At 61.0% G+C, this 57,671-nt stretch carries 41 protein-coding genes, 2 tRNA genes, 1 pseudogene and 1 riboswitch (1 of these 45 running past the window's edge); of the genes and pseudogenes, 26 read left to right on the top strand and 18 right to left on the bottom strand.

Annotated features, from left to right (window positions below; genetic code table 11):
• The 10 genes from M2103_RS11255 to M2103_RS11210 form a co-directional block, all read left to right on the top strand.
• Positions 1 to 595, top strand: partial view of a cytochrome C biogenesis protein gene (locus M2103_RS11255; protein ID WP_277510630.1) — the 3' portion only. The gene continues 257 nt to the left of window position 1, outside the view; 595 of the gene's 852 nt are visible here — the last part of the coding sequence; the start codon falls outside the window, past its left edge; its stop codon occupies positions 593 to 595.
• Positions 592 to 1,713: a glutamyl-tRNA reductase gene (hemA, locus tag M2103_RS11250; RefSeq protein WP_277510628.1), complete on the top strand. Its 1,122-nt coding sequence runs from the start codon at positions 592 to 594 to the stop codon at positions 1,711 to 1,713. Before M2103_RS11255 ends, hemA begins: the two co-directional genes overlap by 4 nt.
• Positions 1,714 to 1,753: 40 nt before the next feature.
• Positions 1,754 to 1,853: riboswitch (TPP riboswitch) on the top strand.
• Positions 1,854 to 1,926: 73 nt separating this feature from the next.
• Complete coding sequence (thiM, locus tag M2103_RS11245) at positions 1,927 to 2,748, top strand: hydroxyethylthiazole kinase (RefSeq protein WP_277510626.1); 822 nt, start codon at positions 1,927 to 1,929, stop codon at positions 2,746 to 2,748.
• Positions 2,749 to 2,856: 108 nt separating this feature from the next.
• On the top strand, positions 2,857 to 3,480 hold the full coding sequence (gene thiE, locus M2103_RS11240) for a thiamine phosphate synthase (RefSeq protein WP_277510624.1): 624 nt from the start codon (positions 2,857 to 2,859) through the stop codon (positions 3,478 to 3,480).
• Between the two features lie 96 nt (positions 3,481 to 3,576).
• On the top strand, positions 3,577 to 4,377 hold the full coding sequence (gene thiD, locus M2103_RS11235; RefSeq protein WP_277510622.1) for a bifunctional hydroxymethylpyrimidine kinase/phosphomethylpyrimidine kinase: 801 nt from the start codon (positions 3,577 to 3,579) through the stop codon (positions 4,375 to 4,377).
• A gap of 108 nt (positions 4,378 to 4,485) precedes the next feature.
• Positions 4,486 to 5,640 carry an ATP-dependent 6-phosphofructokinase gene (locus M2103_RS11230; protein ID WP_277510621.1) on the top strand — a complete coding sequence of 385 codons (1,155 nt, stop codon included), beginning with the start codon at positions 4,486 to 4,488 and terminating at the stop codon, positions 5,638 to 5,640.
• A gap of 72 nt (positions 5,641 to 5,712) precedes the next feature.
• Complete coding sequence (locus M2103_RS11225; protein WP_277510619.1) at positions 5,713 to 6,159, top strand: hypothetical protein; 447 nt, start codon at positions 5,713 to 5,715, stop codon at positions 6,157 to 6,159.
• A 99-nt stretch (positions 6,160 to 6,258) separates the two neighbouring features.
• Positions 6,259 to 6,333: transfer RNA gene (locus tag M2103_RS11220), tRNA-Gly, on the top strand.
• A gap of 50 nt (positions 6,334 to 6,383) precedes the next feature.
• Positions 6,384 to 8,036, top strand: a complete 1,653-nt coding sequence (locus tag M2103_RS11215) for a sulfatase (RefSeq protein WP_277510616.1) — start codon at positions 6,384 to 6,386, stop codon at positions 8,034 to 8,036.
• 121 nt (positions 8,037 to 8,157) lie between these two features.
• Positions 8,158 to 8,979, top strand: coding sequence for an ElyC/SanA/YdcF family protein (locus M2103_RS11210; protein ID WP_277510615.1), 822 nt, complete (start codon positions 8,158 to 8,160; stop codon positions 8,977 to 8,979).
• Between the two features lie 15 nt (positions 8,980 to 8,994).
• Here the strand turns inward: M2103_RS11210 and M2103_RS11205 are convergent, their stop codons facing one another.
• From M2103_RS11205 to M2103_RS11190, 4 genes are all read right to left on the bottom strand, one after another.
• Entirely contained in the window at positions 8,995 to 9,189 is a 195-nt protein-coding gene (locus M2103_RS11205; RefSeq protein WP_277510613.1) for a hypothetical protein, read from the bottom strand.
• Positions 9,190 to 9,225: 36 nt separating this feature from the next.
• Complete coding sequence (gene proC / locus M2103_RS11200) at positions 9,226 to 10,032, bottom strand: pyrroline-5-carboxylate reductase (protein ID WP_277510611.1); 807 nt, start codon at positions 10,030 to 10,032, stop codon at positions 9,226 to 9,228.
• Positions 10,033 to 10,185: 153 nt separating this feature from the next.
• Positions 10,186 to 11,430, bottom strand: coding sequence for a nucleoside monophosphate kinase (locus M2103_RS11195; protein WP_277510610.1), 1,245 nt, complete (start codon positions 11,428 to 11,430; stop codon positions 10,186 to 10,188).
• 24 nt (positions 11,431 to 11,454) lie between these two features.
• Complete coding sequence (locus M2103_RS11190; RefSeq protein ID WP_277510609.1) at positions 11,455 to 12,981, bottom strand: glycine--tRNA ligase; 1,527 nt, start codon at positions 12,979 to 12,981, stop codon at positions 11,455 to 11,457.
• Positions 12,982 to 13,205: 224 nt separating this feature from the next.
• On the opposite strand from M2103_RS11190, the gene M2103_RS11185 reads away from it, so the two are divergent.
• Positions 13,206 to 15,356 carry a polysaccharide biosynthesis tyrosine autokinase gene (locus tag M2103_RS11185; RefSeq protein WP_277510607.1) on the top strand — a complete coding sequence of 717 codons (2,151 nt, stop codon included), beginning with the start codon at positions 13,206 to 13,208 and terminating at the stop codon, positions 15,354 to 15,356.
• A 95-nt stretch (positions 15,357 to 15,451) separates the two neighbouring features.
• Here the strand turns inward: M2103_RS11185 and M2103_RS11180 are convergent, their stop codons facing one another.
• Entirely contained in the window at positions 15,452 to 16,717 is a 1,266-nt protein-coding gene (locus M2103_RS11180) for a nicotinamide-nucleotide amidohydrolase family protein (RefSeq protein ID WP_277510605.1), read from the bottom strand.
• Positions 16,718 to 16,843: 126 nt separating this feature from the next.
• Here M2103_RS11180 and M2103_RS11175 point away from each other — a divergent pair, with 126 nt between their 5' ends.
• Positions 16,844 to 18,337 carry an excinuclease ABC subunit UvrC gene (locus M2103_RS11175; RefSeq protein WP_277510603.1) on the top strand — a complete coding sequence of 498 codons (1,494 nt, stop codon included), beginning with the start codon at positions 16,844 to 16,846 and terminating at the stop codon, positions 18,335 to 18,337.
• 30 nt (positions 18,338 to 18,367) lie between these two features.
• Here M2103_RS11175 and M2103_RS11170 read toward each other — a convergent pair whose 3' ends face one another.
• Complete coding sequence (locus M2103_RS11170) at positions 18,368 to 18,610, bottom strand: hypothetical protein (protein WP_343215364.1); 243 nt, start codon at positions 18,608 to 18,610, stop codon at positions 18,368 to 18,370.
• 252 nt (positions 18,611 to 18,862) lie between these two features.
• Entirely contained in the window at positions 18,863 to 20,638 is a 1,776-nt protein-coding gene (locus M2103_RS11165) for a mucoidy inhibitor MuiA family protein (protein WP_277510600.1), read from the bottom strand.
• A 210-nt stretch (positions 20,639 to 20,848) separates the two neighbouring features.
• Between M2103_RS11165 and M2103_RS11160 the strand changes: the two genes are divergently transcribed.
• Positions 20,849 to 21,745, top strand: a complete 897-nt coding sequence (locus tag M2103_RS11160) for a DUF6268 family outer membrane beta-barrel protein (RefSeq protein ID WP_277510599.1) — start codon at positions 20,849 to 20,851, stop codon at positions 21,743 to 21,745.
• A 23-nt stretch (positions 21,746 to 21,768) separates the two neighbouring features.
• Here M2103_RS11160 and M2103_RS11155 read toward each other — a convergent pair whose 3' ends face one another.
• A complete protein-coding gene (locus tag M2103_RS11155) occupies positions 21,769 to 22,806 on the bottom strand; it encodes a cytochrome d ubiquinol oxidase subunit II (protein WP_277510598.1) in 1,038 nt (345 codons plus the stop codon).
• 3 nt (positions 22,807 to 22,809) lie between these two features.
• Positions 22,810 to 24,129 (bottom strand): cytochrome ubiquinol oxidase subunit I, encoded by a 1,320-nt coding sequence (locus tag M2103_RS11150; RefSeq protein ID WP_277510597.1) that lies wholly within the window; start codon positions 24,127 to 24,129, stop codon positions 22,810 to 22,812.
• A gap of 503 nt (positions 24,130 to 24,632) precedes the next feature.
• Here M2103_RS11150 and M2103_RS11145 point away from each other — a divergent pair.
• Positions 24,633 to 25,244: a hypothetical protein gene (locus tag M2103_RS11145; RefSeq protein ID WP_277510596.1), complete on the top strand. Its 612-nt coding sequence runs from the start codon at positions 24,633 to 24,635 to the stop codon at positions 25,242 to 25,244.
• Positions 25,245 to 25,374: 130 nt separating this feature from the next.
• On the opposite strand, the gene M2103_RS13235 is transcribed toward M2103_RS11145, so the two are convergent.
• From M2103_RS13235 to M2103_RS11125, 4 genes are all read right to left on the bottom strand, one after another.
• Positions 25,375 to 25,452: a hypothetical protein gene (locus M2103_RS13235; protein ID WP_345783554.1), complete on the bottom strand. Its 78-nt coding sequence runs from the start codon at positions 25,450 to 25,452 to the stop codon at positions 25,375 to 25,377.
• Positions 25,453 to 25,637: 185 nt separating this feature from the next.
• On the bottom strand, positions 25,638 to 25,919 hold the full coding sequence (locus tag M2103_RS11135; RefSeq protein WP_277510594.1) for a type II toxin-antitoxin system RelB/DinJ family antitoxin: 282 nt from the start codon (positions 25,917 to 25,919) through the stop codon (positions 25,638 to 25,640).
• Positions 25,920 to 26,008: 89 nt separating this feature from the next.
• Complete coding sequence (gene odhB / locus M2103_RS11130) at positions 26,009 to 27,226, bottom strand: 2-oxoglutarate dehydrogenase complex dihydrolipoyllysine-residue succinyltransferase (protein ID WP_277510593.1); 1,218 nt, start codon at positions 27,224 to 27,226, stop codon at positions 26,009 to 26,011.
• Between the two features lie 84 nt (positions 27,227 to 27,310).
• Positions 27,311 to 30,145, bottom strand: coding sequence for a 2-oxoglutarate dehydrogenase E1 component (locus M2103_RS11125; protein WP_277510592.1), 2,835 nt, complete (start codon positions 30,143 to 30,145; stop codon positions 27,311 to 27,313).
• Positions 30,146 to 30,337: 192 nt separating this feature from the next.
• Here M2103_RS11125 and M2103_RS11120 point away from each other — a divergent pair, with 192 nt between their 5' ends.
• The 3 genes from M2103_RS11120 to aspS all read left to right on the top strand — a co-directional run bounded on the left by M2103_RS11120 (position 30,338) and on the right by aspS (position 36,541).
• Positions 30,338 to 30,757 carry a translation initiation factor gene (locus M2103_RS11120; protein WP_277510591.1) on the top strand — a complete coding sequence of 140 codons (420 nt, stop codon included), beginning with the start codon at positions 30,338 to 30,340 and terminating at the stop codon, positions 30,755 to 30,757.
• Positions 30,758 to 30,848: 91 nt separating this feature from the next.
• Entirely contained in the window at positions 30,849 to 34,634 is a 3,786-nt protein-coding gene (locus M2103_RS11115) for a DUF3857 domain-containing protein (protein WP_277510590.1), read from the top strand.
• Between the two features lie 113 nt (positions 34,635 to 34,747).
• Positions 34,748 to 36,541, top strand: coding sequence for an aspartate--tRNA ligase (gene aspS, locus M2103_RS11110; RefSeq protein WP_277510589.1), 1,794 nt, complete (start codon positions 34,748 to 34,750; stop codon positions 36,539 to 36,541).
• A 172-nt stretch (positions 36,542 to 36,713) separates the two neighbouring features.
• Here the strand turns inward: aspS and M2103_RS11105 are convergent, their stop codons facing one another.
• On the bottom strand, positions 36,714 to 38,429 hold the full coding sequence (locus M2103_RS11105) for a ribulokinase (protein ID WP_277510588.1): 1,716 nt from the start codon (positions 38,427 to 38,429) through the stop codon (positions 36,714 to 36,716).
• Between the two features lie 170 nt (positions 38,430 to 38,599).
• Between M2103_RS11105 and M2103_RS11100 the strand changes: the two genes are divergently transcribed.
• Positions 38,600 to 39,694 carry a hypothetical protein gene (locus M2103_RS11100; protein WP_277510587.1) on the top strand — a complete coding sequence of 365 codons (1,095 nt, stop codon included), beginning with the start codon at positions 38,600 to 38,602 and terminating at the stop codon, positions 39,692 to 39,694.
• A gap of 88 nt (positions 39,695 to 39,782) precedes the next feature.
• On the opposite strand, the gene M2103_RS11095 is transcribed toward M2103_RS11100, so the two are convergent.
• Entirely contained in the window at positions 39,783 to 40,607 is an 825-nt protein-coding gene (locus M2103_RS11095) for a M48 family metallopeptidase (protein ID WP_108825409.1), read from the bottom strand.
• A gap of 238 nt (positions 40,608 to 40,845) precedes the next feature.
• Here M2103_RS11095 and M2103_RS11090 point away from each other — a divergent pair, with 238 nt between their 5' ends.
• From M2103_RS11090 to M2103_RS11080, 3 genes are all read left to right on the top strand, one after another.
• Positions 40,846 to 41,784 carry a 2-dehydropantoate 2-reductase gene (locus M2103_RS11090; RefSeq protein ID WP_277510586.1) on the top strand — a complete coding sequence of 313 codons (939 nt, stop codon included), beginning with the start codon at positions 40,846 to 40,848 and terminating at the stop codon, positions 41,782 to 41,784.
• A 91-nt stretch (positions 41,785 to 41,875) separates the two neighbouring features.
• Positions 41,876 to 41,951 (top strand) — tRNA-Ala (locus M2103_RS11085).
• A gap of 114 nt (positions 41,952 to 42,065) precedes the next feature.
• The gene (locus tag M2103_RS11080; RefSeq protein ID WP_277510584.1) at positions 42,066 to 43,553 is read left to right on the top strand and encodes an arylsulfatase; all 1,488 of its coding nucleotides are present in this window, start codon (positions 42,066 to 42,068) and stop codon (positions 43,551 to 43,553) included.
• Between the two features lie 46 nt (positions 43,554 to 43,599).
• On the opposite strand, the gene ispH is transcribed toward M2103_RS11080, so the two are convergent.
• The 3 genes from ispH to M2103_RS11065 all read right to left on the bottom strand — a co-directional run bounded on the left by ispH (position 43,600) and on the right by M2103_RS11065 (position 52,297).
• Complete coding sequence (gene ispH, locus M2103_RS11075; protein ID WP_277510583.1) at positions 43,600 to 45,327, bottom strand: 4-hydroxy-3-methylbut-2-enyl diphosphate reductase; 1,728 nt, start codon at positions 45,325 to 45,327, stop codon at positions 43,600 to 43,602.
• 51 nt (positions 45,328 to 45,378) lie between these two features.
• Positions 45,379 to 51,276: a translocation/assembly module TamB domain-containing protein gene (locus tag M2103_RS11070; RefSeq protein ID WP_277510582.1), complete on the bottom strand. Its 5,898-nt coding sequence runs from the start codon at positions 51,274 to 51,276 to the stop codon at positions 45,379 to 45,381.
• A 121-nt stretch (positions 51,277 to 51,397) separates the two neighbouring features.
• A complete protein-coding gene (locus M2103_RS11065; protein WP_277510581.1) occupies positions 51,398 to 52,297 on the bottom strand; it encodes a LysR family transcriptional regulator in 900 nt (299 codons plus the stop codon).
• A gap of 138 nt (positions 52,298 to 52,435) precedes the next feature.
• Between M2103_RS11065 and M2103_RS11060 the strand changes: the two genes are divergently transcribed.
• The 5 genes and pseudogenes from M2103_RS11060 to M2103_RS11040 all read left to right on the top strand — a co-directional run.
• Positions 52,436 to 52,624 (top strand): hypothetical protein, encoded by a 189-nt coding sequence (locus tag M2103_RS11060; protein ID WP_108825402.1) that lies wholly within the window; start codon positions 52,436 to 52,438, stop codon positions 52,622 to 52,624.
• 409 nt (positions 52,625 to 53,033) lie between these two features.
• Positions 53,034 to 54,035, top strand: a complete 1,002-nt coding sequence (locus M2103_RS11055) for a DUF6528 family protein (RefSeq protein WP_277510579.1) — start codon at positions 53,034 to 53,036, stop codon at positions 54,033 to 54,035.
• Positions 54,036 to 54,455: 420 nt separating this feature from the next.
• Positions 54,456 to 55,817: a hypothetical protein gene (locus tag M2103_RS11050; protein ID WP_277510578.1), complete on the top strand. Its 1,362-nt coding sequence runs from the start codon at positions 54,456 to 54,458 to the stop codon at positions 55,815 to 55,817.
• A gap of 14 nt (positions 55,818 to 55,831) precedes the next feature.
• A complete protein-coding gene (locus M2103_RS11045) occupies positions 55,832 to 56,434 on the top strand; it encodes a hypothetical protein (RefSeq protein WP_277510576.1) in 603 nt (200 codons plus the stop codon).
• A 557-nt stretch (positions 56,435 to 56,991) separates the two neighbouring features.
• Positions 56,992 to 57,671: pseudogene (locus M2103_RS11040) on the top strand (hypothetical protein); the annotation flags it as partial.

Below are 57,671 nucleotides of genomic sequence, written 5' to 3'. Positions count from 1 at the left end.
TTTTATCGTCGGCGCGGTTTTCCGGTTAAGTCTGCTCGGATTTTTCACGTCCGCGTTTGCCGCCGCGCTCAGCCTCGTTTCGCTCGCGGTTCCGGCGTGCGACGCGGTTTGCCGCGCGTCCGCGTCCGGCGGCAACGCGTGGATCGAGTTTCACGCCGCGCTCGCGCTTTTTAGCTACGGCGTTTTCGGGCTGCTCGCGCTCACATCCGGCATGTATCTGCTTCAGTGGTTCAGCATCAAGCGCCGGCGGATGGACGGCATTTTTTCGTTTCTGCCGTCGATGCGCGCGCTCGACCAGATCAACCTGCGCCTGCACGCGACCGGCGCGATCCTGCTCGGCGCGTCGCTCGCCGTCGCGCTCATCCACTGGCAGCGCGGCGCGGGGCACACCGTCGGGTTCGCCATGCTTTTTCTCGGCGCGATCTGGTTTCTCTACGCGGTGTTCCTCGCGCTCCGGCTCGCAAATATCGTGCCCGCCCGCCGTCTCGCGTGGGCGTGCATCGTGTTGTTTGTCGTGGCAATTTTCTCCATCGGCTTGGTCAACAATCACCGCGCTTCTCGCGCAACCGGCGCGGACGCGCACCAGAAACCATGAGCCGCGACAACACAGCCGTCCCTGAAGCCGCCGCCAAATCCGCGCGCGCACCAAACGCATCGCCGGGTTTCTTTTTTGTCGGGGCAAATCACCACGCCACGCCGATCGAACTCCGCGAAAAACTCGCGCTCACCGAAAACAAGCTGCCCGGCCTCCAATGCCGCCTCGCCGCAATCGACGGCTTGCGCGAGGTCGTCGTGCTGAACACCTGCAACCGCGTCGAAATCTACGGCGTCGCCGAAACGCCCGCGGCGATTGCGCGCATTGAGGAAAATTTCTGCGCGCTGCAGGAATTCCCCGAGAAAACATTTCGCGAGATCCGCCAGCATGCGACGGGACGCGACGCCATCCAGCATCTCCTCGAAGTGGCGGCGGGGATCGACTCGCAGATGCTCGGCGAAACCGAAATTCTCGGCCAGGTGAAGGACGCCTACGCCGACGCGCTGACGCGCCGCGCGACCGGCCCCGCGCTCAACCGCATTTTCCAAAAAACATTCCAATACGCAAAACACGTCCGCACCAGCACCGCGATCACCGCCGGCCAGGTCAGCATCGCCAATGTCGCCGTCGATCTTGCGCAAAAGATTTTCGGAGAGCTTGGGCGCACGCGCATCCTCCTGCTCGGCGCGGGCGATATCAGCGAAAAAACCGCGCGCGCGTTTCAAAGCCGCGGTGCGAGCGCCCTCACCGTGGCCAGCCGGACGTTTGAGCGCACGATGGCGCTTGCAAGCGATCTCGGCGCCACCGCCCTGCCCTTCGAGCACGTCCCCGCACACCTCGCCGATTATGACATTGTCGTCTGCTCGACCGCCGCGCCCGAGGCCGTGATCCGCCGCGACGCCGCCGAGGCCGCCATGCGCCGGCGCCGCGCGCAGCCGCTTTTTTTCATCGACCTGGCCATGCCGCGCGATGTCGAGCCATCCGTCGCCGACATCGAAAATGTTTTTGTTTACAACCTCGACGACCTCGCGCGCATCGCCGAAAAAAACCGCGCAGCCCGTGAAAACGAGGTCGTTCGCGCGCGAGAGATTTTGCGCGAAAAATCCGCCATGCTTTGGAGTCAGATCGCCCCGGAAGCGCCAAGCCCCGGCCCGTCTCGTTCCGGCGACGCATCCTGAAGGATTGACAGCGCCCCGCCGCGGGCAAAACTCCGCCGCGTCTAGTGACACGGGGTGCTTCCGCCCGAGGGAAGCTGAGAACAAACCCGTCGAACCTGATCCGGTTAATACCGGCGAAGGGAATCGTCACAGCCGCGCCGGGCGCGCCAGCACCGGGACGGCGGGCCGGTTCAGTCGCCGCGAAAAAACCGCGTTGAACCAAATCTCGCAAACATGGCCCAAAACAAACCAGCAGTCACCGTCGACGACATCGTCCGCGTGCTCGAAACGCTCCGCGAGCGACGCCCGCTCGTGCATTGCATGACCAACGAGGTCGTCAAGGACATCACCGCAAACATACTCCTCGCCATCGGCGCGTCGCCCGCGATGGTCGAGCACGCGGAGGAGGCAGCCGAATTTGCCGCGATCGCCGACGCGCTTCTCATCAACGTCGGCACGCTCGACACCTCGCAAATGGAGGCGATGCGCGCCGCGATCGCCTCTGCCACGCTTGCCGGAAAACCGTGGGTGCTCGACCCCGTCGCCATCGGCGCGATCAGCCTGCGCACGCGTTTCTCGCGCGAAATTCTTGCGCAACGCCCCGCGCTCATTCGCGGCAACGCCTCCGAAATCATCGCGCTCGCGGGCCGCGCCGGAAAAGGCCGCGGCGCGGACAGCGGCGACAGCGCCGAGCACGCGCTTGATGCCGCCGCGCAACTCGTCGCGCAGACTGGAAACGCCGTTCTTGTCACCGGCCCCGTTGATTACGCGCTTGATGCCGCGCGCACGCTCGCCTGCGCCAACGGCCATCCGCTTCTCACGCGCGTGACCGGCGTCGGGTGCGCGCAAGGCGCGCTTGCCGCGGCGTGCGTCGCCGTCGCGCCGGACAAGATTCATGGCGCCGCGGCCGCCGCCGTGTTCATGGCGATCGCGGGCGAACTCGCCGCCGCGCGCGCGCCGCGCCCCGGAAGTTTTCGCACCGCGCTCATTGACGAACTCGACCGGCTCGACGCCGACACCATTCGCAAATACGCAAAAATCGAAAACAGAGGATAGAAGCCTGAGTGCCAGAATCCATCTTCCACCATTCACTCCTCACTACTCGCCACCCATCCCTCTTCATCTCCTGACTCCTGTATTCTGACTCCTGACTCCTTTTCCCTCATGAAACAACCCGATTACACACTCTACATGGTCACCGACATGCCGTCGGTTTATAAAAAGGGATTCCTCGAATCCATCGAAGCCGCCGTCGCGGGCGGCGTCTCCATCGTGCAATACCGCACCGATGGCGGCACTAAACGCGAGCTTTACGAAAACGGCATGGCCGTGCGCGACCTGCTCAAGCGCCTCGGCGTGCCGCTCATCATCAACGACCATGTCGATCTCGCGCTCGCGCTCAATGCCGACGGAGTGCACATCGGCCAGGGCGATCTGCCCGCGCCCGTTGTCCGCCGGCTCATCGGGAAAGACAAGCTGCTCGGCCTCTCCACATCCAATCGCGAACAGGTCCTCGCGGTTGACAAGACCGTCGTCGACTACATCGGCATCGGCCCCGTTTTTCCGACGCAATCCAAGCGCAACGCCCCGCCCGCAATCGGTGCCGCCGGACTCGCCGAGCTCGTCCCTCTCTCGCCCGTGCCCATGGTTGGAATCGGCGGCATCACTGCGGAAAGCGCGCCCGCCATTTATGCGACCGGCGTGACCGGCATCGCCATTGTCTCGGCGATTTCGTATGCGGATGATCCCCGCGCCGCGACCGCGGCGCTTCTGGCTGCGAAAAAATGACACATGGTAGGGCGAACCCTCCGGGTGAGCCGTCCACAATCCCGGCTCACCCGGAGGGTTCGCCCTACCCAAAAATTTCACAACAAAACGATCACCATGATTCCTAACGTCCTCACGATCGCAACCACCGACCCGTCGGGCGGCGCCGGCGTGCTCGCCGACTTGAAGGCATTTTCCGCAAACGGCGCCTACGGCATGGGCGTGCTCGCCGCGCTCACGGCGCAAAACACGCAAACCGTCACCGGCATTTATCCAATCCCGCTTGATTTTATCACGCGGCAAATCGACACGCTGTATGCCGACGTGCGCGTTGACTCGGTGAAAATCGGCATGCTCGGCACCGCCGAAATCACGCGCCGCGTCGCCGCCGACCTTCGCCGCCACAACGCGAAACGCATCGTCATCGATCCCGTCATGGTGTCCAAAAGCAAACACCAGTTGCTCGCCCATGACGCCATCGAGTCGCTCCGCAGCGAACTCTTCCCCCTCGCCGAAATCATCACGCCCAACATCCCCGAAACCGAGGTGCTCCTCGGCTGCGCACCGATAAAAAACCTCGACGACATGCGCAAAGCCGCGCGCGCCCTGCGCGAGCTCGGCCCGCGCATTGTCATGGTAAAAGGCGGCCATCTCGACGGCACCGAAAGCATCGACATCGTTGATGACGGCGTCACGCAAACCGAGCTCCGCGCCCCGCGCATCGCCACAAAAAACACGCACGGCACCGGCTGCACGCTCTCCGCCGCGATCGCCGCCCAGCTTCCGCAGTGCGCCACGCCGCTCGACGCGATCCGCGCCGCCAAAGCCTACCTCACACGCGCCATCGAAACCTCCGACGCGCTCGACGTCGGCTCCGGCCACGGCCCGACGCACCATTTTTGGAACCTGTGGAAGTAGGGGCGCGGCATCGCTTGCGACGCCCGGCATATAATGCGCGCGATTTAACGCGGGGCGTTTATTGCGCCTTGCCCGCGCGCGGTCTTCGCATTTTCCTCGGAGACAAAGATGAAGCCGTCGAAAAAGAATCCCAAATCATCCAAAAAGAAAACGTGCATTGGAGTTCTCACCGCCGGGGGCGACAGTCCCGGCCTCAACGCGGCCATCCGCGCCATCGGCAAAACCGCCATCGGTAAAGGCTGGAACGTCATCGGATTTCGCGACGGATTCCTCGGCATGCTTGAGGATCGCTGGGTCGAGTTAAAAAAGGAGGACCTTGCCAACATCCTCACCGTCGGCGGCACGGTGCTCGGCACGAGCCGGCTCAAGCCCCACCGCATGGGAACGCCAAAAGGCCCCGTCGATGTGCGCGACAAACTCGTGGCCACCTACAAGCGCCACAAGCTCACCGCGCTCGTTTGCATCGGCGGCGGCGGCACGCATAAAAACGCGCTCAAGCTCGCCGAAAAAGGCCTCAACATTGTCACGCTGCCAAAGACAATCGACAACGACGTCGCGCACACCGACTCCACCATCGGCTTCGCCACCGCGCTTGAAATCGCAACCGACGCCATCGACCGCCTGCACAGCACCGCGCACAGCCACCACCGCATCATCCTCGCCGAAATCATGGGACACCGCGCCGGCTGGCTCGCCATGGGCGCCGGGCTCGCGGGCGGCGCGGACGTGATCCTCGTTCCCGAAATCCCCTACGATGTGAACAAAATCGCCGCAGCCATCAAACGCCGCGTCGCGCGGGGCACGAAGTTCAGCATCGTGGCCGTCGCCGAGGGCGCGCGCTCCATCGAGGACACGCGGGCCTACGAAGCCGCGCGCCAGGCAGGCAAAAGCGCGACCAACGCCGCGCAAAAACGCATCGCCAAAACCGTGATCGCCAAGCTCGACGCCGATCACGAGGACAACATCTTTCGCCTCGCCCGCCAGCTCAACACGCTCACCGGCCTCGACTCGCGCGTATCCATTCTTGGTTACATCCAGCGCGGGGGCACGCCCTCCCACCGCGACCGGCTCCTCGGCACCCGCCTCGGCACGACCTGCGTGGAAATGATCGCCGACGGCAAGTTTGGCATCATGGTCGGGGTTGACGGCGACCGCATCACGACAACCCCGATTTCTAAAGTCGCCGGAAACCTGAAAACACTCCCGCTCGACCATCCGCTGATCCGCTCCGCGCGGCACCTTGGGACAAACCTGGGCGATTAAATTTGCGATGCAAACATCCCGCCGCCCCCAACCTTGCGGAACGCCGCTCGATTAACCATGTCAGCAACGCGCATGAAAAACGCCATTTCCGTTCTCACCATTCTCGTTGCCGCGCTCGTGATGGCGGGATGCAGCACCGTGGACAGTCGCATAAAGGAAAAACAGCCTGTCTTCGATTCGCTGACGCCAATCGAACAGGCGAACGTCAGGCAGGGCATCATCGAGGTCGGATACACGCCCGACATGGTTTACATGGCGATGGGCAAGGCCGACAAAGTGACAAGCCGCGCCACGGCCAAAGGCACCGTGACCACGTGGATATACAACCAATATTACAAGGAATACATGGGCCGCCGTTTCGTCGGTCATCGTCGCGACATGTATTATGATTCGCGGGCAAAAGTCTGGCGCGTGTATTACACACCGGTGTCCGAGGCGGTTTATCGCGACCGCATGGAGGAAATCGGTCGCATCGTTTTCCGCGACGGCAAGGTCGAGTCAATCGAACAAGTGCAATAAACGGGCGCCCCGGGCGAACACCAAGGCGGACGCGGCAAATTCGTGATTGCCCTCCCCGTCCGCCGCCCTTGAATGCGAGACCGTTCCCCTTTGGTTTTCGCGGGCATAGTATATCGGCTATTATGCGTGCTTCCCAAGCATGAGAGGAGGGTTCGATTCCCTCTGCCCGCACCAATGGCTCTGATTGCCGGCTGGCTCCGGCGAGCCCCCTTGCAGTCCAAATCATGAAAAATATTTTTTGCCGTCTTTTCCTCATACAACAACTTTTTGCATGGTTCGGCGCCGTGCTGGCGCTGGGAGCCGCGCAAGAGCGGGACAAGCGCCCCAACATCTTTTTCTTTTTTGCCGACGACTGGGGGCGCTACGCGGGCGTCTACAAGGAAAACCCCGTCAACCAGCTCGTGAACACGCCCGCAATCGACCGGGTGGGACTCGAAGGCGTGCGATTCACCAACGCGCATGTCAACGCGCCCAGTTGCACGCCGAGCCGCAGCGCGTTGTTCTCCGGACAATACTTTTACCGCACCGGACGCGGCGCGATCCTGCGCCCCGCCATCTGGGATGAATCGATTCCGACCTTCCCGTTGCTGCTCGAAAAATCCGGCTATTTTATCGGCCACACTTACAAGGCGTGGGGACCGGGAGTGCCGGCAAACGCTCCATTCGGTGCCAAGCGCACGCAGTTCACCGGCGCGGGCAATCGCTTCAACAGATTTTCCCAGAACGTCACCAAGCTCGTCGCAAAAGGCGGGAACCCCGATGCCGCCAAGGAGCAGATTTACAAGGAGTGCATCGACAACTTCGAGGCGTTTCTCGCCAAGCGGCGCGCCACGCCGGAGGACGCGACAAAACCGTTTTGTTATTATTTCGGCCCCACAAACACACACCGCGCATGGGAAAAAGGCTCGGGCAAGGCGCTCTGGAATCTCGACCCCGAAAAATTGAAGGGACGCATGCCCAAATTCCTGCCCGACGTGCCCGAGGTGAGGCAGGATTTTTGCGATTATCTCGGCGAAGTGCTCGCGCTCGATGCCGTGCTCGAACGCTTCATCGCCAAGCTCGAGGCCATGGGCGAGCTCGACAACACGGTCATCGTCCTGAGCGGCGACCATGGCATCCCCGGTTTTCCGCGGGCGAAGTGCAACCTCTACAACATCGGCACCGAAGTCGCGCTGCTCGTGCGCTGGGGCGACAAGGTCAAGGGTGGCCGCGCGGTGGACGACTTCATCAACCTGATGGATCTCGCGCCCACGTTTCTGGAAATCGGCGGGGAAAAACCGCCCGCCTGCATGACGGGCCGCAGCATCCTGCCGCTGCTGCTCTCCGACAAAAACGGACAGGTTGATCCGGCACGCGATTACGTCATCACCGGCCGCGAAAGGCACGTCGAACGCGCGCGCGCCGACCTCACCCCGTATCCGCAACGCGCCATCCGCACGAAGGACTTTTTGTATATCCGCAACTTCAAGCCCGAACGCTGGCCCGCAGGCGATCCTTACGCTTGGAACGCCAAAAAACTGCCCGAAAATTTTGCCGAAAAAAGCCGGGACTCCCGTTACGCGTTTGCCGACATGGACGCGAGCCCGACAAAAACCTGGCTCATGCTTCACGGCGCCAAGCCGGAGTGGATTGTGCACTGGAAATACGCCTTCGGCAAACGCCCCGCCGAGGAGCTCTATGATTTGCGCACCGACCCCGACTGCCTCGTCAACGTCGCGACCGACGCGGATTACGACAAGCGGCGCCAAACGCTCGCCGCCCGCATGATGGAGGTGCTTGCGCAAACCAACGACCCGCGCGCGACAAATGGCGGCGGCATGTTCGAAAACCCGCCCTTTGCCGGACCGGGAACGGAAGAAATCAGAAAGCCCCGGTGACAAAAATCGAAAAGACCGGCGCGCAAAAACTGCGGAGCGCGGAACGCTCGCGGCACAAAACGCGGCGTGTGAATAACAATGGCTTTCCTCATGCCGCGACTTGCGCACGTTTGATGGCGCAATGACCTTCCTGTTCTGGCTCAAAAAAATCATCGGGCTCTTTTTCATGCCGCTGCAGTTCGCGCTTATTATCGGCGTGATCGGCGTGGTGTTCATCTGGCTTCGCAAACGCGAGAAGCTCGCGCGCATCGGGCGCGTCATGATCACACTCGCCGTGCTCGTGCTCCTGCTCGCTTCAAACCGCGGCGTTGCCATCCGGCTTGCGCGCCCGCTTGAGTCCGCCTACGCGCCGATACCGGAGTTAAAATCGGCGTTCGATCCGGCGAATCCCGCCGTGCCCGCCCGGCTCGCCGCGTGCAAATACGTGCTCGTGCTCGGCAGCGGCCATGCCGACGACCCCGCGCGCTCCCGCATCAACCAGCTCAGCAATTCCGGGCGCGCGCGGCTTGCCGAGGCGTTGCGAATCCTCCGCGTGCTGCCACCCGACACGAAGTTGATCGTCTCCGGTTATCATCTGCGCGGCCCTTCGCACGCGCAAGTCAGCGCCGAGGCCGCCGAATCGCTCGGCATCGATCCCGGGCGCATCATTCGCATGGACGAAGCACGCGACACCGATGACGAAATCCGCACAGCCGTCGAAATCGCAAACGGCGCGCCGGTCGCGCTGGTCACGTCCGCCTGGCACATGCCCCGCGCGATGCACATGTGCGGACATCACAAACTCGACGCCCTCGCCTGCCCCGCCGACTATCTGCTTCCCTCAAGCGACAGCGAAGGCGCGCTGGCATGGTTTCGTTTCGAGCTCGGCGCGTTTGAATGCAGCAGCAAGGCGATCCGCGAACGCATCGGGCGTCTGTTTTTGTTGAAAAACTCGATCCTCTAAAAAAAACGCGCCGCGCTACTTTTTCTTCCGTCCCGCGAAAAACGACAGGTAGATGCCCACGGCGGCGATGAGGATCAGCCACCAGAAATAACGCAGCTCGCGCGCGGCAAGGCTGGCGAAGGCGAGCACGCGCGGAAAAATGAGGCACAGGGCGATCGCAACGAGGATCGTGACTGCGATGAGAATTCTTTTGCGTGTTTCGGGTGTCATTGTCCGGCGAATGCGAGGGGAAAACAATCTTGTGCGTCAGTCGCGAGAAAGCTCCTCCGAGCGCGCGGTGGCGGCGAGGACAGTCTCCTTGATGATGCCGCGGAAATCGCGCGCGGCCATGCGCTGCAATCCGGCATATGTGGTGCCGTTGGGCGAGGTGACTTGATCGCGCAGCGTCTCGGCGTCCTCGCTGCTCTGCGCGAGGAGTTTCGCGGAGCCGAGAAGCGTTTCGATGGCGAGCTGTTTGGCGGAGTCGCGTTCGAGTCCCGCGGCAACCCCCGCATCGCGAAGCGCGGCGGCGAATTCAAAGACATACGCCGGGCCGCTTCCGCTCAGGCCGGTGACCGCGTCGAGTTGCGCCTCCCCAACCGCGACGACGCGGCCAAGCGAGCCAAGCACCTGGTCGATGTTCGCGCGGTCGGTTTCGGCGAGTGGCGAGAGCGACGCCCACGCGGTGACCCCGGCGCCGATTTGGCCGGGCGTGTTGGGCATGGCGCGAACAATGTTGCGCGCATTGGGAAATGTTTGCGCAAGACGCGCGAGGCGCTTGCCCGCGAGGATCGAGATGATGAGTTTGCCGCGGGTGAGCCCGGCGAGGCTGGCGTCGAGCTGGGCGAGCTGCTGCGGTTTGCAGGCAAGAACAACAGTGTCGGCTCCGGCGAGCAGTGTTTCGAGATTGTTGGTCGCGGCGATTCCGGTGCGCGCGGCGAGATCGGCCGCGGTCGTGTCGGTCGCGCTGCCGAGGCACGCGATTTGCGCGGGAGTGCGCGCCCCTTTGTTGATGAGCCCGGTGACAATCGCCGAAGCCATGCGGCCCGCGCCGAGAAATGAAATGTGGTTCATGAGCGTTGGTTTATTTTGGCAGCAGAAAGACGGGGCGCGAATTTTCGATTTTGGATTCTCGATTTTGGATTGCGCGCTACCGCGCGGTTGCGAATGCGAAAATGGAGCGGTAGCTCCCAATCCAAAATCGAGAATCCAAAATCGAAAATTTCTTCATCGTCTCAGTTCCGCGCCCTGGAAGTGGACGTGTATGTGGTGCACTTTTTTCACGCGGTTTTTAATTATGCCGGTGGCAAAGTCCACGCTCTCGGGCACCTCGATGCGGCGAAGATCCACGACGGCGTGGTAGCCGCGTTCCGAAAAAGTGTCGATGAGCATCGCAAGGGCGAGGGGATCATCGAACAGCGGGTCTTCGCTGTTGATGTCGGCGCGCCCGGAAATGGCGTGGCGAATGACGATGGGCATCAGTTTCTTTTCGATAAAACTGACGACGCGCTCGAAAAGCCCGGCGTGCTCGGTTTCGTAGGAGTCGAGGCGTTTGACGAGATCCTGGCGCGCGTGGACGATGATGTCGCTGGCGAGCGGCAGGGTGCGCACGCGGTCGTAGGTGCGCGGGTCGAGCTCGAGCGAGCTTTGGTAGCGGAGCTCGGCGAGGATTTTTTCATCAACCTCGGCAATGCTGCCCTCGGAGATAACGAAGTGGTAGTTGAAGTTTTCCTTGAGCGACTGGAGCGCCGCCCAGGTTTGCTCCTTGAACACACGGTAGCGATGTCGCGCGAGAGGCACGTCGAAATCGGTCGAACGTTCCTCGAGCAACTCGCCGATGCCTGTGCGACGAACCTCCTCGTTGTGCTGGAGAATTTCGCGTCCGCGCTGAAGCTGGCGCTCGACGCTGGTTTTCTCGTCAACGAAAAGCACCATGATGTGGATGGTGGGCTTGCGAAAATGCGCATGGAGCGGGGTGTCGAAAAATTCCGCGCGGAGCTGGTCCATTTTGGCGACAAGCATTTTCATGCACTCGACCTGGACCTGCGTGCGCGGAAATCCGTCGAGGATGACGCCGTCGGCGTATTCGGGCTTGAGGAGTTCGCGCATGAGCAAACCGACAACCTCGCGGTCGCCGACCATGTTGCCGGATTCCTTGATGCGCCTGGCCTCGGGAGAGGCGAGGAGCGAACTCATGACGATGGGTTCGCAGGTGAAGCCGCGTGTTTTTTGGATGAAGTTGGCGTGAGTGCCCTTGCCGGAGCCGGGCGCGCCGCCGAGCAGGAGCAGTTCCTTGGGAAAGCGGAGGCTTTCGCGCCCGCGTTCCTGCTCGAGGTCATGCCACACGGCGTCGAAGATGATTTGCGCGTCCTTGATTTCGAGATCGTTTGTGGTGTTGGCGCGCGGAGCGGTCGCGGCGGCGCTTTTTTTGCCGCCTGCGTCCGGGTTGTTTTGATCGGGAACGGGTTTCATGGGAAGAAAACGAGCGGGGGTGGATCAATACACCTTCTCTTCGAGCAGCGCGAAGAGCTCGGCCTCGGTGATGCGGGTTTGCTGCATCGTGTCGCGGTCGCGAAGGGTGAAGGTGCCGTCCTTTTCGATTGTGTCGAAGTCGATCGTCACGCACCAGGGCGTGCCGATTTCGTCCTGGCGACGGTAGCGGCGGCCGATGGCGCCGGACTCGTCGTAGAAGGCGGTGTATTTGCGTTTGATCTTCTTGTAGAGTTCCTGCGCGCGACCGACGAGCGCCTCCTTGTTTTTGAGGAGCGGGAGCACCGCCACCTTCACCGGCGCGATGCGCGGCGAGAGGCGAAGCACGATGCGCGTCTCGGTGTTGCCCTTTTCATCGGTGACCTGTTCCTCGGCGTAGGCGGCGCAGAGCGCGGCGAGGAAAATGCGGTCGGTGCCCACGGCGGGCTCGATCACGTGCGGCACGAATTTCTTTTTCGTGGCCTCGTCGAAAATTTCCTGCGGCTTGCCGCTGGCCTCGGCGTGTTGCGTGAGGTCGTAGTTGCCGCGCGCGGCGATGCCCCAGAGTTCCTGCACGCCGAAGGGATACTTGAACATGATGTCCGTCGTGCCTTTTGAGTAGAACGAAAGCTTGGCCTTCGGGTGGTCGTAGAGCGAGAGGTGCGAATCGGGCAGGCCGATGGAAATGAGCCACTGGCGGCACCATTCAATCCAGTCCTTGTGGCACTGCGCCCAGTCGGCGTCCTCGTGGATGAAGTATTCCATCTCCATCTGCTCAAACTCGCGCGAGCGGAAGATGAAGTTGCGCGGCGTGATTTCGTTGCGAAACGACTTGCCGACTTGCGCGATGCCGAAGGGCAGTTTTACGCGGCCGGTGTCCACGACGTTCTTAAAATCGACGAACATGCCCTGCGCGGTTTCGGGGCGCAGGTAGGCGACGGCGGACGCGTCGCGGAGCGCGCCGACGTAGGTCTCAAACATCATGTTGAACGCGCGCGGCGGAGTGAGGCTGCCGGGCTCGCCGGTGGCGGGCGACGGGATGAGCGGGATTTCGTCGGGCTGCGCCTCGGTGAGGTCCTTGGGTTGCACGGGCGCGAGCGCGCCCTGGATCGCCTTCTTGCGCTTGAGCGTTTCGGCGGCGGCCTGAAGCTCGGCGGCGGTGTTTTCGCCCTCGAGCGCGGAAACATAGCCGACCGTCTTGCCATCGACGACGACGGGCGAGAAGAAGAGCTGGTCGGCGCGGTAGCGTTGTTTGCTGGCCTTGCAATCGACGAGCGGGTCGGTGAAGCCGGCGATGTGGCCCGAGGCCTCCCAAACTTTCGGGTGCATGATGATCGACGACTCGATGCCGACGATGTCGTCGCGGCGGCGCACCATGTCGTTCCACCAGCAGTCACGGATGTTTTTCTTCATCTCGGAGCCGAGCGGGCCGTAGTCAAAAAAGCCGTTGAGACCGCCGTAGATTTCGGACGACTGGAAAATGAAACCGCGGCGCTTGCAGAGCGCGACAATGGTTTCCATGGAGACTTCGGCGGGTGTGGACTGCGTTGACATAAGTGTGTTGTGAATGGCGGTGGATGAAAAATAAAAACGACAAACAAAACGCACGCGGGGCGCGCGGTCAATGACGGGTTGCCTCGATTGCGCCGGCATCGCATCCGCCATTTCGCGCAATTTGCCCCCCTTGCGCGAACGCCAACGCCTCTCATTTGCAATGCGAGATAAAGTTCTTGCTGCCGCGGCGGGGCGCACGTTGTCTTTCGTGACGCCCAAAAACAATGGCTTACTCAGATCCAGTCAAGGAGAGTGCACCGCTGCCCGCGTTTCTGCAAACGCTCAACCTGCGCAAGGCTCTCATACTCCTCATCCTCGCACTCGTCGTCATCACGACCATCGCGGTCACGGCATTCCTGCCCAAATGGTATCGCTCCAAGGCGTCCATTCGCGTGCTCAAGATCGGCACGACCAGCGCCGTCTTCCAGGCGCAAAGCAACGACTACTACGATCCCTACTTCGTGCAGGACCAGCTGCGCACGATCAAGTCCCCAAAAATCATCAACCCCGTCATCGAGCGCCTAAAGCTCAACGAAAAACTCGCCGCCGTGCTCGAAATCCCCGGACCGCTCCCCGTTGATTTCACCTACGATTACCTCATCAAAAAACGCATCGTCTCCGTCGAGTCGCCAAAAACATCCTCCATTGTTGAAATCACAATCGACACCCGCGACCCGGCGCTCTCCGCCGCCATCGCCAATGAGATCGTCGGCGTTTACACCGAGGATCGAATCAACCTCGCCACCGCCGCGCAAAAAGCCGACCTAGCCGAACTCAACAACCAGCTCGCCGCGCAGGAAAAAATCGTCATCGCCCAGCGCGACACCGTCGAACGCCTCCGCGCGGAACTCAGCATCTCCGGCATCGACCTCACGAATCCGCGCAACAACAGCATGGAAATCGAGCGCCTCCGCCAGATGCAAAGCACGCTCGTCGCGCTCACCGTGGACGCCAACAGCCTCAAAACCCGCTACGAAAGCTTCCGCGACATTCCGCCCGACAAACGCCTCTCGCTCGTCAACGCGCAACTCATCGAGGACCCCGGCACCCAGCGCCTCCAGCAAATCTACCTCGAGGCCGAGCAAAACGTCACCAAGCTTTCCGCCCGCCTCGGCGAGGCGCACCCCGAGATGATCGTCGCCCGCGAAAATCTTTCGAAAATCAAAACCCAGCTCGAGGCGCAACTCACCGGCTACGAGTTCACGCTCAAAAGCAAGGCAGAGGAAGCCGAGGCGCGCGTCACCGAGCTCAAGAAACAGCTCGAGGAAGCCAAGGCGTCCCAAATTGAAAACGCCTCCAAGCGCATGCGCCCGTTCGAGGAAGCCATGCAAAAACTCGACGAGGCCACGCGACTCTACACCACCTTCAAGCTCACCCTCCGCCAGCGCGAAATCGACTACAACCAGCCCAAGCGCCCCGTCGAAATCCTCAGCAAGGCCGAGCCCAAGCCCGAGCCCGAGCGGCCCAGCTGGCCGATCAACATCACCTTCGCGATCCTTTTCGGCGTCGTGCTCGGCATCGGCACCGCGCTGCTGATCGACATGTTCGACGCCAGCTTCCGCAGCGTGGCCGACGTGGAACGCCGCCTCCAGCGCCCCGTGCTCGGCGTCATCCCCTCGTCGCTCACCGCGCGCAAGCCCGCCGAGGAGCCGCTCGACCCCGCGGAGGACGAACCCTTCCGCGTCCTGCAAACAAACATCACCCTCGCCCTGCGCAACAAACCCTCGCACGGCGCGCAAACGCTCGTGATGCTCTCCGCCGGCCCCGGCGAAGGCAAGTCGACCACGCTCCTCCGCCTCGCCCGCGCAATGGGCGCCGCCGGCGAACGCGTCCTCCTCATCGACGCCGACCTGCGCCGCCCCACGCAACACCGCCTCTTCAACGTCGCCAAAACCCCCGGCCTCGCCGACCTGCTGCAAAGCAAGGTCACGCTCGACCAATGCCGCAGCCGCAACATCGCGCCCGGACTCGACTTCATCCCCAGCGGCACGATCAGCGGCTTCACGCTCAGCCTTTTCTACGCCGACCGCCTCAAGGAAATCCTGGCCGACCTGCGCACGCAATACGACCGCATCGTGTTCGACGCGCCGCCCATAATCGGCGTGAGCGATTCCGCCGTGATCACGAGCCTGATCGACCACGTGCTCCTGCTCATCCAGTATCGCCGCAATCCGCTCAGCATGGTGCTCCGCGCGCAGCAAACCATCCTCGGACTCGACAAGGAAATCCTCGGCGTGGTGCTTAACCGCGTCCCCAAAAACGCCGGCGCGGACTATGCCTATTACAGCAAAAACTACGCGTATTACGGCTCAAAAAGCGCCCGCACCCGCGACAAGACAGCGGGCGACACAATCAATTTTTCGGAAAAGAAATAACAGGGAGTTTCCTCTGTGAGATATTGGCAGGGCGAGCCGTTCACTATCCCGGCTCACCGGGACGGTTCGCCCTACCTTCAAATAACACCGCGTTTTTACGACTGGGTGTTTTTTTCTTTTAGCAACTCCCGACGCAGCCAGTCGAGCGCGGCAGTGATGGCGCGCTGGCGGAGGGCGAGCGGCGGACCGGGATAGGTCACGGTTTTGGCCCATGCGCCATTCGGTGAATACATGCCGATGTGAACCGGGCCGCCGTGTTCGTTGCCGGCGCGCGGATTGTATTCAAACCCTGTTATCGCGAGCGCGTAGTCGGCGCCCATGCGCTCGGCGGCGCCGGTCGCCATCGCGATGGCCCCCTCGTCGCTCGCACCGTCGTGCTGGAGCAGCACTTCCTCCGGCACGTCGATGAGCTGCATTTTCGATTCGTGCGTATGGCAGACGGCGGCGCCCGCAAAAAAATGATTCAGCTCGGGAATGTCGTTGAAGCAGTTTGCGAGCATTCCGCCGGTGGCGTCCTCCGCGATGGCCAGCAGCCTCTTGTTTGCGACAAGCAGGCGCGCCACGACCTGGGGCAGCTCATCGTGGCCGACGCACAACAAATTTTCGCCAAGCTGCGCGGCGCATTCGCACGCGATGTTTTCAAGCTGCGTGCGCGAAATCAAGCAGCCGGGCGAGCTGATGCGGCAATCCACCGCGCCGGGATGCGCGCAATACGCCACGCCCAGCCTCGCGGGATCGGACGCGCCGTGCCTGTCAAAGATGGGCTGCAATTTTGTTTCGAGAAGCGATTCGCCGACGCCGATTGTGCGCATTTGCACATACGCCTCCTCGCCCGCGATGAAACCGAGGCGCGCGAGGCGCGGCAGCACCTGCTCGGTGAACATGGGGCGCAGCTCGTTTGGCGGGCCGGGCAGCATGCAAAGCACCTTGCCATCCTGCTCGACCCAGAGGCCGGGCGCGGTGCCGTTCGGATTGTGCAAAATCTCGGCGCGCTCGGGACGCTGCGCCTGCTTGAGATTGTTCGCCGTCATGCACATCCCGAAACGCTCGAATCGCTCGCGAAGGGCGCGCTCCACATTTTCGTCGTGCACGAGTTTTTGGCCGAGTTCCCGCGCGACAGCCTCGCGCGTGCGGTCGTCGCAAGTGGGTCCGAGCCCGCCGGTCGTGATGACCACGTCGGCCACGCGCCAGCTTTCGCCAAACTGACGCGCGATCGCGCCGGCGTCGTCGCCCAAGGTGATGTTGCGTTGCAGCATCACGCCGCGCCGGGCGAGTTGCGAACCGATGAATGTGACGTGGCTGTTGCCAACCAAGCCGAGCAGCAATTCGTCGCCAAGGGTAAGAAGTTCAAAATGTCGCATGGAAAAGACTCAAACGAACATGCTAATCGCAAACGTGGAAATCTCAAATTGCAAAAGACGATTTTCCATTGGCAAACCCGGCCTCATTGAGGTTTGGATACTTGAGATTCGGAATTTCCCAAACAGATGCCATCAAACGCCACAGATAGCAACGAGCCCTTGGGCTTGAAGGGGAAGGTGCGCCGCCTTCCCAACAAGCCGGGCGTGTATCTGATGAAGGACCGGCTCGGGCGAATCCTTTACGTCGGCAAGGCAAAGAACCTGAAAAAGCGCGTCTCGTCGTATTTCACGCCCTCGCGCGCCGCAATGATCACACAGCCGAAAATCCGCGCGCTCATCGGCCTGATTGCCGACTTCGACACAATCGAGGTGAAATCCGAGCCCGAGGCGCTTCTGCTCGAGGGGCGCCTCATCAAACAGTGGAAGCCAAAATACAACACGGACTTCATTGACGACAAACGCTTCCTGCTCGTGCGAATCGACCCGCGCGAGGAGCTGCCGCGCATCCGCCTCACGCGCATCCGCAAGGACTCCGTTTCGCGTTACTTCGGCCCGTTCGCGCACTCGGGTCCGCTGCGGAAAACACTCGCGCAAATGCGCCGCCAGTTCGGCGTGCTGCTCTCCGACTCGTCACCGCAAAAACTCCCCGACGGGCGCTGGCGGCTCTACGACGACATCCGCCAGGAAATCTACGGCGAGCACGCCAACATCGTCACCGCCGATGAATACCGCGCCCGGGTTGACGCCGCGTGCGCGTTTCTCGAGGGCAAGTCGCGCGAATGGCTTGAAATCCTGCGCGGCGAAATGCTCGCCGCCGCCGAAAAACACAATTTCGAAAAGGCCGCCGAGTTGCGCGACATTGTGTTTGCGCTCGAAAAAACGCTCCAGCCCGCGCGTCGTTTCGAGCGCGAGCAAAGCGTGATCCACACCGACGCCGACGCGCTCGCCTCGCTGCAAAGCGCGCTCGAACTGCCCGCGCCGCCAGCGCACATGGAGTGTTTCGACATCTCGCACATTTCGGGCACGTTTGTCGTCGCCTCGTGCGTGCACTTCACCGACGGACGGCCCGACAAAAACAACTACCGCCGTTTCCGCATAAAGAGTTTCATGGGCAACGACGACTTTCGCGCGATGGAGGAAGTCGTGGGCCGGCGTTACTCGCGACTGCACGGCGAGGACAAAGCGTTCCCGAATCTCATCGTGATCGACGGCGGCCGCGGCCAGGTTGCCGCCGCGCTGAAGGCGTTTGTCGCGATCGACGTCGAGCCGCCCGCAATCATCGGCCTCGCAAAAAAACACGAGACAATCATTTTTCCCGACACGCGGCCGCCGCTGAACCTGCCGCTCACGCATCCGGGGTTGCAGTTGCTGCAGCGCATGCGCGACGAGGCGCACCGTTTCGCCAACACCTACAACGCCGACTTGCGCTCAAAAAAAATCCGCGAAAGCGTGCTCGACGATTTCCCCGGAATGGGCGGGGTGCGCCGCGCCGCGCTCATGTCGCATTTCGGCGACATCGACAAACTGCGCGCCGCAAGCGTGGAGCGCATCACCGAAGTCGATGGATTCGGCGAAAAGACGGCGGCGGACTTGTGGGCGTTTTTGCATCCGGAGGGATGACCGGAGCGGCGTGCAAGAAAGCGCGGTGCGTTATTGCCTGTTCGCGGAACAGGGCGGGGTTTGCGCGCGGCGCGCCGTGCGCCAGCCTTCGCGGTGCTTGCGAATCCAGTCGAGCAATGCGCGCTCAAAACCGATGTCATAGCCGAGGCGCTCGGACTCGAGCCATTTGTGGCGCAGTATCTCCTCACGCTCCGCCAGAAATTCCTGATACAAAGAGGATCGTTTCACAAAATCTTGTGATCGCTCTGATCTGTTTGACTGGAGAGTTGTCATGACGAACCGGGCTGAAAATTAAAAATTGGACGAACGTGCCGCCGGCATCCCCGATCGGTTTTGCCGGGCGTTTGGTTAATTTCCAATGAATAATGCGACGGGCAATTTCACTTGCCAGAAAAATCGCGGCGAGGCGTCTTTTTTTACGAGACAGGCTCCGTGGGCGTCCGGCTTCGAACGTCCACGGAAACTCACAAAAAAACGCAGGGCGGCCTTGTGAAACCGCCCTGCCCCACCAACTTCTTTTTGGAATTATTCCAGTCCGGTCACTTGCACATCGCTTGGATATTCGACGCTGAACTTGAGCGGAACCTCGCGTTTTTCGCCGGGTTGAAGGTCGAGGCGCCACACGAGTTTGTTGTCCTCCTCGCGCGTCACTTCCTTGCCGGGTTTTTCGAGCGTGCCCACATCCTTCTCGGCGGGCGTGATGAGTTTCACGACGATCTTTTCGTTGCGCGAAAGCGGAAGCGCCTCCTTGAACACGACGCGCTCGGCGGTCTTTTTGTTGTTCGTGATCGTGACCATGAACTCGTAGGTCACGCGGCGGCCCTTGCCGGTCAGCCCGGTGTTTTCGGCGAAACGGTTCACAACGCGGCGCTTGATTGCCACGCCCTCGTCGGCGCCGAGCGAGACCTCGAACTTTTCAGTGGGCATCACCGACTTGAGCGACGAAGTGGAGACAAACGCGTTGTCGAGGAAGATGTTCGCCGGCCCTGCGAGGAACGGATACTCGGTCGAATTTGTGACGTAGGCGCTGAGGAACGCCGTCTCCTGCATCGCGGGTGTTGCCTGATACTGGAGTTTGGCGTCGAGTTTGTTGACCGTGATGCTGACTTTCTGCGGCGTGTTGTCGCTCGGGATGCTCGTGGCCGCGAGGATTTTGAATGTCGCGCTGGTGGTGGACGCGTCCACGCTCGCGGTGGCGATGGCGATGTCCTTTTCGGCCATTTCCTCTACGACCATTTCAGTTGTGGCGGCTGCATTGAAGACTTGGGACTCGGCCATTTTCATCTGTTGCGGTGAGGCGTATCGCCTTTCCATCATTGCATCAAGTTTAACAGCAGGCCGCGGCACGAACACGTCGAGTATCCACGGGTTGAGGACGGGCGCGGCGCTGCCAAGCGAGGGGCGCGCGGTCGAGAGCGTGAGCGCGATGTCGTCCCAATCCTCGCCGGTCGCCTGGCGCACGATGCCGAAGTAAGTGAGCTCGACCGCGCGATCGTCGGAGCGCATGCGCACATCGTAGGACGGCGACCAGCTGGCATTAGGCACGGTGTAGGCAACGCTGAGATCGAGCGAGCCGGCTTTCGCGGCGGCAACGCGCACCGTGACAGTCTTGTAGCTTTTATTGTCGGGGCGCGCGCCGCGCATGATCATGTTTAATTGCGCGCGGAGCGTGCCGAGCTTCTTGTTTGTCTCGGCGATTTCGAGGTCGAGCGCCTGCGTGTCGGCCGCGAGTTTTTCGCGTTTCTCGCCGGAAAATTCCATGAGCTTTTGCAGGTTTTCCAACGACGGGGGCGGCGCGTCGGAACCGCTCGGCGGCGAGGCGACAATCACGCCCTCAATGCGGTCGAGCAGCTTGGCCTGCTGCTTGAGGACGGTGCCGCGGTCGTTGAGCTTGCGCATGGCCTGCTCGATGCCGGCGATCTCCTCCTGGAGTGCGTTGACTCGCGGCAGGTCAACCTCGGCGGCGTTGCTCGTGTAGGTAACGCGCGTGGAAACATCGAGGATGGTGGCCTCGGCCGTGCCGCGGCCGTTGACTTGCACGGAGGCGTCGACAAGCGACGCGGGCAGTTTTTCGAGGATGATGTGCGATTCGCCCGCCGGCAGCTCGATGCGCGCGGCGCGCGTGACGATGGCGCGGTCGGTGTAAACGGTGGCGGCGGTGATTTTTGATTGGGTGGGTGTTGGATTTGTCATGGGTTTTGAAAAGGCGCTTGTGGCGGCGAGCGTCAGGCCGAGCGCGAGTGTGATTGCGCCGGCGGAAACGCGTTTGCGGGATGGTGGTGTGGTGCGGGTTGTTTTCATGTTGGTGATGTTGATAAGCGGTTCGGGTTTTGCCTAAAAGTGTGCGCGCAGAATATCGGAAACCGGCGGAGGGATTGTCAGCGGGGCGTCAGCCATTTGTAAGGAAAATGTCATGCGTTTGGAAAATATCCCCGCGGTTCCAAAATGTATTTATGAACACGGATGAGCCCTTGAGGTCTCACGCTGCAATCTTCACACTTGTTGTTTCACATGAAAACCCGCCCACTCGCACCACTTGCAGCGTTTCTTATCGCCGCGTTCGCGTCACTTCACGCGCACGCCCAGACCGCCTCGGCCACATTTCATCCGTCGCTGCTTGAAAGTCTTTCCGCGTCCCACTCGTATTCGGGGAAATCCGGCTACAAACACAACGAGACTTCCGGAGAGACGTCGGTCAATAATTTCAGCCTGAGCGCGTCGGGGCGCCTGGCGCTCGGCAAGGCGACGTTCCTCGGGTTCGGCGCCGCGTTCTCAATAAACGAAATCGACTCCGACGACTCCGTGCCCGCGCCGGAGCGCCTCGGCACGATCACCGTGAACGCCGGCATCACGCAGGTGTTCTCTGAAAAATGGCGCGGGGCAATTTTTGCGCGCCCGGGATACTACGGCGATTTTGAGCACTACACATGGCGCACAATCAATGTGCCCGTGATGGCAATCGCCAACTACACCCAGTCCAACGGCACGAGGTGGTCTTTTGGCGTGAGCGTGAATCCGTTCGGCGAATATAAAGTGATGCCGGTGGTGAGCATGCGGTGCGCGCTTGCCGAAGACTGGTCGCTCAATCTCGGGTTTCCGCGCGTCGGCGTGATGTGGCAGGCGACGAAGGCGCTCGAACTCGGTCTCGGCGCCACCATGCAAGGCGGCGGTTATCGCACCACAAAAGCCCCGGGAAAAACCAACCGCGCCGACCTGGCCAACACTTACGTGAACTATCGCGAAATACGCGCCGGCGTGAACGCCTCGTATAAAGTCGCCCGCCGCGTGAGCCTGTCACTCGAAGCCGGTTGGATGGTCGACCGGCGTTTTGATTATCACGACATTGATTACGAGCTAAAGGGAAAATCGTCCGCCTACATAACCGCCGGCGTGAATATAAAAATGTGATAATCGGGACCGCGGCTCCAATATCAATTCGCGGCCCCGGTTTCGCTCCTGGTCTTGAACACGCGCAGCAGGAAAAACAGGCTTGGGAATATAATGCAGCTGCCGACCAGCAGGGCGAGCATGAGCTGCAGCTGCGTGGCGCGCGGCGCGGCGACCTCGTAGAAACTCACCGGCCCCTCGGTCGTGATTATTGCGTTGGGCGCGTAAAGCAGCCACCAGCCAAGAAGGATCATCGTGACCTGCCCGGCGGCGACCACGCGGGCGAAAACAACATTGCGCAATTTTATAAATTTCCAAAGCGCCACGAACAAAAGCACGGCAATCACGATCGCCGAAATCGCGGCGGGGCGCTCAAGAAACAGGGCGAAAAGACTTTTGGCCTCCAGCAGCGACGCGAGAAACACCACGCCGCCGGCGACAAAAACACACACGTTGGAAATCGCCGCCCGGCGCGTGAATACGTTTCTGAGCTCAGGCTCCTTGGTCTCGCCCACCATATACACACTCGCCAAAAACGCGAAGATGCACGTCACGAACAGACCCACGCAAAACGGATACAAGTCGAGCCACGGGAGAATGTAGGCGTCCACCGCGCCGACCTCGCCGACCGCGCGCGCAAGGGGGATTGTGCCGCGGTTCAGCGTTCCCGCAATAATGCCGAGCCACATCGCGGTCCACAGGCTCGAGCCTCCGAAAAGTATCGTGTAAACGCGCTGCGTTTTTTCATCCTGCACGGGATCGTAATAGCGAAAACTGAATGTCGCCCCGCGCACGACAATGCCGACGAGCAACGCGAGCAACGGCGCGTGCAGCGCGGTCATGAGCGTGGTGAACGCGAGGGGAAATCCCATGAACAAAATAACCACGATCAGGATGAGCCACACGTGGTTCGCCTCCCACACAGGCCCCATCGCATGATTGATAGCGCGCGTTTGCTCACGGCGCAGTTTTTTGGAGCGCATGGACAACAACTCAAGAATGCCCGCGCCATAATCCGAGCCGCCGAGCAGCACGTAAAGCAGGAGCGACGCGCCGATGAAAAAGATAAGGATGTGTGTCATGGCTCAGGCTTTCGTTGAGGGTTCCGTGTCATCGAGCCGCTTGTGCATGCCGCGCACCTGCCGCTTGAAAAGCCAGACCACCGCGACGGTGATGATCGCGTAGAGCACAAACAACAAATACAAATGATACTGCATTCCGGGCACCGGCGTGACGGCGTCCTTGGTTCTCATGACGCCTTGTATAATCCAAGGCTGCCGTCCCACCTCGGTCACGACCCACCCGGCCTCGATGGCGATAAACCCGAGCGGCGCGCAAATGATGAGCGCCTTCATAAACCAGCCCGGCCATCGTTTCTTTTTCAGGAAAACGAAATAGAGCACGGCCATCAACGCGAGGATGCCGCCGATGCCAACCATCACCTGAAACGCGAAGTGCGTGACGACCACGGGCGGCCAGTCCTCGCGCGGAATTTGGTCGAGCCCGGTGACCGCGGTGTTGAAATCGTTGTGCGCAAGAAAACTCAACGCGCCGGGGATCTCGATGGCGTAGCGCACGGTTTGCGTTTCCACGTCAGGAATGCCGCCGATGATGAGCGGGGCGTTTGTGGTCGTCACAAACAACCCCTCGGCGGCGGCGAGTTTGGCGGGCTGGTATTCCGCGACGCGCTGCCCGGCGAAGTGTCCCGAGAAAGGCATGAGCAACGACGCCACCGCGCCAAAGGTGAGCGCAATTTTGAGCGCGCCCAAGTGCATCTCCCTCGCCTTGCCGCGCAAATAAAACGCCGCGTGGATGCCCGCCACCCCGAATCCCACGGCCTGAAGCGCGGCGAGCTGCATGTGAATTGTCTGGTGAAGCCACGCCTTGTTGAACATCGCGGCGACGGGGTCGATGTTGATTGCCGCGCCCTCCACCCAGTCAAATCCGGCGGGCGTGTTCATCCAGCCGTTGGCCGCGACGACAAAAATCCCCGAGGTAAAACCCGCGATGCCGACAACGAGCCCCGTGGCCCAGTGCAGCCACGGCTTCATGCGCCCCCAGCCGTAAAGGAACAACCCGATGGCAACCGCCTCGACAAAAAATGCCGAGCCCTCCCACGAAAACGGCATGCCGAAAATCGGTCCCGCGTGTTTCATGAAGCCGGGCCAGAGCAGCCCGAGCTGGAACGCGACCACGGTGCCCGAAACCGCGCCCACGGCAAAAAGAATGGCGACGCCGCGCATCCACATTTTTGTGAGCTCAAGATGGGCGGGGTCCTTGGTTTTGAGCCATCGCCAGTGGGCCGCCGACATGAAGAACGGCATGGTCATGCCAATCGACGCAAAAATGATGTGAAACCCCAGTGAGAAAGCAATCGTGGCGCGTGCGGCAAGTAGGTCGTCCATTATGCGCCGGATATTGCCGCCCAAACAGCCTCAGGTAAACCCCTTTTGCATGCACACGGCCGGCCAAAACGTTTTTTACAAAGGTTTTTTAAAAATTGGGATGGATAGCGGGTGAAAAAACACACAAAGCGATGCCTGCACCTTTGACCGCGACAACAAATTCCTAAAAGGCATACACTAAAGGAACATTCGAAAAATCGCCCATATAGTAAGGAGAGTATCTTGCGCTCCACGAAAAAAGCAGAATGGTCCCGTTGTTTTTCAATTTTCAAGCTGCCCTAATCTTGGAGTATGAATGTAATAAAATGCCCAATTGGCATGAGGCAGCATATCAATAGAAAATATCCAAGCATCCGTATGCGTGAAAATAGTATTTTGTTTCCCAAAAACTTATCCTCATTAATTTGCCGGATCAAAAGCATAAAAGCGATAAGCCCGGGAATCGGGCTCGTTGCCATACTAACAACATAAAAGCTGATGATTATTGAGGTCAATGCGTGCCTATGCTCCAAAAAACCAATTGGCCCCAAAATCAACATGGGAATCCAGAATCCAAGTATTGGAATCGCAGCCGCAATCGAAAGCCTGGTGAGCCAACTGCCTTGTTTATTCTTAACGAGGACGATCTCTTGATCTTGGTTTGTTTGATATGGCGGCATTTTTTAACGTCTTTGGGCGCCTACCAGAAACGAACCATGCTTATTAGAATTCCTGCGCTGCACGTGAGAATTGGCGAAATTGAAATTATCAATAAACTAAATCCCAAAGCGCCAATACCGGAAAAACGAACACTCCCGTCTATTTTGAAACGCCGCCTCAACGCAAACCATGCCATGGGCGCAACGACTGCGGAAAAGATATACATTGGAAACGCAAAAAGGAATACAATGCCACCACGTCCGTCTTCTGGATCGTCATACAGTCTAAGAAAAACCAGAGGAGCCCAAAACCCGGCCAATGAAATAATCGATGCATATGCCAGCCTCATTACGCACGCAATCTGCTTGTTCTTTATAAGAAGCCACGGAAGCCGCCCTTCCCTTTCAGGGGCCATGTCCCGTTGGACGTATTCTGGTAAAGCAGGGGGCGGCATCGTCAATACGTCTAGACTTTGACCGTATCATCCGGCCAGTCGACCAGCATGCCGGCGTCGCTGGTGTCGAGTTTGCAACCTTCCTGTTTCGCGATTTGCACCTGCCAAACATCCATAAAGGCATGTCGAACATCGTCCCGCAAAGTAGACGATCAGCCGAACAATTCGCTGTGGGTGTTGATGCGCGTGAAGACAATCGTGTCACCTTCGATTTTGTAGACGAGCACCATGTCGCTGCGCAGGTGGCAATCCCGGTGGCCTTTCCAATTTCCAACAAGCGCGTGGTCGCGCTAAACGGGCGGCAACGGCTGCCCGGTCACAAGAAGGTCAAACAGTTTCTCGAAGTCGGATTCCAAGCGCGTGCCCTCGATGCGTCTGGCGTAATCCTCTCGGAACTGCTTGGTGAAATTGTAATTCATTTCGACTTAAGCGCGGCAAAAAAGTCTTTCTTGCTGGCGTAGGCGGGGCGTTTCGCAAGTTCATCCGCCTCGCGCATGGCGGCGCGGGTGGCGGCGTTGGGCATTTCGCGCGCGACAACCTCGAAGGGCAGGCGGCCATTGCGCTCGACCTGCGCGAGAAACATGTTGATGGCGCCGGTGGCGTCGGTGCCCATTTCATCGAACAGCTTCTGCACTTTCTTCATGCGCCTGGCGGGCACGCGAATGCGAATCTGGGTTGTCTGTGTTGCGGTTACCATGATGGCTCAAAGTGGCTCAATTTGACTCATTGTGTCAAGCGGAGGTATTGCGCTTGGAGACGCGTGCATTGCGTTGTGTTTTCTAATAGTCACACTCCCAGCATCAGCAGCGCGGGGTCTTCTATGGCTTGTTTTACTTTGACGAGAAAGGTGACCGCTTCCTTGCCGTCCACGAGGCGGTGGTCGTAGCTCAGGGCGAGATACATCATCGGGCGGATGACCACCTGGCCGTTCATGGCGACGGGGCGGTCGTTGATGGCGTGGAGGCCGAGGATGGCGCTTTGCGGGGTGTTGATGATCGGTGTCGAGAGCATCGAGCCGAAGATGCCTCCGTTGGTAATCGTGAAGACGCCGCCTTCGAGTTCGGGGAGCGTGATTTTGGCGTCGCGGGCTTTTTTGGCGAGCGCGGCGAGTTGTTTTTCGATGTCGGCCAGGCCGGCTTTGTCGCAGTCGCGGAGGACGGGAACCATCAGGCCTTTTTCGGAGGAGACGGCGACGCCGATGTCGTAGTAGTTGTTTTGGATAATCGTGTCGCCGTCGATCTGCGCGTTGATTGCCGGGACGGCTTGCAGGGCGTGGACAACCGCCTTTGTGAAAAATGACATGAAGCCGAGTTTGATGCCGTGGCGTTTCACAAAGTCGTCCTGATATTTGGTGCGCAGGGAGATGACGGCGGACATGTCGCATTCGTTGAAGGTGGTGAGCATCGCGGCTTGGTGCTGCGCCTGCACGAGGCGTTCGGCGATGCGTTTGCGCAAGGGCGACATTTTCTTCCGAGTCTGCCGCTCGGAAGGAAGAACTGAAGAACTGAAGGTTGAAGGCTGAGGTGGTGCGGGCGGCGTGGATTGGGCTTTCAGGCTTTCAGCCTTCAGCGCTTCAGCCTTTCCCAACATGTCGGCTTTTGTCACGCGGCCGTCCTTGCCTGTGCCTTGGATGGTTGCGGGGTCGATGCCGGTTTCGGCGGCGAGGCGCTGGACCGCGGGGGATGCGGGCGGGGTGTTCGTGTTACCCGGAGCCACGGGCGAGTCGCCCGTGCCACTCAATCCGGGCGTCGCAAGCGACGCCCCTACGGAGGTGTCGATTGTGGCGACGACTTGGCCGATTTTTACCTCGGCACCGTCGGCAACTTTGAGCGTGATTTTGCCGGCGGCCTCGGCGGTTGCCTCGCTTGTTATTTTGTCGGTTTCGAGTTCGAAGATCGGCTGGTCTTGTTTGACGATTTCGCCGTCGGCCACGTGCCACTTGGCGAGGATGCCGCTGGTTATCGATTCGCCCACGGGCGGGATTTTGACTTCGAGGAGGCTCATAGGGGGATTGGGTGGGTTGTTGTTTGTATCGACGGGAATCGACGTGTGACGACTTGTGGCGGGCTGAGTCGGGAATAGGATTTTTCAGAGGTTAAACGCGTCGCGGAGCAGCATGGTGAGTTCGCGTTTGTGCAGGGCGAGGGCGCCGACGGCGGGGCTGGCACCGGGTTTGCGGCCGGCGTAGGTGGCTTTGCGTCCGAAGATTTCCTCGAGTTGCGGCGCGATCCATGTCCACGCGCCCATGTTTTGCGGTTCCTCCTGGCACCAGACGAGGTGGCCGCCGTGACCGTAGGTGTCGGCGAGTTCGGCGATGCGGTTGCGGTGGAGCGGGTAGAGTTGCTCGATGCGCAGGATGACGGTGTCGGTGATTTTGTTGCGCGCGCGGTAGTCGCAGAGGTCGTAATAAACCTTGCCGGAGCAGAGAATGATGCGACCCGGCGGGCGGTGCGACGTGGCCTCGATTTTTTCCACGGGAGACGCGCCGGGGAGCGGGCAGGATTGCCAGTCGGCCCACGCGGGGTCGTCGAGGATTTCCTGAAAACCGCCTGTATTGAAATCTTGGATACGCGAGACCGCGGCGGGATGGCGCAGGAGGGATTTGGGCGACATCACGATGAGCGGTTTGCGAAAATCGCGTTTCATCTGGCGGCGCAGGAGGTGGAAGATTTGCGCGGGCGTGGTGGGATTGGCGACTTGGATGTTGTTTTCGGCACAGGCTTGGAGGAAGCGTTCGAGGCGGGCGCTGGAGTGCTCGGGGCCCTGGCCCTCGTAGCCGTGGGGGAGCAGGAGCACGAGGCCGGTGCTGCGCTGCCATTTTGACTCGGAGCTGACGATGAACTGGTCGATGGCGACTTGCGCGCCGTTGGCGAAGTCGCCGAATTGCGCCTCCCAGATGCAGAGCATTTTGGGGTAGTCCATCGAGTAGCCGTATTCGAACATGAGCACGGCGGCCTCGGAGAGGAGCGAGTTGTAGACGCAGAAGCGCTCCTGGTCGGGCGAGAGGTTTTGGAGCGGGATGTGGCGCGCGCGCGTTTCCTGGTCGTAGAGGACGGCGTGGCGGTGCGAGAATGTGCCGCGTTCGCAATCCTGTCCGCTCAGGCGCACGGGCGTGCCTTCCACGAGCAGCGTGCCAAGCGCGAGCGCCTCGCCATAGCCCCAATCGACGGGGCCGTCGGCGGCGAGCGCTTTCGCGCGGTTGTCGAGCAGGCGCTTGATTTTTGAGTTGATGCTGAATCCGTCGGGAATGGTTGTGAGGGCGCGCGTGACTTTTTCGATGAGTTCGCGCGGGACGCCGGTGGCGACGGGCGTGTGTTTGTAGGGCGGCTGGAAAACGGCGTTGGAGCCGCGGAAGCGCTGGGTGGACGGATCGTATTCCTCGGGCGGGCGCGCGGCGGCGGCGGCCTCGGCGGCTTTTGCCTTTGCGAAGGCGGCGTCCATCGCGGCGGTGTATTCGGCCTGGATGGCGGCGCTGTCGGCGGCGGTGAGCGTGCCCTCGGCGATGAGTTGTTTCGTGTAGATTTCGGAGACGTGCGGGTGCGAGGCGATGCGCCGGTAGAGCGTGGGTTGCGTGAACGCGGGCTCGTCGGATTCGTTGTGCCCGTGGCGGCGGTAGCAATACATGTCAACAAACACGTCGCGATGAAACGTCTGGCGGAATTCGAGCGCGAGGAGCGCGGCGAGGCAGACGGCCTCGGGGTCGTCGCCGTTGACGTGGAAGACCGGCGCGTCGACCATTTTTGCGAGGTCGGTGCAGTAGCGCGTGGAGCGCGCGTCGTCGGGCATCGTGGTGAAACCGATCTGGTTGTTGATCACGATGTGAACGGTGCCGCCCGTGCGGTAGCCGGGGAGTTGGGAAAACTGGAGCGTCTCGGCGCCGATGCCCTGGCCCGCGAGCGCGGCGTCGCCGTGGACGAGAAGCGGGATGACTTTGCCGCGCGCCTCGGTGTCGCCGCGGATGCGCTGGCGCGCGCGCGTCTTGCCCTCGACGCCGGGGTTCACGATTTCGAGGTGCGAGGGATTTGCCGCGAGGCGCACCTCGACTTGCGCGCCGGAGGATGTTTTCAGAATCGCCCCGAAACCGAGGTGGTATTTCACGTCGCCATCGCCCGCGACGGTGTTGGGCAGGTAGTTTTCCGAGAACTGCTCGAACAAAACGTCGAAGGGTTTTCGCAGAATGTTCGCGAGCACGGAGAGGCGTCCACGATGCGCCATGCCCATCACGATTTCCTCGACGCCGAGCGAGGGGCAGCGCTCTATTATCGCGTCGAGCGCGGCGATGAACGTCTCGCCGCCTTCGAGCGAGAAACGTTTTTGGCCGACGTATTTTGTGTGGAGAAATTTTTCGAAAAGCTCGGCCTTGTGGAGCCGCCGGAGGATGCGCGTTTTCTCGGCCTTGTTGAACGCGGGCTGGAAATGATTCGGCTCGATCGCCGACTGAATCCAGCGGCGCACCTCCGTGTCCTGAATGTGGATATACTCGACGCCGATCGTGCCGCAGTAGGTTTTTTGCAGCGCGGCGATCAGGTCGCGCAAACGCATCCGCCCTCCGTCGAGATAGTGGCCGACGTCGAACGACTCGTCGAGGTCCGCCCCGGCCAGCCCGAACTCGGCGAGCGAAAGGCGCGACGCCGGCCCGGGCGCCGGCGAGAGCGGGTCGAGATGCGCCTGCAAATGCCCGATGCTGCGGTAGTGGTAAATGAGCGAGTGGACTTGCGATTGCTTGAGCGAGTCGATGGCCGGCGCGCCCGCGAGCGCGGCGCCGATTGACGCGGGCGTGGCCGCCGCGCCGTTGCCGAGCATGAAGCCTTGGAAAAACGCGCGCCACGTGGGATCGACCGAATCGGGATCGTCGAGCCAGCCACGGTATGCGGCCTCGATCAAATCGGCATTCGCGCGCGTCGGAAATGAAAGCGAGTTCATTGCTGAATTGTTTGGGCGAACGATACACGCGCGGGCTCCGCGGCTCAAGATGAAAGGGGCGCGCGCAAGATCGCCGCGTTCCGCATTGTGTTTGTCCGTTAGTAATGGATTGCGCGCCGCTCCATCAAGCAGCGTAATCCGACGCAAAACACCGCCATCCGCTTCACACAAGACACACGAAACCACCGCATCATGAGCGCCGACAAACACACGCGAAAAATTCCGACCGACGGCGGACGGGACCTCACGCAAAACGTCTTCGCATCGCTTTCGGGTTTGGAAAATCTGAAACCCGCCCCCGCATCCGCGCCAGCGCCACAATCATCTCCGCCTGTAACGCAGCCCAAGTCCACCGCGCCCGCAAAAAACCGCGGCCGCGTTGACGTGGTTCGCGAAAAAGCCGGGCGCGGTGGCAAGACCGTCACGGTCGCGCGCGGTTTCACCGGCATCGGCCTCCCCGAAAAAGAGGCGCTCGCCAAAAAAATGCGCGCCGTCTGCGGCACCGGCGGCACGGTCAAGGACGGCCGCATCGAAATCCAGGGCGACAAGCGCGACGAAGTCGCCCGCATCCTTGCCGAGGCCGGCTTCCGTCCGGTGTTCGCCGGCGGCTGAAAATCGCAGGTCACATTTTCTTTCAACAACGGTCCTATCCATCCCGGCAGTCTTATCCGACTGATCAGTCTTATCCAAAAAACATTTTCCCATGTCACAACGCCATCTCCCCGCGCTCGCGCTCTCTTTTCTGTTCGTCCTTTCAGCCCTTCAGCCTTTCAGCCCTTCAGCTTTTTCCTCACCCCTTCCCCCGCTCGACACCGTCACCACCGGGCACTACCCCGACGCCGATTCCGTTCTTGTGGACGAAATCATCCGCACCCGTTACGCCGCCGACGGTTCGGCTTTCACACGCGCCGAAACGTTCGTGAAAATCCTCACCGAAAAAGGCCTCCGCGAAAACCGCACCCACAGCATGGCCTATAATATCTTTTACGAAAGCACCGTCGTCACACTCGCCCGCATCATTCACCCCGACGGCACGGCCACGCCCATCGACATCGCCGCCAACACAAAGGAAATGACCAACCGCCGGTCGATGGCCGCAAACATCTACGACCCGAACAACAAAATCCTCACCCTCGCGCTCCCCGGCCTCAAGGTCGGCGACACCCTGCACATCGTCAAGGAAACCACCACCAAGCGTCCGCGCATGAAAGACACCTTCTGCGACTGGCAATCCTTCGAGAGCACCAGCCCGATCATCCGCAGCACCTATGAAGTTCGCGGCCCGAAGGACAAACCCCTCGCAGCCACCGCCATCCTCGACAAAAACGGCGACACGCTCACCGCCGCCACCCGCGTCGAGGGAGATGAAATCATCCACACATGGACCGCGCGCGACGTCCCCCAGGCGTTTCCCGAACCCTCGATGCCCGCCTTCTACATTTGCACGCAACGCCTCCTCGTCAGCACCGTCGCCACTTGGGAGGAAGTTTCCAAATGGTATTCCTCCATCTGCGAACCCCACCTCGCCAGCACGCCCGAAATCGACGCCAAGGTCGCCGAGCTCATCGCGCCGCCCGCCGGCTCCACCGCGCCGCTCACCGACGACGAAAAAATCCGCCGCGTCTTCCGCTTCGTCTCGCAGGAAATCCGCTACATGGGCATCACCCTCGAAAAAGATTCGCCCGGCTTCGAACCCCACGACGTCAGCCTCACATTCAACAACCGCTACGGCGTTTGCCGCGACAAGGCCGCGCTCCTCGTCACCATGCTCCGCGCCGCCGGCTTCGACGCCGCGCCCGTCCTCATCAACGCCGGCCCGCTCGTTGATCCCGAGGTCCCGAAAATTTATTTCAACCACGCCGTCACCGCCGTCCGCCTCGCCGACGGCACCGACATCCTCATGGACTCGACCGACGAAAACACCGCCGACCTCTTCCCCAGCTACCTCGCCAACAAAAGCTACCTCGTAGCCCGCGCCGAAGGCGACACACTCCGCGTCTCGCCCGTCGCCCCGCCCGAGGAAAACATGCTCCGCGCCGCCACGCGCATCACCATTGCCGACGACGGCTCGGCCACCGGCGACATCACGCTCGACTTCAGCGGCATCAACGACAACGCCTACCGCGGCTCATTCGCCCGCGCCAAGCCCGAGGACATCCGCCGCTGGCTCGAAACCCTCCTCAAAAATCAAATCCCCGGCGCCACCCTCACCGCGCACGAAATCACCCCGCGCAACGCGATGGACACCACCCGGCCCCTCCACGCCGCGATCTCCTTCTCGGCGCCCGACTACTTCACCGTTGCCCGGGGGAAAACCATTCTCAACACACCCTGGTTCGGCGCCGACTTCTCCATCGCCTCGCGCTTTCTCGGCAACGGCACCGCGCTCGCCAAACGCCGCTTCCCCCTCGAAATCCCCTACACCTGCGGCCTCGACGAAACGCTCACGCTAAACCTCCCGCCGCGCATCGGGGACACCCTCGCCCTTCCCGACGAAACCCGCGTCGAACTCCCCGCCGTCACCTACGAAAAAACTTTCACGCGAAACAAAAACGTCATCACCGGCAAACTCGCCATGCGCCTCCGCGCCCCCCGCGTGGCCGAGGGCGAACCCTACGCGCAACTCAAGGACGCCCTCAAGGACATAGAGTATTCCGACCGCCAGGCCCCCGTGCTCGCCGCCAAATCCAAAACGCAACTCACCCCCGACATCCGCACCCTCAACAACGAACTCACCATCACGCTCGACGACGCGCACAACTGGACGCGCCGCCGCGCCGTCCGCAAGCAAGTGCTCACCTACGCGGGCAAAAAAAATCACTCCGAAATCAAGCTCAACTACAACCCCGTCTGGGAAACCGTCACGCTTGACCACGCCACCGTCACACTCAAGGACGGCGGCACGCGCACCGTCTCCCCCGAGGAAATCAACATCATGGACGCCCCCTGGGTTGCCCGCGCCCCGCGCTACCCCGCCGCAAAAACCATGGTCATCTCGCTCCCCGGCGTCGAGGAAGGCGCGACCATCGACACCCAAATCACCACCACCCACAAAAACAAACCCTGGTTCGCCCTCTCGCAGTCCTATTTTGGTTTCGATCCCATCGACGCCTACACATTCACCCTCAACACCGCCGCCGGCGTAAACCTCTCCACCACCCCCGCACTCGCCGCGCTCGCCGATTCCCCAGACGAAAACCAAAATCCGAAAACAGGAACCCGCTTCCGCGTCAGCGGCTCCCGCACCGCCTCGCCCCGCGAAGGAGCGCTCCCGCCCCGCTCCTATCTCGGCCCCGTTTATCAAGCCACCACGCTTAACAACCCCGCCGATTACGCGCACCTCATCAACGCCGCCGTCGCGCCCCTCGCCGAACCCACCGCCGCCATCCGTGCCAAGGCCGCCGAACTCACCGCCGCCGCCAAAACCGAAACCGACCGCGTCGTCGCCATCCGCGATTACATTGCCCGCCACGTCCGCAACGCCGGCCCCAACTTCACCGACCTGCCGCTCTCCTGCCTCACGCCCGCCGAAAAAACCCTGGCCGACGCCTACGGCAACACCGCCGACCGCGCCATCCTCCTCGCCGCGCTCCTACGCGCCGCCGGCCTCGAACCCGAATTCCTCCTCGCCGCCTCGCGTGTCACAAAATTCTATTGGCAGGAAGACGACCTCTTCCCCACCGATTCCTTCAGCCACCTCGCAGTTCGCGTCCAGGCGGACGGCGAAACCTGCTACCTCGACCACCTCAGCCTTTACGCCGACCCGCACGCCACCTCGCTCGAGGATTGCATGGTCATTGCACTCGCCACCGGAAAAATCGAAACAATCACCCCCGCGCCCAAATACCAAACCACCAGCCGCACAGACTGGCAAATAATCCTCTCCCCCGAAGGCGACGCCGCGGTCACATTCACCGCGCCCCACTACGGCGCCAACCACGAAAGCCTCAAGCGCCGCTTCACCGAAATGACACCCGAGGACCGCGACCGTTATCACCAGTCGTGCATGACATGGATTTCGCAAGCCGCCCAACCACGCGGCGGCTTCGAGACCAACCTTGACTACCCCGCCACCTATTCGTTCTCCGCCGACGTCGCCCGCTACGCGGTCCGCAGCGGCGACTACCTCTACTTTCAACTCCCCGCCGCCTCAACCTCGCCCACGCCCGCCGGCCCCGACACCCGCATCCACCCCCTCTTCGCCACCGCGCACCGCGACTCCACAATCCAGTGGACAATCACGCTCCCCGAAGGTCTCGAAGTTGAAGCCGCCCCCGAAAACCTCGCATGGACCGGGCCCGGCGACTACGGCCAGGTCGCAGTCACCACGGCAACCAAAACCGAAAACGCCCGCACCACGCTCACGATCACGCAAACCATCAACCTAAACCCCGCCGTGATCCCCGCCGCAAGCTATTCAACGCTCCTCGAACTCAACCGCCGCCTCAGCCAACCCAGCCAATGGCGCGTGCTGTTAAAAACAAAATAACGACCGAAAAACGCTTGCGCCCGGGAGCGTAGTTCCAGACACGTCTCCGGTCTGCAATTTCTGTTTGCACGTCGCGAGGGCGTCCAATTTGCTGTGCGGTTTCCATTTTTCCCATGAAGAGCACACATCACTGCGCACAGCTCACCAAGGCCGACATCGGCCAGACCGTCACACTCGCCGGCTGGGTTGACACCATCCGCGACCAGGGCGGCATCGTTTTTGTCGACTTGCGCGACCGCAAGGGCGTCACGCAAATCAAGCTCGAAGCCAGTTCGAATCCCGCGCTCGCCAAGGACATCGCGCACCTCAAGCCCGAGTCCGTCATCGCCATCAGCGGCCAGGTCGCGCAACGCCCCGAGGGCACCGTCAACACCGCGCTTCCCACCGGCGAGGTCGAGGTCGAGGCCGCCGCGCTCACCCTCTTCAACATCTCCGAAACTCCGCCATTCCCCCTCGACGACGCCGGCGGCGACAAGGTCAACGAGGACATGCGCCTCACCTACCGCTACCTCGACCTGCGCCGCCCGAAAATGCGCAACAACCTCCGCGTCCGCCACAAGACGGCAAAGGCGATCCGCGATTATTTTGACGCGGAGGAATTCATCGAGGTCGAGACGCCCGCGCTCTTCAAATCCACGCCCGAGGGCGCGCGCGAATACCTCGTGCCCTCGCGCATCTGGCCGGGCCAGTTCTACGCGCTCTCGCAATCGCCGCAGCAATTCAAACAAATCCTCATGGTCGCCGGCGTTGAGCGTTATTTCCAAATCGCCCGCTGCTTCCGCGACGAGGACCTGCGCGCCGACCGCCAGATGGAGTTCACGCAAGTGGACGTCGAGGCGTCGTTCATCGACCGCGAGGACGTGTATCGCCTCTTCGAGGGCATGTTGAAAAAAGTCTGGAAGGATGTGCTCGACTACGACGTGCAGACGCCCTTCCTGCGCATGCCGTTTGTCGACGCCATGAACCGCTTCGGCGTGGACAAGCCCGACATGCGCTTCGCGCTCGAGCTCGTCGATTTTTCGGAGACATTCAAAAACTCCTCCTTCAAGGTTTTCCAAGCCACCGTCGCCAACGGCGGCAGCGTGAAGGCGATCAACGCCAAGGGCCTCGCGGACATCACGCAAGGCGAGCTCAAGTCGCTCGAGGACACCGCCAAATTGCTCGGCGCAAAAGGCCTCGCCTTCATCAAGGTCGAGGGCGGCGAATGGAAATCGCCCATCGTCAAATTCTTCACCGACGACGAAAAGGCCGAGCTCACCAAGCGCCTCGCCATCGAGGACGGCGACATTGTTTTCTTCGCCGCCGCCGAATGGGAGCGCGCCTGCGCGATCCTCGGACGCATCCGCCTCGACGCCGCGCAACTGCTCGTAAAACGCGGCAAGCTCACCATCCGCCACGACGACTGGAAATTCCTCTGGGTCGTCGATTTCCCGCTGATGACCTATGACGAGGAGCAAAAGCGCTACGTCGCCACGCACCATCCCTTCACCGCGCCCGTGCCGGAGGATATCCAATATTTGGATACAGACCCGAAACGCGTGCGCGGCCAGCACTACGACCTTGTGTTGAACGGCATGGAACTCGGCGGCGGCTCGATCCGTATTCACCAGCCCGCGTTGCAGAAAAAAGTTTTCGAGGAGGTTCTTCAAATCCCGCAAGACGTGGTCGAAAGCCGTTTCGGCTACATGCTCAAGGCGTTCACCTACGGCGCGCCCCCGCACGGCGGCATCGCGTTCGGCCTCGACCGCCTCTGCGCGCTGCTCTGCGGAACGACGAGCATTCGCGATGTGATCGCCTTCCCGAAAACGCAAAAAGGCCAGTGCCTCATGACGCAAAGCCCGTCACCCGTCACGGCGAAGCAGCTCAAGGATTTGCACATCCAAACCGTGATGCCGGTGGAGGAGTAAGACCAGCGCCCCACCCTTTTATGATTTACTCAGGGCGTCGCTTGCGACGCCCTTTTTTTAACCACGGAGTTTCACAGAGTAAGAGGCGCCGAACATCCTGGGCTTAATCTGGATTTCTGGCCTCTGGCTCTCTGGCTTTCTGGTCTTCTCTCCGTGTCCTCCGTGGTTAATTTTAGTTTTGAGATTCCTTGATGGTCAGCAGGTCCTTCATGACGTTTGTCAGGTCGGCGGATTTGTTTATGCCGCCGAAGGCGTCGTGGAGCTGGCGGTAGAGCGCGTAGAGTTTGTCGTAGGTTTTGCGGTTGGCCGCGATGGGTTTGTAGTGGCGCGGCTTCACGGCGGTCATCGCGCGTTGCGCGGCGGGGAAATCGCGATGCGCGCCGGCGAGCACGGCCGCGCCCACCGCGGCGCCGAGCGCGCAAGCCTGGCTCGACGCGGTGACGTGCATGGTGCAGCCGGTCACGTCGGCGAAGATTTGCATGAGCATCGGGTCCTTTTCCGCGATGCCACCGGCGCACACGACGCGTTTGATCGGCACGCCGTATTCGCGAAAGCGCTCGATGATGGCGCGCGCGCCAAAGGCGGTGGCCTCGATGAGCGCGCGGTAGATTTCGGCGCGCGTGGTGTGAAGCGTCTGGCCGAGGAGCAGGCCGGTGAGGCGTTGATCGACGAGGATGTTGCGATTGCCATTGTTCCAGTCGAGCGCGAGCAAGCCGGACTGGCCGGGTTTTTGTTTCGCGACCTCGGCGGCAAATTCGCGGTGCGTCTTGCCTTCGCCCTGGCAAACGACCTCGACCCACCATTTGAAGATGTCGCCGACGGCGGACTGGCCGGCCTCGATGCCATAGTAGCCGGGCAAAATCGCGCCGCGCACGATGCCGCAAATGCCGGGGATGTCGGGCACGTTTTTCGACGCGGAAACGACACCGCAATCGCAGGCCGAGGTGCCGATCACCTTGACGAGCGTGCCCTCGCGCACGCCGGAGCCGATCGCGCCGTAGTGCACGTCCATTTCACCGATCGCGATGGGGATGCCGGCGGTGAGTCCACCGAGGCGCTTGGCCCATTCGGGGCAGAGCGCGCCGGCGGGCGTGGTGGCGTCGTGCGCCTTTTCGTAAAGGCGGTCGCGCAGCGCGGCGAGTTTCGGGTCGAGGAGTTTTAGAAATTCCTTGTCGGGCAGGCCGCCCCAGTCGTCTGCGTAAAGCGCCTTGTGTCCCGCGCAACAGACGCCGCGCACGACGGCGGCGGAGTCCTTCACGCCCGCGAGCACGGACGGAATCCAGTCGGCGAGCTCGACCCACGAGTGAGCGGCGGCGAAGATTTTCGGAGAGGTGTTGAGGCAGTGCCAGATCTTCGACCAGAACCACTCCGACGAATAGGTGTTGCCGCATTTGGCGATGTATTGCGGGCGGTGCTTTGCGGCGAGCCCGGTGATGCGCGCGGCCTCGCGCCATGCGGTGTGGTCCTTCCAGAGCCAGCAATGCGCGGCGAGATTTTTTGCGTAACGTTTGTGGAGCGCGAGCGGGACGTTGTTTTTGTCAATGGGGATCGGGCTCGAGCCGGTCGTGTCAACGCCGATGCCGATAATGCGGGCGGGCGAGAAGCCGGGTTGTTTTTTTGCGATGGCGAGCGCGCCGCGCACGCTTTTTTCGAGACCGAGGAGATGATCGGCGGGATTCTGGCGGGCGAGGTTGTGGTCGCGTTTGTCGAGCAGGATGCCCTGCGCGCCGCTCGGGTAGTTGAAGACGGAGGAGCCGAACTCGGCGCCGTCGGAGCAGCGCGCGATGATCGCGCGCACGGAGTTGGTGCCGTAATCGATGCCGATGGTGAAGGCGGCTTGCGCTGCGTTTTTAGTTTTGGAGGCAAGCGAGGGGCGTGTTGGTTTCATAAGAAAAAGGATGTTCCTATAACCTTCGTCGCAAATAAATCGACGCAAATTGCCCGGCGGTTTGGCTGCGATAAAAAGCCTCGGTCTTTATCCTGTTAATCCCGCAAATTCCGTCCTTAAAAATCCGGGTTTGAAATCCTGGCACGGTGGCGCATCGTGCGCGGTTTACCATGCCGGACTGGCTCACACTCACCGCGGCGCGCCTGCGCAATCTAAAGGGCTTCGACCTGCGGCTGCCGCTTGGGCGGCTCATCATGGTCGCGGGGCCGAGCGGCGCGGGCAAGTCGACCCTGTTTCGCGACCTGCTGCATCCCGCCGTCGCCCACGCAATCAAAACCGGCACGCCCGTGCTTCGCGGCAACGCCTTTGCCAAGGCGACGGGCTTCGAGGACGAATCACTTGCCGGATCAAAACAGCCTCCGTTCAACACCCTCACCGGAGGCAACGCATTCAGGAGCGTCATCGAGGTTGACCAGAATCCCATCGGCAAAACACCGCGCTCGACGCCCGCCACCTACCTTGGAATTTTCGACTTGATCCGCCAGTTTTTTGCCACGCTGCCCGAGGCAAAAATGCGCGGCTACACCGCGTCGCGTTTTTCGTTCAACACAAAGGGCGGGCGCTGCGAGACGTGCCAGGGCGCGGGACGCATCAAGCTCGAAATGGCGTTCATGCCCGACACGTATTTGGTCTGCGACGACTGCCGCGGCACTCGTTACGCGCCCGACATGGCCGACATCACCTGGAAAAACAAAAGCATCGCGCAGGTGCTCCAGCTCACCTTCGACGAGGCGGTGGAGTTTTTCGATTTTCACAGCAGGCTCTCGCAGGTCTGCAAGCTCATGGTCGATTGCGGGCTTGGTTACCTGACGCTCGGCCAGTCCTCCCCCACCCTCAGCGGCGGCGAGGCGCAGCGACTGAAACTCGTCACCGAGCTCACACACGGGCTTGTCAGCTACCGCGAGCACCTGCGCGGCGAGCAACCCCGCAATCTCTACCTGCTTGAAGAGCCGACCATCGGCCTGCACCTGAGCGATTGCGAGAAGCTGATCCATGTTCTCCACTCGCTCGTTGACCAGGGGCACACCGTTGTCGTGATTGAGCACCATCTCGATTTGCTTGCGGAAGCCGACTACATTATCGAGCTCGGCCCCGAGGGCGGCCCGGCAGGTGGCGAGCTTATTTATCAGGGCGCTCTTGCCGGCCTGCTGAAAGTCAAAAACTCGCCAACCGCGCCCTATCTGCGGGCCAAGCTGGGCGGATAAAAAAATAGCACAGACATTCCGGTCTGTGCAAAGCGGCGAACAATTCACGGCACGGACAGAAATGTCCGCGCCGCCTTTGGCCCGACTATTATTTATACTGCAATTTTGCCTGCTCGTAGACGGGCATGTATTTCGGCACGAGGCTCTCGAGCTTGGCAATGCGCTCGGCATCGGGCGGGTGCGTGGAGGTCCATTTTTCAATCATTGCGGAAACTCCCGACGACTGGCCTTTGCCGCTTTGCGCGGCCATTTTTTTCCAGAAAGTCACAGCGGCCTGCGGATTGTATCCCGCGCCCGAGGCGAATTGCATGCCGATGACGTCGGCTTCGGTTTCATGATCGCGCGAGTATTTTAGCAGCGTGCCCTGCGCCGCTCCCGTGTAGGCGAGCATGATGCCTTTTTTGGCCGTGTCGCCCAATTCGCTGTATCCCAGCGCGCTGCTGCCAACTTGGGAGAGGACATTCGCGAGCGAGGTCTGCGAGGCGCGTTCCGAGCCGTGGTGGGATGTGACGTGCGCGATTTCGTGGCCGATAACGATGGCGAGCTCGTCGTCGCCGGACACGAGCTTGAGCAAGCCGGTGTAAACGCCGACCTTGCCGCCGGGCAGGGCAAAAGCGTTCACCTGGTCCGATTCGAACAACACAAACTCCCATTCGGCATCGGACATCGGATGCGACTTCATCACGGAATCCTTGATGCGGTTGCCCACGCGCTGCACTTGGGCGGTGGCCTTGGAGTCGGTGGAGATTTTTTCGGATTTTTTAATGTCGGCAAATGCCGCCAGTCCCGTCTGGTTTTCGTTTTGCAGAACGCTCGGAAGGATGAGCTGCCGACGTCCGGTTTCGGAAACAGTCGAGCAACCAACAAGACCCAGCAGAAGAATCGAGAGAGCAAGAGTAAGGTATGTTTTCATGGAAGGAGAGGTTGGAAAAGAAACCTGCGCCGTTGATGCAATCAAGCAGCAATTAGCCCGCGCCCCGCAAAATCATCCCCTTTGTGTCAACCAAGCCCCTTTTGCATCCGCGCCCGCGAGTCAGGAAATGCGGTTGTTCGTGCGCTGCTGTTGGTTCGCCAAAAACGCGCCACGGGACAATATTTGATTCCCATGCGGTCCCCGTGTGTTTCCATAATGGCAGCCCTTTCAAATTCCGATGAACCTCACGCTCACCAACGCCGCTTCACCTAAAATCGCCATAGTCGGCGCCGGCGCGCTCGGCTGCTATTATGGCGCGCGTCTCGCACGGGCGGGCGAAAACGTCCACTTCCTCATGCGCGGCGATCTCGCCACCGTCCGCAAGCGCGGCCTCACCGTCTCGGTGCCAACCGAAACATTTCACCTGCCGCCCGAAACGCTGCGCACCGCCGCCACGCCCGGCGAAATCGGCCCGTGCGACCTCGTCATCATCGCCCTCAAGACAACCGCCAACGCATCGTTCCGCGAACTCATCACGCCGCTCCTCCACGACGGCACCACGATCCTGACCTTGCAAAACGGACTCGGCTCAGACGAGGAGCTCGCCGCCATTTTCGGCGCCGAACACATACTTGGCGGGATTTGCTTCATTTGTGTCAACCGCCTCGCGCCCGGCGAGATTTCATGCACCTCGACCGGCGCGCTCAGCCTGGGCGAGTTTCAACGTCCCGCAACCGAGCGCCTCCGCGCCATTGCTGAAAAGTTCACCCGCGCCGGAGTCAAAACCACCGTCAGCGACAACCTCATCGAACTGCGCTGGCGCAAACTCGTCTGGAATGTGCCCTTCAACGGCCTCTCGATTGCGGCCGGCGGAATCACGACCGACAAAATCATGGCGGATCCCGTGCTCGAAAACGAGGCCGCGGCGCTCATGCGCGAAATCGCGGCCGCGGCGGCGGCGCACGGTTGCGCAATCCCCGAATCATTCGTCCAAAAGCAGCTCGACACCACGCGCCCCATGGGCGCCTACAAACCCTCCAGCCTCATCGACTACCTCGCCAAGCGCGAGGTCGAGGTGGAATCCATCTGGGGCGAGCCCATGCGCCGCGCCAAGGCGCGCAACGTCCCCACCCCGCGCCTCGAAATGCTCCACGCGCTCCTGCACGCGCTTACATGAACGGAGGGCGGCTCCGCGTCATTTTCACAAAACACGAAAAAATAGTTTTACTAACGCCCGCGCATCCATCAGAACCTCCAATCTTGTGTTTGGGGCAGTAGCTCAGTTGATAGAGCGCGTCGTTCGCAACGACGAGGTCGCCGGTTTGATCCCGGTCTGCTCCACCAATTTTCCCCGATAAGAAAATACCCGTGGCAAAGGGTTGTGTCGGGCCGGCGAAACACCCGCCATTTCGCAACCCCGCCCTTGATTTGAAAAACCGGAATGATATTCCTTTCCCCATGCGTCCCCTGACCCTCCTCGCGCTCACCACCTCCACCGCGGGCCTCTGCCTCGCCGCGCAACCCGCCGGCGATATCAAAAAGCCCAATGTCGTTTTTATCCTGGCCGACGACCTCGGCTGGGGCGAACTCGGTTGCTACGGGCAGCAAAAAATAAAAACACCCAACATCGACAAGCTCGCCCGCGAAGGCCTCCGCTTCACCAACAGCTATTCCGGCGCCCCCGTCTGCGCGCCGGCGCGCACCACGTTGATGACCGGGCTGCACCTCGGCAACTCGCCCATTCGCGGCAACAAGGAAATACAGCCCGAGGGGCAATTCCCGATTCCCGCCGAACACACCCTGTTCCCGCAACTCTTCCAAAACGCGGGCTACGCGACGGCGGTCGTCGGGAAATGGGGCATGGGGCCGGTCGGTTCCGAGGGCGATCCGCTCAAGCGCGGCTTCGACCATTTCTTCGGCTACAACTGCCAGCGCATGGCGCACTCCTATTATCCGCCGCATCTTTGGAATGATGACCGGAAAATCATCATCAACCCAACTCCGGTTCCAGGGCGCGCCAAGTCGCCGCCGGACCAACCCGTTGACATGGCCACGTGGACCGGCGCGCAACACGCCTCGCCGCTCATCATCGAGGACGCGCTCCGGTTTATCGACGCGCAGGCGAAGGCGCAAAAACCGTTCTTTCTTTATTACACACCCACCGAGCCGCATGTCAGCCTGATGCCCGAAAAGGAATACCTCGACCGCTATCCCGAAAGTTGGGACGCCGACGCCTATCGCGGTGAAAACGGCTACACGCCGCAAACACGCCCGCGCGCCGCCTACGCCGCCATGATCACCGGGCTCGACGCATACGTCGGCAAAATTATGGCGAAACTCGACGAGCTCGGCATCGCGGACAACACGCTCATCATTTTCACCAGCGACAACGGCACCACGCTGCCCGGGCGCAACTCGAAACGCTGGAACACCGGCGGCGTTGACGCCGACTTTTTCAACTCCACCGCGGGCCTGCGCGGCTTCAAGGGCTCCGTTTACGAGGGCGGCATTCGCATCCCCTGCGTCATGCGCTGGCCGGGGAAAATCCCCGCCGGCGCCACCACGGATTTTCCGACCTATTTCCCCGACTACGCCCCGACGCTTTGCGCCGCCGCCGGCATTGAAAAGCCCGCCCGCGGCGACGGCGTCAACTTCCTCCCCGTCATGCTGGACAAGGGCGTCCGCCCCGAGCGCAACCCGATGGTCTGGGTGTTTCCCGAATACGGCGGACAAGCCGCCGTCCGCGTCGGCGAATACAAAGTGCTGCGCAGAAACCTGAACAAAAAACAACCCGGCGACTGGGAGGTTTACAACCTCGCCAACGACATCGGTGAAAAAGAAAACCTGGCCTCCACCCGCGCCGACCTGGTCAAAAAAGCCGTCGAGATTTTCAAAAAGGAAAAACGCCCCAACGCCATCTTTCCCGTAAACATCCCGGGAGTTTAACCGGCGCGGCGACAAAGACGTTTCTCACGGAAATCGCGCGCCATGATTACGCAGGTTTGTCATGGCGCTCCAGATCGCCAAGGACGGCATCAATGGGGCGGATGGTTTGGGCGGGGAGGAGTGAGTTTATTTTTGCAACGACTTGTTGGATGATGCCGTCGGGGCAGGAGGCTCCGCCGGTGATAAGAATGCGAAGCGGTTGACCCGGCGCGGAGGGACGCGGGAGGGTTTTGATCTCGGTATTGTCGAAGGGGGCGACGGTGACGCGCGGGCCGTGGGCGGGGAAATGGTAATGCTCGATGGCGTCGAGCGAGCGGATGTTGCGCTCGCTTTGGATGAAAAAGGCGCGCGGGCCGAGCGTTTGCTCGCAGAGACGGTAAAGCTGGTATGTGTTGGAGGAGTTTTTGCCGCCAATGACAATGGCGGCGTCGAGCGGCTCCGCGAGGGCGCGGCTGAGCGCGTCCTGATTGACTTGCGTGGCGTAGCAGAGGGTGTCGCGCTTGGCGTTGCCCCCGACGCGGGCGGCGGCTTCGACGGAGCCGTATTTGGCCGCGTAGGCGGAGCGGAGGTGCTCTATAATCGCAAGCGTTTCGTTCATCAGGAGCGTGGTTTGGTTGACCACGGCGACTCGCTGGAGGTCGCGGGTGATGTCGAAGCCCGGCGTGTGCTTGCCGGCAAAGGTGGCGGCAAATTTTTCACGGGCGGCGGCAAGCACGGACGAATCGCCCGAGTCGCCTTGGATGATGTCGGTGAGGATGCGGGCCTCGGCGAGGTTGCGCACAATGAGCGCAGGGGCGTGGCGGCGGGCGTTGGAAAAAGTGGCCTTGGTTTCCTCGTGCTCGTGCTTGCCGTGGATGATGATGGTGAAACCCTCGCGTCCGAAGGCGCGCGCCGCCTTCCAGACTTTTTCCACGAGCATGCAAGTGGCGTCGTATTGGAGGACGGGGATGCCCTTGCGCACAAGGCGCCGCTTGTCGTCGTCGGTTGCGCCGAAGGCGGGAATGATGACGATGTCGTCAGGTGTTAAAACATCCCAAAGCTGGCGTCCGTCGCCGGTGCCGATCGGCTGGCCTTTGTCGGTTTGGAGATAGCGGAGGCCGCGGCGGCGGAGGTCTTCGTTGACGTAGGGATTGTGGATAAGCTCGGAAAGCATGAAGACGCGGCGTCCGGGATTTTCGGCGAGCGTTTCGTAGGCGCGCTCAATGGCATTTTTCACGCCGAGACAAAATCCGAAGTGACTGGGGATGAGGTAGCGGACGGCGCCAAAGTCGAGGGGGACGGGAGCGGAGGCGGTGCGTTCGTTGGCGCGCGAGAGGGCCTTGATGGCGGAGCAGAGTTGCGATTGGTAGAGCGCGCGGGCATTGTCGTCGAGTTGGTAGATGCGGCTGTTGCGCTCCTTGTCGGGGCGGAATTTGTAGATAAAATCATTCTCGCCGAGGTGCAGATAGGGGATGGCGATGAGGTGCGGGTCGAGTTGCGCAAGGACACCGGCGAGGACTGGGTCGGGGGCGTCGGGCGCGGATTGCAACGAGTCGATGGAGGCAAAATGGATATCACGATCGACGGGTTCGCCTGTGACTTGCGCGAGGTGAACGTGCAGGCCGTCGCCGGTGGTGAATGCGGCGCGGGGGCCGGTGTGCGCTTGGAAAACGGCCTCAAGGCGGGCGAGGGTTTCGGGAAGATCGCCGCCGGTGAAGGCGAGTTGCGCGGAGGAGCCCGCGCGCCGGATGGCGAGCTGGTTGTTGGTGTTGAATGCGAGGATTGCGGTTGGCACGGGAGGGAGGGGAAGGCTGAAGGACTGAAGGGCTGAAAAGGATGCAAGAGGTTAGAACGGGATGCCTATTGAGAAGTGGAGGGTGCCGCCGGGGTCGTCGGCGCGCGGGTTCAGGTTGCGCCCGTATTCGAGGCGGAGGGGACCGAGAATTGTGTGATAACGGAAGCCCACGCCCGCGCTGTTCAACCATTCGTTGCCGGGGTAATCGGCGAGGTTCGCGCTGGCCCCGAGCAGGTCGTAGAAGATCACAAAGTTCAGGTTGCCGATCAGCGCCTGTTCGAGCTCCAAGTTGATTATCGTGTAAACTTTCGCGCCGAGAAAAGCGCCGTTGGCATCGCGCGGGGCGGCTTCGCCATCCTGGTAACCGCGGATGGTGTTTTCGCCGCCGGGATAAAAAAGTTTGTTGATGGGCAGCGGCGTGTCGCGATTGCCGAAGGGCGAGATGAGGCCCTGCGAAATGCCGGCGTGAATCCAGCGGGTTCGTCCCCAGGAAGTGTGATAATTGAAACCCGCGCGATAACGGTGATAGTCGGTGCGCCCGCCGAGGTAGTGGCTGGCAAACTCGCCCTGCAGATACCAATTGTATCCTCTTTTTGGAGACAGGGGATTGTCGCGCCGGTCGCGCGCGATGCTGAGGTTGATGGTGGCGGCGATGGTGCGGGCGGTTTTTCCGGCCTCGGGCGAAAGGGAGTCGCGGGTGTTGTTGAGCGACTCGTAGGTGTAGCCGCTGCTCACCTCGTAACCGCGCCTGGGCCAGGCGCGGCGGAGCGTGACGGTGCCGCCGTATTCAATGCGCTTGAATGCGGCCTCCTCGCGGCGCAGGCCGAAGGCGCTCACGGAGCCGTTGACGTTGCGGGCGAAGAGGTCCGGCACGCTGAAGGTGAGATCGCCGCTGGTGCTTTTGGAGGACTGGATGACCTGGAGGCGCGTCTGGTCGGCGATGCCGAGCGTGTTGAGTCGGCGTATTTCAAAACCGCCGCGCAACTGCTCGTAACTGCCCCAGCCGAGGAGGAGCGAGAGATTGGTGCCCGGGCTTTCGGTGAGGGTGAAAGTGAGGTCGCGCTCGGCGGAACCATCGTGCGCATAACCGGCCTCGATGCCGCGAAAGGCGCCAAGGCGGCTGATGCGGAAGCGCGCGGATTCGATGGCGAGCGGGTTGAGGAGATCGCCGGGGAGGAGGCGGATGCGGCGGTTGATGAGCGAGGGGCGCGTGTGGCGGTTGCCCTCGATTTTGACAATGCCGAGCCGCACCTGCGGGCCGGGTGTGATGTCAACACGAACGGCCACAGGCGTGACGGTTCGCGCATCGGCGATCCGGGGCGCGGGTGAATCGGGTGTGGCGATTGCAATTTGCGCGGTGATATCGGGGTAGCCTTTGCGATAAAAATACTGGCGGATTTGCTCGGCGATGTCCTGCTGCGCCCATTGCGACCAGGGTTTCGAAATAAAATCGCGGCGAAGTCTGGCGAGCAGGGTTTCGAGCGCAATATCGCTGGTTTCAACCGCGGTGACTTGGACGGTTTCGGGGAAACGGGCGTCGAGCGAATTAATTTCCCACAAGGAGCCCTCGTTGATGTTGATTTGCGCGGCAACACGGCCGGTGTCGTCGTCGATGCGCAGGTCGGCAACGGTGACGAGTGCGCCGGCATATCCCCGTTGCTTCAGGGTTTCCTCCAGCGCGGCGGCGGCGCCGCTGATTGCGGCGGGCGAATAGGGGATGGTTTTGTCGCCGAAGAGGCCCGTGTCGGGAAGGAAGAACTGGCGCGCGTCGTCGTCGGCGATGGTGGACGGACCTGTGTGCGTGAAAGTGACCTCGTTGAGTTTGTAGCGTTTTCCGGTTTCAATTTTGAAGCGGGCTGAGGTTGCTGAAAGTTCGCGGGGCAGGTCGAGTTCGAGGCTTTCGTTTGTGGTAAAGGTGAGCGGCGCGGCGGGCGGCGCCGGAGTGGTCGTGATCGTAAGCTTGGGGTGCATGTAACCCTTTTCGACAAGTTGCGAGATGAGAAGGAACGCGGCGTCCTCGACTTCGTTGGCGGTGAGCGCGGAGCCGTGGGTTTTGTCGAGTGAAAGTGTTCGCTGGAGCATGCGTTTGCTGGTGAGGTTTGCCCAGAAACCGCGCCCGCGAACTTTGATTTTTGGAGGGGAACTTTTTTCGGTGTCCGCGTTTTTTTCACTTGGCTTGAGCGGGGCGGCGGGGCCGCGGATTTTGCTGCGGTAGGCGAGCCAGCGCATGCCGAGGTTATAGGCGTCGAATTCGTCGTATTCGCCAACGGCGGTCCAGCGTTCGTCGAGCTTGTATTCGACGGTGTAGGTTTCGCGGCCCTGGCGTGTGAGTTTTTCGCCGCTGATGAGCGTGAGGCGGCTTTCGTCGGGCGAAAGGCCGAAGATGTCGTTGATGAGGCCCTGCCCGAGATAGGTGCCAAAGCTGAGCGCGCGCTGCTGGTCGCTGTAATTGATTTCGTTGTTCGGAGCCTCGCCGGCCATGACCATGAGGAGGATTTGCTCGGAGGTGAGCGCGGGGCTGGATGTGAAGGTGAGGCGCGGGTTTTCGGCGGTGCCGCGGACTTCCATGCGCAAGTCGTAGCCGAGGGTGCGCGAGGCGGCGGTGAACTCGATGCGCGGCATGTGCGGGGCCGCCTGGGTGAGGCGAACGCGCCCGGATTGCGCGGTGAAGGTGGCGAAGGGCAGGAGCACTTTACCGCTGTCGATGGTGGCGTCGCCGACGAGCCGCGGGTCGCCGAGCGTGCCGTCGAGCTTGAACGCGGCGGAAAGGCGCCCGGCGAACACGGTGGTGTTGATGCGCAAAAAACCGGGGCCGCGCACGTCGACGTCGAGACGCCACTTGTCGAGAGGGGGCGTCTCGATGGCGAAGAAGGGAGGACGGCTTTCCGGCCCGCTGGCGGGACGGGTTGACCAGAAGGCGCGCATGTCGGCGAGGAAGAGGCTTTCGCGAAGCCGAAGCGAACCTTGTATGACCGGAACGGAGCCGGCGGGTGTATCCGAATTCTTGATACGCAGGTCGATGTCACCGCGAACGAGCAGCCCGGGTTCGCGGGCGAAGGGAACATTGGACGCCTTGAGCACGAGGTCGGGCTGGATGGCGGCCACGGTGTTGTCGGGGAAAACAACGCTGCCCGTGAGCGTGGCGGGCTGGTTGCCGATAAGGGCGGTGGCGGTGGTGATTTCGAAACGGCGGCCCGTGAGTCGCGCGTCCGCGTTGATGGCATTGACAACGCCGAGCGGCGCAAGCGGCCGAAGCGCGGCGTCGTGAAGCTGGAGACGGCCCTCGAGCGGTTTGCCGGGGACGAGGTTGAGCGATAGTTCGAGGCGTCCGCGGGGGGCGAGGATGGAATTGCTGTATTCGGCAAAAGCGGAAAGGTCGGCGTTGGTGTCCAGGCGCAGGGTCTCGACTTCCGGCGAGAGATTTTTATCGAGGGTAAAACGCGCGGCGGCGGTGACGGGTTGCCCGGCGAGGAGCAGGGAAAATTGCTCAAGGTTGATCGTGGAGCCGTCGGTGTTGAGTTTTGTGGCGAGGCCGGTGATTTCCGGAAGCGGAGGGAGAGCGGGAAGCTTGGCGAAGCGCTTGGGCCAGCGGGTTTGGTCGAAGCTGAGGCGCGCGATGGTGATGTCGGCATGGGCGTCGGGTTTCCTCAGCGTGCCCTCGACGCGGGCGCTGATGCGCGGTGATTCGAGCGTGATGCCGGTGGCCTCGGCGAGATTATGCCAGAAAGGGCTGTCGGGCTGGGTGTGGGCGCTGAGCGCGAGCGGGGCGCTTTTGTCCATGCGAAACAGGGTTTCGCCGACGGGACTAACGGTGATCGGGATGGTGCCTGAAACGTGGGCGACGAGGGAACGGCTCGCGGTTTCGCTGACGGTGAGGCGGTCGATGCTCAGGCCTTTTGGGGTAAGACTGGCGGCGACATTGATGAGCGCGGAGTCTGGCAGTCCGGGCGTTTCACGCGCGGCGGCGGGAAGCGTTTGCGCGTAGTCGAAACGGGCGTCGAGCGTGACGGACGCGGAGAGCGCGGCATCGGGATCGGGCAGCGAGGCGTTGATTTCGGCGGAGGCAACATGCCAGGGAAGCGGCCCGGTGTCGACGATGTCGGAAAATAGCGCGGAGTCGATGTTGGCGGCGGTGAAGGAAAGCGAGATGGCGCGCGCGACGGCGGCCTGCAGCGATAACTTGGACACACCATCGGGCGAGGCGAACGAAAGGGGCTCGAGCGTGAAGGAGCCGTCGGCCGCGCGGCTGAAGGTGGCGGGGGCGAGAAGCGAGAGGAGGCTGGTGTTGTTTTTGCGAATGGAGGCCGAGGCGAGCGTGACGCTTTGCGCGGAGACGCCGGTGGCGGCGAGGATGAGCTCGGTCCCGGCGGCATTGAGAGTGAGGTTGAGCGCGTCGGCGGCGAGGTCCCGCCCGCGCCAACTGGCGGTGATGTTGACGGGATTCTCGAGCACGGAAGCGCGCGCGTTTTGGATTTCGATGGAGCCGCGATGCTCGGGCGCGGTTGCGGGTCCCTCGGCGGAAACGGTGAGCGTAATGCCATCAAAAGCGACTCCGGCGGGCAGGAAACGGGCGACGTCCGCGGGCAGAACGCGGGCGGAGAGCGTGGTTTTGGAAAGCGTGCGCGCAGTGATGTCGTATTGGCCGGAGGCGTTGAGTTGCGAACCGTCGGGAAGCGCGAGGTCGAGGGCGTTCAGGCGGGTGAGGTGATCGTCCTGGGTGAGGTTGATCGCGAGTCGGTCGACGGCGATTCCGGCGAGCTGGATGTTTTCCGCCTGGAGGCGGGCGTCGGCGTGGAGTTTGTCGAAGCGCGTGGAATCGAGCGCGACTTCGCCGGTGACGCGACCTTGCGCGGCAAACCAGGGTTGTTGCGCGAGATCGGCATCGAACGTGAAACGGGATTGCGGCGAGAGGAGGCGAAGATCGCGCGTGATGGAAACGGGCGCGGAGAGTTTTGCGGCGATGCCGGGGATCGCAATGTCGAGCACGGTGATGTCGATTTGTTCGGGCGTGCCTTGGGCGTGGAAGGCGATGTCGAGGGGCGGGGCGGATTCCTCTGGCGCGGCTTCGGCATGGGCGGCGATGTCGGCGGTGAGGCGGGTGTCGCGATATTCGATGCGCGCCGAGCCGGTCGCGGTTGTGTAGGGCGCGGGAAAATTGACGCGGGCGAGCTGCCCGGCGGTGAGCGAAAGTGACGGGGCGTCGAGCAACGCCTCGGAGGGAAGCCAGCCGGCGGGATCGAAACGGGCGGTGAGCGCGGCGGTTTGGTCGAGGAGCTTGATGGTTGCGGCAAGGTTCTCGCCGGCAAGCGTGGCGTCGATGGTATTGGCGTGCTTGCCGGGGTCGGTGTGCGCGAGGTGCAGCGCAAGCATGCCGGTCGCGTTTTCCAATGTGATGGATGCGGCGGCGGTGTGATTGCGGTAGCGTGCGGAGGCGATTTCGAGGAGGGATTTGTTTTTGTCCGAACGCCAGTTGATTGAATCGATTTCGAGAGGCGCGCCGGCGATCTCGACCCGCCCCCGGTTAATCTGCAACTCGGGCAGCCACGGGGTGAGTTGCGACAGGAGGGAATCAACCGTGCCTAACACGGACCGGAGACCGCGTGACGATGATGCGGGCGCGGCATCATCAGCGCGGGCGGGCGTGTTTTTTATTGTGACACGGCAGTCGTCGATTGTGACGGGGCCGGGTTGCGAAAAAGCGCGGTGCCAAAGAAGCAGCCAGGGCGTGTCGAGTTCGACACGGGTGGCGGAAATGTCGGCGGCCGGCGTGGCGACCATCAAATCGGAAAGCACGAGGCGCGAGTAGCCGTTGGTATCGGCGGCGGCGAAGGTGACGCCGTTTCGCTTGAGCAGCGGGCGTGACACCGGCGCAATCCACCACGGCGATGCGAGCACACCGATGATCAGTGCGGCAAGGAGGACGAGAAATATGCGGCGTAGGCGGCGCATGGATTGCTATACATTGGATGAAGGCGCGCAGGCGCGCGGGCAATATCAAGTTGAGCGCGACCCCGCATGCGTCCGGCGCGCGCATGCCGGACACCGCCCGCGTTTCACCGCGAACAAAAACTCACGCGCCATCGGTGGCGAGTGGCTTGATGCTCTCACGGAGGGTTTCGATAAAGAGCGAGGCGCCGCGGCTTTGGTAGCGTTGAGGGTGGCGGATAAGGGCAATTTCACGGGTCGGGGCGCGTCCGCTGAGATCGCGGTAAACGATGCGTGAGTCGTCCCCGGAAACACGCGAAAGCTGCGGAAGGATGGAAATGCCCAGCCCCATGGCGACAAAGGATTTCACCGTGGCGATTTGCGAGCAGCGATAGCCGATCATGGGTTCGAAATCGTGCGCGCCGCAGAAGCCCTGAATCTTGGCGGCAAGGGCGCTCGAATGTCCGAGAAGCGCGAAGGTTTCGTTGCGAAGGTCGTCGCCCGAGACGGTCGGTTGCGTCGCGAGGGGATGCGTTTTCGAGACGGCGAGGAGGAGCGGCTCGGTGAAAAGCGTCTCGACAGCGACGCGGGCGTCGGTGACGGGCATGGAAACAAGCGCCATGTCGAGATCGCCTTCGAGCACGGATTTGACAAGCGCGGGGCGAAAATCCTCGCGGGCGTGGATGATGAGGTCGGGGTGCTTTTGGAGCGCCTGCCCGATGATGGCAGTCATGAGATGCGGCATGACAGTGGGGATTGCGCCGACGGTGATGCGCCGTTCGAGCGTCGGGGCGTCCTTGATTTCGCGGGTGGCAGCCTCGATCTCGTGCAAGACACGCCGGGCGCGTCCGATAAAGAGCTCGCCGCTTTCAGTGAGCACGGCCTTGCGCCCGAGACGATGAAAGAGCTTATGGCCAAGCTCCGCCTCAAGATTTATAATCTGCTGGCTCAACGATGGTTGCGAAACATGACAGTGCTCGGCCGCACGGGTGAAATTGCCCGTTTTGGCAACCGCGACAAAATAGCGTAGTTGATGGATTTCCATAAAGTTACGTCAAATTGATAGCTTTAAACTATTGTTGCAATAAAATCTAAGTATTTCCCCTATTGCGCCCTTATGGTAGTTTAATGGCATCTCCATTCCGTCTCGGAGTGGACTAACACTAAACAGAAAGTAACCAACATGAAAAACAACCGCTCAATCTTCGCAGCTCTCATAGTTGCCGTATTGATCGCCCTGGCGATCCTTGTGGCTCCGGTGAGCGCCACCGTGAAGTTAACCGGCATTTTGGGTTACGGGGTCGTTTTGTCGCTCATCACCATGGGCTTCATCGAATACGGCCACGGAACCAGGCACAATGCCTCCCGTTAAGCGTTTGTTTTCTTAGATAGAACCCACGAGGCTCGGATGAATATCCGGGCCTCTTTAATTTTAATCACGCCAAACACGAAATCGCGCGAACATGGCGTTTAAAAGCTCCCCACCCCGCCGGCACCGATCCGTAAATTGCAGGAAGCGCATGGAGCGCATGCGGTTTGCCTCGCGTTCGCACACCGAGTTCATTGTATGCATTTTCATGCCGCAAGCTTTCACAAAAACGTCACGCCGCGCCCCTTCCTCAAAACCATTCCGTGCCGCGCGCCGGGGCGCCTGTTGTGCGGCGACTTTGATTCTCCCCGCGCTTTTAATTTGCGCCATTTCCGCAGCCCCCTCCCCCGCCCCAACATCCGCAACCAACAAGCCGAATGCCGCGCGCGACCATCAGAAAATAACATCCGGCATGGATTGCATCGCCATCAGCAACACCGTCGAAAAATCAGTGGAGGTCCATAATTACAACGACACGACATGGGACGCATCCACCCGGCTGTGGCAGTTCAAACCCGTGCCCGAACTGGGCTTTTCCCCCGACGCCATCAAGGCGATGGGAGCCGGCGTGGGCGACCTGAAACTTCGCAACACAACGGGATTCCCCGGCAAGGCGGCGTCGGCCTGCGCCGTGCAGGGCGGACGCTGGCTCGCCGTGGTGGCACATGAGCCCGCGGGCAATCACGTAAAAGGGCAGAAACTATGGGAGAAAATTTATCCGCCGGCGGAAGACCCCAACAATCACGCCGTGGAACTCCTCCCCAACGGCAACCTCGCCGTCGCGGGAACGGGACAACGCCGCCCCGGCAAGGGCAACTGGGTGCGAATATACAACACCTCCAACCCCGCCGTGACGGATGATTATGCCGAGGCGCCGCTTTGCGCCGCGCACGCCCTTCTTTGGGATCCGGCTTACAACATCCTGTGGGCGGGCGGCACGATTCATATCGAGGGCAAGGAATGGCACGGCATCTTTGCCTATGTTATTGGCGGAACGAGGGAGCGTCCGACAATCACCGAGGATGTGTCCAAAAGAAGCATCAGGCCGCGCGGAGCGTCTCCAAACGGACTCAAATGGCCGCACGACCTCTCCCCGGATTTTGATGATATTAATAAACTATGGTATGCTGATCATTCCGGAGTATATGTTTATAACAAAACAGAAAAAACATTCACGCCGGCCCCCGGGGACGCGCGACGATTCGACGGGGTTAATATTAAATCGGCCGGGAAGCTGCCGGGGAAGAACGGAAAAATTATTGTCACCGAGTCATCCAACAAACCGGGCCCGTGCCGTTACACGACAAACACGGTTTCCTTCTACGACCCGGCCACGGGCGATTTGTCATTCACACGCACCACCCCCGCCTGCACAATATACAGGGCGAGAATATGGTCCCCGCGCTACCAGTAAGCGCGACTCGCGCGATGTAAGGTGAACCATCCAAGCCAACAACCATGGCAAACAACGTCCCAGCTTCGGCTAAAACGCGATGAGCAGCTTTTGTTCGCTCCGCTCGGGGCTGTTTCGCCGCGACGCACGACGCCATCTCCGCACTGCCCCGCCCCGCTCCCCCAGGGCAAACACTCCTTCCGTTCACGGCCTAGTTCATCCAAAATGCCCCGATCAGACTTGCGATAGGGATGCAACTGCCCATGCTATGCAAAAAAAACTCGCACACCAACCCATCGCGCGCGCACCTCGACAACCCCACATCGCGGTCAATTTTGCTTTTCCTATGTCTACAACGGCACCCAACCCGTCGCCGAAATTGACGCGACCACGCGCCGACTGCTGCGCACCTTCGCTTGGGGCGCTACCGGCGAACTGCTCATGATCCACGACCGCACAATCCCCGCCAGCACGCAAACTTACCTGCCCGTGCGCGACGCCTCGGGCAGCGTCACGGCCTTGGTGCGCGACGATGGCAACAGCACTACAATCGTCGCCGTTTACGAATACGACCCCAACGGCAACCTTCTGCGCGCGCAGGGCGAGTATGCGAAGAAAAACCCCTTCACCTTTGGCGGCGGTTGGATGGATTGGGAGACGGGCCTGGTTAGCGCCGGCTCGGTGTATTATTCCGCGCGGCTGGGACGCTATATAAATTCCGGACCTTCCGGTGCCGGCGATGGCATCAGCGCCTGCTTTGGCGTCGATCCATCCATCAATTATCACCACACGCGCCAATACGCCCGCCCGTCCTCGCGACGCAACACCTCCACGCCGAGCTGGCAGTCGGTCAATCCCGCCGAACTGGCGGCCTACGAGGCGGCGTGGACCGCCTATGAAACGGCACGGGTGGCCTATGAGCAGGCCGCTGAGGCGGAGAGCATGGCACTGGACGGTGAACGAAGCCATAATCCCGATTGCGAGTCGCCCGAGGATAATACGGCCGATGAGTTCATCGCGGATGAGCATGACTATCATCAAAATGCCGTTTTTAACTCCAGGGACCACGGCTTGAGCAATGCCTATTTGATAGGCACGGACCACCGCGAAGGCGGCGCTTATATTGAATATTACAGCGACGGAAGCATGCTGGTGACGAACACCCTTGGCAGCACCCTCTTGATCGAAAATGACGGCACTGCCACACTAAACTTCAGCGCTGCCCAACTGGAGATTATGCAAGCCCCAGACAGTGTAACGATGGCCGGAGGTGGAACGTCGAAAATCCCGACGAGTGGTTCTGGTTGGGGATCTGTAATGATCGTCTATGATGGGAAGGAAAAAGCAGATCCAAATAATCCAAAACATGCGACTGGTGCACAGTTGAAGACGCTGGCAACGAAAACGGTAACTGATCCTAAGTATGCAATTGACGCCCAAAGCGGATTTATAGCCTCTGCTCTCGCAACAGAAAGTGGAATCAATACCCACTCGGTAAAATATGTCGTGGTATTAGATCATGGTGATGAGAATTGGTATGGGGGAATGCGACAGCAGCTTGGAGATCGATTGCTCACTGCAGACGATATAAAATCATTAAGTATATATGTTGAAAGAGGTGGCGCGATAGTGCTTTTCGGGTGTTCAGCAGGTGACTCGGGCCGTTATCTTCAGAGCATGGCCAATGAAGCAGGTGTGCGCGTTTATGGATTCCCATTCACAGTAGAACTTAAAAAAGACCAAGCATTACCGTCGCCTGCGGCTGATTGGCCATATAGAGATCCCGTAAGGAAGGGGCCATAATTGAGGGCATACGCATGAAAAAAATAACATTAATAATGTGTCTGAGCTCCTTCGTTTTTTTCGCAAAACTAAGAGCAGATCTGGAGGTGATTGAAGGTATGGCATATGAAGAAAATAAGAATATACGGATTTATGCTGACGTTGGAAAAAAACACTCCCTTGAAATCTCAGATGGTGCCGCACCTAAAGAGACAGGCGAATGGTGGACTGTTCGTGCTTATATACAAAATGCAGGAAAGCAGCGAGTCGGAATACTTTTGGGGCGAGATACTAATGTCTTGATTGCCAAGCCGGACAAAACGAGTGCAAGCGTCACTTATGAAATATCAAGTGATACAGGTGTTAGTGGCTTCACGATAAAACCGCCTATTAGTGACTTGCGGCTTGTAGAGCTAGATCCCGGTGAAGTTGCACAGCTCCCCGTTGCGAATGTGCAACTCACGAAAAAGGGAACGCTTAAAAAGATGCAGATCGGATATTCCGTCGGCGAAGATTTTGCAAAGTGGTTTAATGTTTGGGCGGGCGAAATCACGTTGGTTTTAGATAAAGATCATCCGCCGAAAAAAGTGGGAATTTCCGAAGGGGTCAGGACGTTGTCCGTTGATTTTTCCCTCTAGCCGCCGCAACGCGAACGAACGTCATCCGCACGCAAACGAACGCGATAACGTCGCACGAACGCCCTGCGGCACACGTCGCGCCAGACGCGGCGCGGAGGCCGCGCCCGTCACGCCGTCTGCTTGCTCCCTCGCACGCGATGGCGTGCTCAGTCCGCAACAACCGCCCACAAGCCAACCATAGCACGGCGTTGCCAGCGTGCCAATTTGGTCAAAAATTAAAAAAATTTAAGAAAAACGCAATGGGAACAGCTTCTCGACAACAACCGCCGTATTATTTTTTGCGCTACGATGGGGGAGAGTGTTTCCGCACCGGCAATTCGGGCACTCAAGTGCAAACGGGGGTTTCACCCAAAACCTTTATGCTCCGCCATTCCCGCGCGGTTCCACGGCCAAACTTGCCTACATCAACCAAACACCCCAATGACTTGCCCGCCTCGTGCCACTTGTCCCGAGTCAACCCGATTGCTGTTGCCACAATCTCTTTCACTTGTGATCAACTCGTCGAAATTACGGTAGGGACGCGACTGCCCACGCTATGTAAAGAACGTGGCCTATCCTTGCCGAAATCATCCATCCGCCAACCGCTGATCATCAGCTTCACCTACGATTACGCCAACCGCCGCGTCGGCAAACGCGTGCAGGAAAAGACTGGCGGCCAGTGGCGGGAACGCTACCATCACCTCTATGTCTACAACGGCACCCAACCCGTCGCCGAAATTGACGCGACCACGCGCCGGGTGCTGCGCACCTTCGCTTGGGGCGCTACCGGCGAACTGCTCATGATCCACGACCGCACCAACACAGCCAGCCCGCAAACCTACCTGCCTGTGCGCGACGCCTCGGGCAGCGTCACGGCCTTGGTGCGCGACGATGGCAACGGCACTACAATCGTCGCCGTTTACGAATACGACCCCAACGGCAACCTTCTGCGCGCACAGGGCGAGTATGCGAAGAAAAACCCCTTCACCTTTGGCGACGGTTGGATGGATTGGGAGACGGGCCTGGTTAGTGCCGGCTCGGTGTATTATTCCGCGCGGCTGGGACGCTATATAAATTCCGGGCCTTCCGGCGCCGGCGACGGTTTGGTGGCATATTACGGCGTTGCCCCCACAGTCAGTTGCCTGCCCCTGCGCCAATACGCTCGACCCGAGGCGCTACTGCGCTTCGCCGACCCGGGTTTCACGATCGATTCCCCCGAATGGCTGGCATACGAGGCGGCGCTGGCGGCGGCCGAGGC

The sequence above is a fragment of the Ereboglobus sp. PH5-5 genome, assembly GCF_029504805.1.
Classification (GTDB): Bacteria; Verrucomicrobiota; Verrucomicrobiia; order Opitutales; family Opitutaceae; genus Ereboglobus.
The sequence above is the reverse complement of the archived record's forward strand: the minus strand, read 5'-3'. Positions and strand labels throughout refer to the sequence as shown.

What these genes read in the sequence shown, in the direction of transcription:
- hemA (WP_277510628.1), top strand. Translation starts at nt 592, where the DNA reads ATGAGCCGCGACAACACAGCCGTCCCTGAAGCCGCCGCCAAATCCGCG.
- M2103_RS11155 (WP_277510598.1), bottom strand. Translation starts at nt 22,806, where the DNA reads ATGACACACATCCTTATCTTTTTCATCGGCGCGTCGCTCCTGCTTTAC.
- M2103_RS11205 (WP_277510613.1), bottom strand. Translation starts at nt 9,189, where the DNA reads ATGACACCCGAAACACGCAAAAGAATTCTCATCGCAGTCACGATCCTC.
- M2103_RS11230 (WP_277510621.1), top strand. Translation starts at nt 4,486, where the DNA reads ATGAAGCCGTCGAAAAAGAATCCCAAATCATCCAAAAAGAAAACGTGC.
- M2103_RS11070 (WP_277510582.1), bottom strand. Translation starts at nt 51,276, where the DNA reads ATGCGCCGCCTACGCCGCATATTTCTCGTCCTCCTTGCCGCACTGATC.
- M2103_RS11125 (WP_277510592.1), bottom strand. Translation starts at nt 30,145, where the DNA reads ATGAACTCGCTTTCATTTCCGACGCGCGCGAATGCCGATTTGATCGAG.
- M2103_RS11115 (WP_277510590.1), top strand. Translation starts at nt 30,849, where the DNA reads ATGTCACAACGCCATCTCCCCGCGCTCGCGCTCTCTTTTCTGTTCGTC.
- M2103_RS11055 (WP_277510579.1), top strand. Translation starts at nt 53,034, where the DNA reads ATGGATTGCATCGCCATCAGCAACACCGTCGAAAAATCAGTGGAGGTC.
- M2103_RS11100 (WP_277510587.1), top strand. Translation starts at nt 38,600, where the DNA reads ATGCCGGACTGGCTCACACTCACCGCGGCGCGCCTGCGCAATCTAAAG.
- M2103_RS11180 (WP_277510605.1), bottom strand. Translation starts at nt 16,717, where the DNA reads ATGCGACATTTTGAACTTCTTACCCTTGGCGACGAATTGCTGCTCGGC.
- M2103_RS11065 (WP_277510581.1), bottom strand. Translation starts at nt 52,297, where the DNA reads ATGGAAATCCATCAACTACGCTATTTTGTCGCGGTTGCCAAAACGGGC.
- M2103_RS11150 (WP_277510597.1), bottom strand. Translation starts at nt 24,129, where the DNA reads ATGGACGACCTACTTGCCGCACGCGCCACGATTGCTTTCTCACTGGGG.
- M2103_RS11175 (WP_277510603.1), top strand. Translation starts at nt 16,844, where the DNA reads ATGCCATCAAACGCCACAGATAGCAACGAGCCCTTGGGCTTGAAGGGG.
- M2103_RS11165 (WP_277510600.1), bottom strand. Translation starts at nt 20,638, where the DNA reads ATGAAAACAACCCGCACCACACCACCATCCCGCAAACGCGTTTCCGCC.
- aspS (WP_277510589.1), top strand. Translation starts at nt 34,748, where the DNA reads ATGAAGAGCACACATCACTGCGCACAGCTCACCAAGGCCGACATCGGC.
- M2103_RS11170 (WP_343215364.1), bottom strand. Translation starts at nt 18,610, where the DNA reads ATGACAACTCTCCAGTCAAACAGATCAGAGCGATCACAAGATTTTGTG.
- M2103_RS11185 (WP_277510607.1), top strand. Translation starts at nt 13,206, where the DNA reads ATGGCTTACTCAGATCCAGTCAAGGAGAGTGCACCGCTGCCCGCGTTT.
- M2103_RS11225 (WP_277510619.1), top strand. Translation starts at nt 5,713, where the DNA reads ATGAAAAACGCCATTTCCGTTCTCACCATTCTCGTTGCCGCGCTCGTG.
- M2103_RS11080 (WP_277510584.1), top strand. Translation starts at nt 42,066, where the DNA reads ATGCGTCCCCTGACCCTCCTCGCGCTCACCACCTCCACCGCGGGCCTC.
- M2103_RS11160 (WP_277510599.1), top strand. Translation starts at nt 20,849, where the DNA reads ATGAAAACCCGCCCACTCGCACCACTTGCAGCGTTTCTTATCGCCGCG.
- M2103_RS11145 (WP_277510596.1), top strand. Translation starts at nt 24,633, where the DNA reads ATGCTCCAAAAAACCAATTGGCCCCAAAATCAACATGGGAATCCAGAA.
- thiE (WP_277510624.1), top strand. Translation starts at nt 2,857, where the DNA reads ATGAAACAACCCGATTACACACTCTACATGGTCACCGACATGCCGTCG.
- M2103_RS11195 (WP_277510610.1), bottom strand. Translation starts at nt 11,430, where the DNA reads ATGAAACCCGTTCCCGATCAAAACAACCCGGACGCAGGCGGCAAAAAA.
- M2103_RS11045 (WP_277510576.1), top strand. Translation starts at nt 55,832, where the DNA reads ATGAAAAAAATAACATTAATAATGTGTCTGAGCTCCTTCGTTTTTTTC.
- M2103_RS11210 (WP_277510615.1), top strand. Translation starts at nt 8,158, where the DNA reads ATGACCTTCCTGTTCTGGCTCAAAAAAATCATCGGGCTCTTTTTCATG.
- M2103_RS13235 (WP_345783554.1), bottom strand. Translation starts at nt 25,452, where the DNA reads ATGGTGCTCGTCTACAAAATCGAAGGTGACACGATTGTCTTCACGCGC.
- M2103_RS11090 (WP_277510586.1), top strand. Translation starts at nt 40,846, where the DNA reads ATGAACCTCACGCTCACCAACGCCGCTTCACCTAAAATCGCCATAGTC.
- odhB (WP_277510593.1), bottom strand. Translation starts at nt 27,226, where the DNA reads ATGAGCCTCCTCGAAGTCAAAATCCCGCCCGTGGGCGAATCGATAACC.
- M2103_RS11190 (WP_277510609.1), bottom strand. Translation starts at nt 12,981, where the DNA reads ATGTCAACGCAGTCCACACCCGCCGAAGTCTCCATGGAAACCATTGTC.
- M2103_RS11095 (WP_108825409.1), bottom strand. Translation starts at nt 40,607, where the DNA reads ATGAAAACATACCTTACTCTTGCTCTCTCGATTCTTCTGCTGGGTCTT.
- thiM (WP_277510626.1), top strand. Translation starts at nt 1,927, where the DNA reads ATGGCCCAAAACAAACCAGCAGTCACCGTCGACGACATCGTCCGCGTG.
- M2103_RS11060 (WP_108825402.1), top strand. Translation starts at nt 52,436, where the DNA reads ATGAAAAACAACCGCTCAATCTTCGCAGCTCTCATAGTTGCCGTATTG.
- M2103_RS11050 (WP_277510578.1), top strand. Translation starts at nt 54,456, where the DNA reads ATGATCCACGACCGCACAATCCCCGCCAGCACGCAAACTTACCTGCCC.
- thiD (WP_277510622.1), top strand. Translation starts at nt 3,577, where the DNA reads ATGATTCCTAACGTCCTCACGATCGCAACCACCGACCCGTCGGGCGGC.
- M2103_RS11120 (WP_277510591.1), top strand. Translation starts at nt 30,338, where the DNA reads ATGAGCGCCGACAAACACACGCGAAAAATTCCGACCGACGGCGGACGG.
- M2103_RS11135 (WP_277510594.1), bottom strand. Translation starts at nt 25,919, where the DNA reads ATGGTAACCGCAACACAGACAACCCAGATTCGCATTCGCGTGCCCGCC.
- proC (WP_277510611.1), bottom strand. Translation starts at nt 10,032, where the DNA reads ATGAACCACATTTCATTTCTCGGCGCGGGCCGCATGGCTTCGGCGATT.
- M2103_RS11105 (WP_277510588.1), bottom strand. Translation starts at nt 38,429, where the DNA reads ATGAAACCAACACGCCCCTCGCTTGCCTCCAAAACTAAAAACGCAGCG.
- M2103_RS11215 (WP_277510616.1), top strand. Translation starts at nt 6,384, where the DNA reads ATGAAAAATATTTTTTGCCGTCTTTTCCTCATACAACAACTTTTTGCA.